This is a genomic window from Brevundimonas sp. (assembly GCF_030704825.1).
Classification (GTDB): domain Bacteria; phylum Pseudomonadota; class Alphaproteobacteria; order Caulobacterales; family Caulobacteraceae; genus Brevundimonas.
On the sequence record NZ_JAUYNX010000001.1, the window covers coordinates 1 to 55,472 of the forward strand.

At 69.3% G+C, this 55,472-nt stretch carries 55 protein-coding genes and 2 pseudogenes (1 of these 57 running past the window's edge); 27 read left to right on the forward strand and 30 right to left on the reverse strand.

Annotated elements, in window-relative coordinates:
• From Q8Q71_RS00005 to Q8Q71_RS00045, 9 genes are all read right to left on the reverse strand, one after another.
• Nucleotides 1-680, reverse strand: a 680-nt coding sequence (locus Q8Q71_RS00005; protein WP_305757594.1) for a LysM peptidoglycan-binding domain-containing protein, incomplete at its 3' end; no start/stop codon positions are given.
• 217 nt (nt 681-897) lie between these two features.
• Nucleotides 898-1,542, reverse strand: a complete 645-nt coding sequence (locus Q8Q71_RS00010) for a protein-L-isoaspartate(D-aspartate) O-methyltransferase (RefSeq protein WP_305757595.1) — start codon at nt 1,540-1,542, stop codon at nt 898-900.
• Entirely contained in the window at nt 1,539-1,907 is a 369-nt protein-coding gene (locus tag Q8Q71_RS00015; RefSeq protein ID WP_305757596.1) for a hypothetical protein, read from the reverse strand. Before Q8Q71_RS00015 ends, Q8Q71_RS00010 begins: the two co-directional genes overlap by 4 nt.
• Nucleotides 1,907-2,695, reverse strand: coding sequence for a 5'/3'-nucleotidase SurE (surE, locus tag Q8Q71_RS00020; protein WP_305757597.1), 789 nt, complete (start codon nt 2,693-2,695; stop codon nt 1,907-1,909). The genes Q8Q71_RS00015 and surE overlap by 1 nt, the downstream gene beginning before the upstream one ends.
• 288 nt (nt 2,696-2,983) lie before the next feature.
• Nucleotides 2,984-3,376 (reverse strand): hypothetical protein, encoded by a 393-nt coding sequence (locus Q8Q71_RS00025; protein WP_305757598.1) that lies wholly within the window; start codon nt 3,374-3,376, stop codon nt 2,984-2,986.
• Nucleotides 3,377-3,527: 151 nt separating this feature from the next.
• Nucleotides 3,528-4,973 (reverse strand): serine--tRNA ligase, encoded by a 1,446-nt coding sequence (gene serS / locus Q8Q71_RS00030; protein WP_305757599.1) that lies wholly within the window; start codon nt 4,971-4,973, stop codon nt 3,528-3,530.
• 791 nt (nt 4,974-5,764) lie between these two features.
• Nucleotides 5,765-6,544, reverse strand: a complete 780-nt coding sequence (locus Q8Q71_RS00035) for a thiazole synthase (protein WP_305757600.1) — start codon at nt 6,542-6,544, stop codon at nt 5,765-5,767.
• A 53-nt stretch (nt 6,545-6,597) separates the two neighbouring features.
• On the reverse strand, nt 6,598-7,620 hold the full coding sequence (locus Q8Q71_RS00040) for an SPFH domain-containing protein (RefSeq protein ID WP_305757601.1): 1,023 nt from the start codon (nt 7,618-7,620) through the stop codon (nt 6,598-6,600).
• A 42-nt stretch (nt 7,621-7,662) separates the two neighbouring features.
• On the reverse strand, nt 7,663-7,884 hold the full coding sequence (locus tag Q8Q71_RS00045; RefSeq protein WP_305757602.1) for a hypothetical protein: 222 nt from the start codon (nt 7,882-7,884) through the stop codon (nt 7,663-7,665).
• A gap of 158 nt (nt 7,885-8,042) precedes the next feature.
• On the opposite strand from Q8Q71_RS00045, the gene Q8Q71_RS00050 reads away from it, so the two are divergent.
• Entirely contained in the window at nt 8,043-9,596 is a 1,554-nt protein-coding gene (locus Q8Q71_RS00050) for an MFS transporter (RefSeq protein WP_305757603.1), read from the forward strand.
• 7 nt (nt 9,597-9,603) lie between these two features.
• Here the strand turns inward: Q8Q71_RS00050 and thiS are convergent, their stop codons facing one another.
• On the reverse strand, nt 9,604-9,801 hold the full coding sequence (gene thiS / locus Q8Q71_RS00055; RefSeq protein ID WP_305757604.1) for a sulfur carrier protein ThiS: 198 nt from the start codon (nt 9,799-9,801) through the stop codon (nt 9,604-9,606).
• Between the two features lie 97 nt (nt 9,802-9,898).
• Here thiS and aroQ point away from each other — a divergent pair, with 97 nt between their 5' ends.
• The 4 genes from aroQ to aat all read left to right on the forward strand — a co-directional run bounded on the left by aroQ (nt 9,899) and on the right by aat (nt 12,958).
• Entirely contained in the window at nt 9,899-10,366 is a 468-nt protein-coding gene (gene aroQ / locus Q8Q71_RS00060) for a type II 3-dehydroquinate dehydratase (RefSeq protein ID WP_305757605.1), read from the forward strand.
• Between the two features lie 19 nt (nt 10,367-10,385).
• Nucleotides 10,386-10,901, forward strand: coding sequence for an acetyl-CoA carboxylase biotin carboxyl carrier protein (gene accB, locus Q8Q71_RS00065; protein ID WP_305757606.1), 516 nt, complete (start codon nt 10,386-10,388; stop codon nt 10,899-10,901).
• A 3-nt stretch (nt 10,902-10,904) separates the two neighbouring features.
• On the forward strand, nt 10,905-12,257 hold the full coding sequence (gene accC / locus Q8Q71_RS00070) for an acetyl-CoA carboxylase biotin carboxylase subunit (RefSeq protein WP_305757607.1): 1,353 nt from the start codon (nt 10,905-10,907) through the stop codon (nt 12,255-12,257).
• A gap of 95 nt (nt 12,258-12,352) precedes the next feature.
• Nucleotides 12,353-12,958, forward strand: a complete 606-nt coding sequence (gene aat / locus Q8Q71_RS00075) for a leucyl/phenylalanyl-tRNA--protein transferase (protein ID WP_371315914.1) — start codon at nt 12,353-12,355, stop codon at nt 12,956-12,958.
• Here aat and Q8Q71_RS00080 read toward each other — a convergent pair.
• On the reverse strand, nt 12,925-13,590 hold the full coding sequence (locus tag Q8Q71_RS00080) for a DUF2155 domain-containing protein (protein WP_305757609.1): 666 nt from the start codon (nt 13,588-13,590) through the stop codon (nt 12,925-12,927). The two genes, aat and Q8Q71_RS00080, sit on opposite strands and share 34 nt — an antisense overlap.
• Nucleotides 13,587-13,979, reverse strand: coding sequence for an NADH:ubiquinone oxidoreductase subunit NDUFA12 (locus Q8Q71_RS00085; RefSeq protein WP_305757610.1), 393 nt, complete (start codon nt 13,977-13,979; stop codon nt 13,587-13,589). The genes Q8Q71_RS00080 and Q8Q71_RS00085 overlap by 4 nt, the downstream gene beginning before the upstream one ends.
• Nucleotides 13,980-14,187: 208 nt before the next feature.
• Between Q8Q71_RS00085 and Q8Q71_RS00090 the strand changes: the two genes are divergently transcribed.
• From Q8Q71_RS00090 to Q8Q71_RS00100, 3 genes are all read left to right on the forward strand, one after another.
• Nucleotides 14,188-16,590 carry a TSCPD domain-containing protein gene (locus Q8Q71_RS00090; RefSeq protein ID WP_305757611.1) on the forward strand — a complete coding sequence of 801 codons (2,403 nt, stop codon included), beginning with the start codon at nt 14,188-14,190 and terminating at the stop codon, nt 16,588-16,590.
• Between the two features lie 65 nt (nt 16,591-16,655).
• The gene (locus Q8Q71_RS00095; protein ID WP_305757612.1) at nt 16,656-17,147 is read left to right on the forward strand and encodes a pentapeptide repeat-containing protein; all 492 of its coding nucleotides are present in this window, start codon (nt 16,656-16,658) and stop codon (nt 17,145-17,147) included.
• Between the two features lie 63 nt (nt 17,148-17,210).
• Entirely contained in the window at nt 17,211-18,125 is a 915-nt protein-coding gene (locus tag Q8Q71_RS00100; RefSeq protein WP_305757613.1) for a pentapeptide repeat-containing protein, read from the forward strand.
• Nucleotides 18,126-18,170: 45 nt separating this feature from the next.
• On the opposite strand, the gene aspS is transcribed toward Q8Q71_RS00100, so the two are convergent.
• Nucleotides 18,171-19,952, reverse strand: coding sequence for an aspartate--tRNA ligase (gene aspS / locus Q8Q71_RS00105; protein WP_305757614.1), 1,782 nt, complete (start codon nt 19,950-19,952; stop codon nt 18,171-18,173).
• Between the two features lie 467 nt (nt 19,953-20,419).
• Here aspS and Q8Q71_RS00110 point away from each other — a divergent pair, with 467 nt between their 5' ends.
• The 6 genes from Q8Q71_RS00110 (at nt 20,420) to Q8Q71_RS00135 (ending at nt 24,022) form a co-directional block, all read left to right on the forward strand.
• On the forward strand, nt 20,420-21,103 hold the full coding sequence (locus tag Q8Q71_RS00110) for a DnaA/Hda family protein (RefSeq protein WP_305757615.1): 684 nt from the start codon (nt 20,420-20,422) through the stop codon (nt 21,101-21,103).
• A 204-nt stretch (nt 21,104-21,307) separates the two neighbouring features.
• Entirely contained in the window at nt 21,308-22,030 is a 723-nt protein-coding gene (locus Q8Q71_RS00115) for an RNA polymerase sigma factor (protein WP_305757616.1), read from the forward strand.
• 49 nt (nt 22,031-22,079) lie between these two features.
• Complete coding sequence (locus tag Q8Q71_RS00120; RefSeq protein WP_305757617.1) at nt 22,080-22,601, forward strand: DUF4142 domain-containing protein; 522 nt, start codon at nt 22,080-22,082, stop codon at nt 22,599-22,601.
• 7 nt (nt 22,602-22,608) lie between these two features.
• Nucleotides 22,609-22,944: a plasmid stabilization protein gene (locus Q8Q71_RS00125; RefSeq protein ID WP_305757618.1), complete on the forward strand. Its 336-nt coding sequence runs from the start codon at nt 22,609-22,611 to the stop codon at nt 22,942-22,944.
• Between the two features lie 160 nt (nt 22,945-23,104).
• The gene (locus tag Q8Q71_RS00130) at nt 23,105-23,548 is read left to right on the forward strand and encodes an RcnB family protein (RefSeq protein WP_305757619.1); all 444 of its coding nucleotides are present in this window, start codon (nt 23,105-23,107) and stop codon (nt 23,546-23,548) included.
• A gap of 81 nt (nt 23,549-23,629) precedes the next feature.
• Entirely contained in the window at nt 23,630-24,022 is a 393-nt protein-coding gene (locus Q8Q71_RS00135; RefSeq protein WP_305757620.1) for a GFA family protein, read from the forward strand.
• A 19-nt stretch (nt 24,023-24,041) separates the two neighbouring features.
• Here the strand turns inward: Q8Q71_RS00135 and gatB are convergent, their stop codons facing one another.
• The 8 genes and pseudogenes from gatB to Q8Q71_RS00175 all read right to left on the reverse strand — a co-directional run bounded on the left by gatB (nt 24,042) and on the right by Q8Q71_RS00175 (nt 32,448).
• Nucleotides 24,042-25,547, reverse strand: a complete 1,506-nt coding sequence (gene gatB / locus Q8Q71_RS00140) for an Asp-tRNA(Asn)/Glu-tRNA(Gln) amidotransferase subunit GatB (protein WP_305757621.1) — start codon at nt 25,545-25,547, stop codon at nt 24,042-24,044.
• Between the two features lie 50 nt (nt 25,548-25,597).
• Nucleotides 25,598-27,970 carry a glycoside hydrolase family 127 protein gene (locus Q8Q71_RS00145; RefSeq protein ID WP_305757622.1) on the reverse strand — a complete coding sequence of 791 codons (2,373 nt, stop codon included), beginning with the start codon at nt 27,968-27,970 and terminating at the stop codon, nt 25,598-25,600.
• Nucleotides 27,971-28,039: 69 nt separating this feature from the next.
• A pseudogene (locus Q8Q71_RS00150) lies at nt 28,040-28,192 on the reverse strand (hypothetical protein); the annotation flags it as partial.
• Between the two features lie 14 nt (nt 28,193-28,206).
• Complete coding sequence (locus Q8Q71_RS00155; RefSeq protein ID WP_305757624.1) at nt 28,207-29,445, reverse strand: hypothetical protein; 1,239 nt, start codon at nt 29,443-29,445, stop codon at nt 28,207-28,209.
• Nucleotides 29,446-29,487: 42 nt separating this feature from the next.
• Nucleotides 29,488-30,966 carry an Asp-tRNA(Asn)/Glu-tRNA(Gln) amidotransferase subunit GatA gene (gatA, locus tag Q8Q71_RS00160; protein ID WP_305757625.1) on the reverse strand — a complete coding sequence of 493 codons (1,479 nt, stop codon included), beginning with the start codon at nt 30,964-30,966 and terminating at the stop codon, nt 29,488-29,490.
• 1 nt (nt 30,967) lies between these two features.
• Nucleotides 30,968-31,255, reverse strand: a complete 288-nt coding sequence (gene gatC / locus Q8Q71_RS00165) for an Asp-tRNA(Asn)/Glu-tRNA(Gln) amidotransferase subunit GatC (RefSeq protein WP_305757626.1) — start codon at nt 31,253-31,255, stop codon at nt 30,968-30,970.
• A 57-nt stretch (nt 31,256-31,312) separates the two neighbouring features.
• The gene (locus Q8Q71_RS00170; RefSeq protein ID WP_305757627.1) at nt 31,313-31,927 is read right to left on the reverse strand and encodes a bifunctional 2-polyprenyl-6-hydroxyphenol methylase/3-demethylubiquinol 3-O-methyltransferase UbiG; all 615 of its coding nucleotides are present in this window, start codon (nt 31,925-31,927) and stop codon (nt 31,313-31,315) included.
• Nucleotides 31,924-32,448, reverse strand: a complete 525-nt coding sequence (locus tag Q8Q71_RS00175; RefSeq protein WP_305757628.1) for a hypothetical protein — start codon at nt 32,446-32,448, stop codon at nt 31,924-31,926. The genes Q8Q71_RS00170 and Q8Q71_RS00175 overlap by 4 nt, the downstream gene beginning before the upstream one ends.
• Nucleotides 32,449-32,520: 72 nt before the next feature.
• Between Q8Q71_RS00175 and ruvX the strand changes: the two genes are divergently transcribed.
• The 7 genes and pseudogenes from ruvX (at nt 32,521) to topA (ending at nt 40,763) form a co-directional block, all read left to right on the forward strand.
• Nucleotides 32,521-32,997: a Holliday junction resolvase RuvX gene (gene ruvX, locus Q8Q71_RS00180; RefSeq protein ID WP_305757629.1), complete on the forward strand. Its 477-nt coding sequence runs from the start codon at nt 32,521-32,523 to the stop codon at nt 32,995-32,997.
• A complete protein-coding gene (locus Q8Q71_RS00185) occupies nt 32,994-33,914 on the forward strand; it encodes an AEC family transporter (RefSeq protein ID WP_305757630.1) in 921 nt (306 codons plus the stop codon). The genes ruvX and Q8Q71_RS00185 overlap by 4 nt, the downstream gene beginning before the upstream one ends.
• Before the next feature lie 50 nt (nt 33,915-33,964).
• A pseudogene (locus Q8Q71_RS00190) lies at nt 33,965-34,945 on the forward strand (aspartate carbamoyltransferase catalytic subunit); the annotation flags it as partial.
• 68 nt (nt 34,946-35,013) lie between these two features.
• Nucleotides 35,014-36,300, forward strand: a complete 1,287-nt coding sequence (gene pyrC, locus Q8Q71_RS00195; RefSeq protein WP_305757631.1) for a dihydroorotase — start codon at nt 35,014-35,016, stop codon at nt 36,298-36,300.
• 15 nt (nt 36,301-36,315) lie between these two features.
• Complete coding sequence (plsY, locus tag Q8Q71_RS00200; RefSeq protein ID WP_305757632.1) at nt 36,316-36,957, forward strand: glycerol-3-phosphate 1-O-acyltransferase PlsY; 642 nt, start codon at nt 36,316-36,318, stop codon at nt 36,955-36,957.
• A complete protein-coding gene (gene dprA, locus Q8Q71_RS00205; RefSeq protein WP_305757633.1) occupies nt 36,954-38,036 on the forward strand; it encodes a DNA-processing protein DprA in 1,083 nt (360 codons plus the stop codon). The genes plsY and dprA overlap by 4 nt, the downstream gene beginning before the upstream one ends.
• A 90-nt stretch (nt 38,037-38,126) precedes the next feature.
• Nucleotides 38,127-40,763 (forward strand): type I DNA topoisomerase, encoded by a 2,637-nt coding sequence (gene topA / locus Q8Q71_RS00210; protein ID WP_305757634.1) that lies wholly within the window; start codon nt 38,127-38,129, stop codon nt 40,761-40,763.
• A gap of 11 nt (nt 40,764-40,774) precedes the next feature.
• On the opposite strand, the gene Q8Q71_RS00215 is transcribed toward topA, so the two are convergent.
• The 3 genes from Q8Q71_RS00215 to Q8Q71_RS00225 all read right to left on the reverse strand — a co-directional run bounded on the left by Q8Q71_RS00215 (nt 40,775) and on the right by Q8Q71_RS00225 (nt 42,775).
• Complete coding sequence (locus Q8Q71_RS00215; RefSeq protein WP_305757635.1) at nt 40,775-41,194, reverse strand: molecular chaperone DnaJ; 420 nt, start codon at nt 41,192-41,194, stop codon at nt 40,775-40,777.
• A gap of 4 nt (nt 41,195-41,198) precedes the next feature.
• Complete coding sequence (locus Q8Q71_RS00220) at nt 41,199-42,038, reverse strand: division plane positioning ATPase MipZ (protein ID WP_305757636.1); 840 nt, start codon at nt 42,036-42,038, stop codon at nt 41,199-41,201.
• 116 nt (nt 42,039-42,154) lie between these two features.
• Nucleotides 42,155-42,775 (reverse strand): SPOR domain-containing protein, encoded by a 621-nt coding sequence (locus Q8Q71_RS00225; protein ID WP_305757637.1) that lies wholly within the window; start codon nt 42,773-42,775, stop codon nt 42,155-42,157.
• A 105-nt stretch (nt 42,776-42,880) separates the two neighbouring features.
• Here Q8Q71_RS00225 and panC point away from each other — a divergent pair, with 105 nt between their 5' ends.
• Nucleotides 42,881-43,753: a pantoate--beta-alanine ligase gene (gene panC, locus Q8Q71_RS00230; RefSeq protein ID WP_305757638.1), complete on the forward strand. Its 873-nt coding sequence runs from the start codon at nt 42,881-42,883 to the stop codon at nt 43,751-43,753.
• 5 nt (nt 43,754-43,758) lie between these two features.
• Here the strand turns inward: panC and Q8Q71_RS00235 are convergent, their stop codons facing one another.
• The 6 genes from Q8Q71_RS00235 to Q8Q71_RS00260 form a co-directional block, all read right to left on the reverse strand.
• A complete protein-coding gene (locus Q8Q71_RS00235; protein WP_305757639.1) occupies nt 43,759-45,459 on the reverse strand; it encodes a hypothetical protein in 1,701 nt (566 codons plus the stop codon).
• A 65-nt stretch (nt 45,460-45,524) separates the two neighbouring features.
• Complete coding sequence (locus Q8Q71_RS00240) at nt 45,525-45,800, reverse strand: peptidase inhibitor I78 (RefSeq protein WP_305757640.1); 276 nt, start codon at nt 45,798-45,800, stop codon at nt 45,525-45,527.
• Nucleotides 45,797-46,093: an I78 family peptidase inhibitor gene (locus Q8Q71_RS00245; protein ID WP_305757641.1), complete on the reverse strand. Its 297-nt coding sequence runs from the start codon at nt 46,091-46,093 to the stop codon at nt 45,797-45,799. The genes Q8Q71_RS00240 and Q8Q71_RS00245 overlap by 4 nt, the downstream gene beginning before the upstream one ends.
• A 23-nt stretch (nt 46,094-46,116) precedes the next feature.
• Complete coding sequence (locus Q8Q71_RS00250; protein ID WP_305757642.1) at nt 46,117-46,446, reverse strand: hypothetical protein; 330 nt, start codon at nt 46,444-46,446, stop codon at nt 46,117-46,119.
• Complete coding sequence (locus Q8Q71_RS00255; RefSeq protein WP_305757643.1) at nt 46,428-46,889, reverse strand: DNA polymerase III subunit chi; 462 nt, start codon at nt 46,887-46,889, stop codon at nt 46,428-46,430. Before Q8Q71_RS00255 ends, Q8Q71_RS00250 begins: the two co-directional genes overlap by 19 nt.
• 22 nt (nt 46,890-46,911) lie before the next feature.
• Nucleotides 46,912-48,387, reverse strand: coding sequence for a leucyl aminopeptidase (locus Q8Q71_RS00260; RefSeq protein ID WP_305757644.1), 1,476 nt, complete (start codon nt 48,385-48,387; stop codon nt 46,912-46,914).
• A 135-nt stretch (nt 48,388-48,522) separates the two neighbouring features.
• Here Q8Q71_RS00260 and Q8Q71_RS00265 point away from each other — a divergent pair, with 135 nt between their 5' ends.
• The 5 genes from Q8Q71_RS00265 to pdxA all read left to right on the forward strand — a co-directional run.
• Entirely contained in the window at nt 48,523-49,656 is a 1,134-nt protein-coding gene (locus Q8Q71_RS00265) for an LptF/LptG family permease (RefSeq protein WP_305757645.1), read from the forward strand.
• On the forward strand, nt 49,653-50,783 hold the full coding sequence (lptG, locus tag Q8Q71_RS00270) for an LPS export ABC transporter permease LptG (protein ID WP_305757646.1): 1,131 nt from the start codon (nt 49,653-49,655) through the stop codon (nt 50,781-50,783). Before Q8Q71_RS00265 ends, lptG begins: the two co-directional genes overlap by 4 nt.
• A 90-nt stretch (nt 50,784-50,873) precedes the next feature.
• Complete coding sequence (locus tag Q8Q71_RS00275; protein ID WP_305757647.1) at nt 50,874-53,282, forward strand: LPS-assembly protein LptD; 2,409 nt, start codon at nt 50,874-50,876, stop codon at nt 53,280-53,282.
• A 99-nt stretch (nt 53,283-53,381) separates the two neighbouring features.
• The gene (locus Q8Q71_RS00280) at nt 53,382-54,719 is read left to right on the forward strand and encodes a peptidylprolyl isomerase (RefSeq protein WP_305757648.1); all 1,338 of its coding nucleotides are present in this window, start codon (nt 53,382-53,384) and stop codon (nt 54,717-54,719) included.
• Nucleotides 54,719-55,472, forward strand: the 5' portion of a protein-coding gene (pdxA, locus tag Q8Q71_RS00285; RefSeq protein ID WP_305757649.1) for a 4-hydroxythreonine-4-phosphate dehydrogenase PdxA. The gene runs 254 nt beyond the window's last position; only the first 754 of its 1,008 coding nucleotides appear in the window; it begins with the start codon at nt 54,719-54,721; its stop codon lies off the right edge, out of view. The genes Q8Q71_RS00280 and pdxA overlap by 1 nt, the downstream gene beginning before the upstream one ends.

Here is a 55,472-nt window from a genome sequence, read left to right on the forward strand (position 1 = left end):
GGCGGGGCGGCGACGGGGGCGGCCGTGGCCGCCGGCTGGCGCGGCGGCGGCGGGCTGGCGGCGTTGCCCGAGGGCGGCGGCGGCGGGGGCGGCGGGAGCGTCCCCTCGTCGGGCACATAGACCCCGCTCGGCGACGGTCCCGTCGCATAGGGATCGCCGCCGATGTCGACGGCGCTGGTCGGCAGGGCGATCCTCTGGCCCGGCGAGATGGCGGCGCGCGGCCCCAGGGCGTTCAGGTCGATCAGGGTCTGCACCGGCGTCTGGAACCGTCGACCGATGCCCGAGATGGTGTCGCCGGGCTGGATTTCATAGACGGCCCCGGCCGTGACGGTCCCGCCCGTCGCCGCCGGCGGCGGCGGGGCGGCGAAGCCTTCCGAGGCCGGGCCGGCGGCCGGCGCGGGCCGCGGCGAGGCGTTGACCGGCGCGTCCAGCGCCCCGCCCTCGATCTCGGCGACCGGGGCGGTCGTCGGCGGCGGGGCCTCGTCGGCGGGATTGGTCGCGCCGCGCACGCCCTCGCCGCTCGGCGCCGGCGCGGCGGGATAGGCCGGAACCCGCGCGGGCGGCGGCGGCGATCCGTCCGCGTGGATCGAATAGCGGGGCGCCGCCGGATAGCTGGCGCAGGCCGTCAGCGCCGCCGCCGCCAGCACCGCCAGGGCCCTGATCCCGAATCGAATCGTCATGCCGTCTCCCGCCCTTGGGTCGTCCCGGTGTGCCCCGACCGTCGCTTCAAGCCAACCCGCCAAAGGGCGCCAAAGTTGGGCGGGAAGGTTAACGGGGCGAGGGCTTGAGGCCTGGGGCGCAGAAATCAGGGACGGCAGATAAGGATGGAGGCGGCAGCGGACGCATCGGCCGGCCGCGGCCATCTCCCCCTGAGCCCCAAGCGCCAGGCCCCAGGTCCTACCCCTCCTTCGCCGTCCCCTCGACCAGCGGCACGAACCGGACCTCAGCCAGGCTCTCGCGGTGGAAACTGCCGTCCGGCTGGCCGACGTAGCGGTGCAGTCGCTGCACCGACGACCGCCCCACCGGACACACCAGTATGCCGCCCGGCTTCAGCTGGTGCAGCAGTTCGGTCGGCTCGCCCGGCGCCGCCGCCGTGACCATGATCCGGTCGAACGGCGCCTGTTCGGGCCAGCCCAGGCCGCCGTCGCCGTGCCGGGTGATGACATTGTCGATCTTCAGCGCCTTCAGCCGCGCCTCGGCCTCGGTCAGCAGGCTGCGGTACCGCTCGATCGAATAGACGTAACGGGCCAGCCGGCTCAGCACCGCGGCCTGGTAGCCGCTGCCCGTGCCGATCTCCAGCACCCGGTGGCGCGGCTGCACGTCCAGCGCCTGGGTCATCAGGCCGACGATATAGGGCTGGCTGATCGTCTGGGCGCAGTCGATCGGCAGGGCCTGGTCTTCCCACGCCTGGTCGAGGAATTTCTCGTGCACGAAGACGGCGCGGTCGATCGACTCCATCGCCGCCAGCACGCGCGGGTCGGTCACCCCCTGCTGCCGCAGCCCGAGGATCAGCCGTCCGGCCCTGTCGTCGTTCAGCTTCATCGGCCGGCCTTCAGCGACAGCCGGTCGGCGTAAAGCACCAGGTCCGACGGGCAGGGCGGCGACGCCGCCTCGGCGGCGGCGACGGCCCGCCCTCGCACCGCCACGCGCCGCCCGTCCCACTCACCCGCCGACCGGATGAACCGGCCGGTCAGGTCCACGACGAGGCAGCGTCCGTCGTCCAGCCACAGGACGCCGCGGGTGGAGGTCTCCGGGCGGGGCATGTCCAAGCGGCCCCGCACCCGGCAGTGCCCGGGCGCGGCGCAGCCGGAATCGATCCATGGCCGGTCCAGCCAGCCTGTCCGGGTCGTCTCTCCGGCGCATCCGGACAGGCCGAACGCCAGCGCCAGCGCGACCGCCCCCTTCATCACGCCGCCACCGTCTTCGGCGGCGCCCCGCCCAGCACGCCCTTCAGGTCGTGGATGCTCGGCGCATGGGTCAGGTCGATATGCAGCGGCGTAACCGAGATCTTGCCCTCGTCCATGGCCCTCAGATCGGTGCCCGGCGCGTGGTCCTGCTTTGTCCCCCGGAAGCTCATCCAGTAGTAGTCGCGGCCCCTCAGGTCGGTGCGCCTGACCGCGTGCATCTCGCCGATATCGCGAAAGCCCTGGCGTGTCACCTCGACCTCGGTCACGTCTTCCGGCGCGCGGTTGGGAAAGTTCAGGTTCATCACCACCCCGGCCTGCCACGGCTGGGCCAGCAGGCGCGAGATGATCGCCGGGGCATAGGCCTCGGACGTCTCCCAGTGGGCCGTCACCTCGTCGTGGAACCGCTCGAGGCTCTGGCTCAGGGCGATGGACCGGATGCCGAAGGCCATGCCCTGCAGCGCCCCCGCCACCGTCCCCGAATAGGAGCAGTCCTCGCCGACGTTATGCCCGCGATTGACCCCCGACAGCACCAGATCCGGCCGTTCGGGCATCAGGTCGTTGACCGCCAGCACGACGCAGTCGGTCGGCGTCCCGGTCACCGCGAACCGCTTCTCCGAGACCTGGTTGACCCGCAGCGGCTCGGTCAGGGTGATGCCCCGGCCCTTGCCCGACTGCTCGACCTGGGGCGCGCAGACCCAGACGTCGTCCGACAGGGTCCGCGCGATCCGCTCCAGGCATTCCAGCCCCTCGGCCTCGATGCCGTCGTCGTTGGTGAGGAGGATTCGCATGGGGTCTGACTAGTCCGAAGACCGCAGGGACGCATCCGAAAAAACAGTCCCCGGGCGTGCGGGCGTCCAGCAGCGCTGGTTCATCACCAAGGACACGAAGGAACACGAAGGGCGCCAAGGTACCGAGCCGGGTCCTTTTCCGCGGGCCTTGGGCCCGCCTTCAGGATTCTGGCGACGCCCCGGGAGCGCCGCTGGCCCGCCGAATCCTTCGTGACCTTCGTGTTCCTTCGTGTCCTTGGTGGAGAACCAGCCGTCGCCGGACCCGAACTCCGACGACCGGGTTCACCCCTAGCGCAGCACCTCGGCCCGGTCGGCCAGGATCACCACATCCTTGCGGCAGCCGTTGGTGATGTTCGAGCCCTGCCAGTCGTGGCTCTGGCCATGGTTGCGTTCGGCCCAGGCCAGGGTCCGGCCGGTGAAGCGCACCTGCGAGCCCGACAGGTCGCCCGAGGCCCGCTGCGCGTTGCGCGGCAGCGCCCCCGAGACGCAGGCGCGCGATCCCGGCGTGCGCAGGTCGCGCTGTTCGCCGAACAGCTGGAACTCCTCGCCCGTCACCCGCACCCAGCCGGTGAACTGGTCGGCCGCGGCGTCGAACCCGGCCGGCGGCGAGGCGGTGTCGGGGCCGGAAGCGCAGGCGGCCAGGGCCAGGGCCGCGAGTGCTGAAAGAAATACGGTTTTCATCGGCTATCCTCTTTCCGCTCATCCCGGCGAAAGCCGGGACCCGGTTCTTTGGGCGCACCGGCGCGACACGCGCATGACACCAACCCCACCCCCAGCCGCCAACGCCTCACAAAAGCACTGGGTCCCGGCTTTCGCCGGGATGAGCGGATAATTATAGACCAACGTGAGTCATGCCCTTGGGCATGTAAGGAACCAGCGCCTCGGGCACCCGGATCGACCCGTCCGCCTCCTGATAGTTCTCCATCACCGCCACCAGCGTCCGCCCGACCGCCAGGCCCGAGCCGTTCAGCGTGTGCACGAACTCCGTCTTCTTCTCCCCGGCCCGCTTGAACCGCGCATCCATCCGCCGGGCCTGGAAATCCCCGCAGTTGGAGCAGGAGCTGATCTCGCGGTACGTCCCCTGCGAGGGCAGCCAGACCTCCAGGTCGAAGGTCTTCTTCGCCGAAAAGCCCATGTCGCCCTTGCACAGCAGCATCCGGCGGTACGGCAGCTCCAGCTTCTCCAGCACCGCCTCGGCGCAGCGCACCATCCGCTCGTGCTCGGCCTCGCTGTCCTCCGGCTTCGCGATCGAGACCATCTCCACCTTGTGGAACTGGTGCTGCCGGATCAGCCCGCGCGTATCCCGCCCCGCCGACCCCGCCTCGGCCCGGAAACAGGGCGTCAGGGCGGTGTAGCGGATCGGCGTCGCCAGCTCGTCCTCGGACAGGATCTGCTCGCGGACGAGGTTGGTCAGGGAGACTTCGGCAGTCGGGATGAGCCAGCGCGGCCGCTCGAAGAACTTCATCTTTCGCTCTTCGATCTGGAGAATATTTCCGCGCTCGTTGTCCTCCAGGACCGGGACGTTATCGTCTGAGTAGATCAGGCCCTTCGCTACTTCACGATTGTCGGACCTATCGGCCGCCAAAATGCTGCTCGCGAAAAACAGATCATTCTCAAACTTCGGCAGCTGCCCCGTCCCGAACATCGCCTCGTCGCGCACCAGATACGGCGGATTGACCTCCAGATAGCCGTGCTCGTTCGTCTGCACGTCCAGCATGAACTGGCCGATGGCCCGTTCCAGCCGCGCCAGCCCGCCCTTCAGCACCGCGAACCGCGACCCCGACATCTTCGCCGCCGCCTCGAAATCCAGCAGGCCCAGGGCCTCGCCCAGGTCGGCGTGATCCTTGGCCGGTCCGCCCTCTCGCGGCACGCCCCACGGGGTCCCGACCAGCACGTTCCCCGCCTCATCCTCGCCGTCCGGCACATCGTCCGCCGCCAGGCTCTTCTGCGCCGCCAGCAGGCCGTTGGGCCCGAGAAGTCGGGCGTGCAGCGCCCGTTCGCGTTCGGCCGCCGACGCCATCTCGGCCTTCGTCGCTTCGACTTCCGCCATCAGCCGCGCGGCTTCGGCCTCGTCTCCCTGGCCCTTCGCCATGCCGATGGCCTGGGACAGCTTGCCCCTGCGGGCCGCGGCCATCTGGCCGAACGTCTGGACCTGCCGCAGGTCGTGATCGAGCTTGAGAATCTCATCGACCAGCCCCTGCGCGTCCGCCACCCCGCGCGACGACCAGCCGCTGACGAAGGCGGCGGGTTTGTCTCGAATGGCGCGGATGTCGTGCATGGTCGGTCTCGGTTCGGGGAGCGCCTGCTCTAACCCCCGCCGCGGATTCCGCCAACCCGCGCGCTTCCTTCTCCCCTCCGGGGGAGAAGGTGCCCCGGAGGGGCGGATGAGGGGGAGGCCCAATCCGGAACGGCCGCCAGACGCGTCGCTGTAACAGCCCCCTCATCCGAGCCGCTCCGCGGCCCACCTTCTCCCCCGAGGGGAGAAGGATTGCAGATGAAGACTCCCGCCCCTCCCCGATGGAGACTCTCGAGACATTTTTCCGCCCTTCCCGCCCCCTCGATCCAGCCGCCAAATCCCCGCCGACACCCCTGCGTCCGCTTCTGACGCATCCCTGTGCATAATGGCTCCAACCCCCACGGGGCCTGGTCTTTGACAGCACCAATCCTGGCCCGGAGCCGCTCAGGCCCCGGCCCCCGCCCCCTGCGACGCGCCCGCCGGTTCAACCGGAGTCGCCGCCGCATTTTTTTTCGGGCCGACCCTGCCATCCCGCCCCCCAACGCCGTCATCCTCGGGCTTGACCCGAGGATCAGACCGTCCGGTGCGCCGTGGCAGAGTTCGGGCGTGGATGCCGGGCCATCCCGGCCGTTCAGTCCGGACCCACCTCTGATCCTCGGGTCAAGCCCGAGGATGACGAACGGAGCGGACGCAGCGGACGCAGCGAACGCATTGGACGCTTCGGACGGTGTCTGCGGATCTACCCGGGTGAAAACCCGCCGCCCGGTAGACTCAGTGGACGCATCGGACGGTGTTTTTCCGGTTTCACCCCGACAAAACCCCGCCTCCGACCCTCAGATCAGCCCCGCCATCGGCGAACTCGCGCTGGCGTACATCCGCCTCGGCATCCGTCCGGCCAGATAACCCTGCCGCCCGGCGATCACCGCATGCTTCATCGCGCTGGCCATCAGGATCGGATCCTTCGCCCCCGCGATGGCGGTGTTCATCAGCACCGCGTCGCAGCCCAGCTCCATGGCCAGGGTCGCGTCCGAGGGCGTGCCCACCCCCGCGTCGACCAGCACCGGCACCCCGGCCTGCTCCACGATCAGCCGGATGTTGACCCGGTTCTGGATGCCGAGGCCCGAGCCGATCGGCGCGGCCGCCGGCATGATGGCCGCGGCGCCGGCCTCTTCCAGCCGCCTGGCCATGACCACGTCGTCGGTGCAATAGACCATGACGTCGAAGCCGTCGGCGACCAGCAGGTCCAGCGCCCTCAGGGTCTCGACCATGTCCGGATACAGGTGCGGCGTGTCCGACAGCACCTCCAGCTTGACCAGGTTCCAGCCCCCGGCCTCGCGCGCCAGCCGCAGGGTCCGCACCGCGTCCTCGCCGGTGAAACAGCCGGCGGTGTTGGGCAGGAAGGTGAACCGGTCCGGCTTCACATGGTCGACCAGCATCGGCTGCGACGGATCGCTCAGGTTCACCCGCCGCAGCGCCACGGTGACGATCTCCGCCCCCGCCGCCTCGGCCGCCGCCGCGTTCTGCGAATAGTCGGCGTATTTGCCGGTGCCGACGATCAGCCGGCTGCTGAACGTCCGTCCGGCGACGGTCCATGTGTCCTGGGGAGCGGTCATGGACGGGGTTTAGCCGGTCGACGGCCCGAGTCGAAGCCCCCCTGCCCCGCGACCTATCCGCCGCCGCCCGCCCTGGCGTCCCGCGCCTCGATCAGGGCCGAGACGTTGATGTCCGAGCCGACCACGCAGGTGTCGGCGCTCAGCGGGCAGATGCCCAGGGTCCGCTCGATCTCGCGCAGCCGCACCACTTCGGGGTTGGAGCGGATCGATTCGGCCAGCAGCCGGTTGGCCTCGGCCTGGCCCCGCGCCTGGGCGATGCGCGCCTCGGCGTTGGCCCGCTCCAGATTGACCCGCTCGAGGGCGGCGCGGGTGTTCTGCTCGGCCGTGGTGCGCGACTGGATCGCCGCCAGCACCGTCTCCGGATAGCGGATCGAGCCGACCCACTCCATGCGGATGATCTCCAGCCCCTGCGGCGTCCATTCGCGCTGCAGGGCCTGCATCGCCCGCTGCAGCACGATCTGGCGTCCGGGGCCGATCAGCTGGCCGGGGCAGTCGTCGGCGTCGGGCGTGCCCGGGGCCGCGACGGGAGCGCCCGGCGCGATCGGCTGGACATTCGGGGTCGCCGACTGCTGCGCGTTGCAGGCCACCGGCAGCTTCTCGGTCTCCCGCGCGATCGCCGCCCGCACCGAGGTTCGCAGCGGCCCGTCGATGAAGGCGTCGAACTCCTGCCGCCAGGTCGCGTACAGGTCCGCCGCCTTGTCCTCGCGGATGCGGAAGGTCAGGGCCACGTCCGCCGTCATCGGCAGGCCCAGCACGTCCGAGAAGGTGATCTCCTCGTTCTCGCGCCCGTCGGCGTTCGGCTCGCGGGTGTAGGAATAGGTCCGCTGCAGGGTCTGGTAGGTGCGGATCTTCTCGCCGATGCCCTCCCAGTGGAAGCCGGGCCCCAGTTCGCTGCGCTGGACCCCGGGGTTGGGACCGAACTTCGTGGTCTTGATGCCCATGTAGCCGCTCTCGACCGTGACGCTGCACGAGCTCACCGAGAGCGTCGAGATCAGGATCAGGACGATGATCACGACGACCAGGCCGATCGTGCGCCGCACCGACCCGCCTCCGCCGCCGCCGATCGGCAGGTTCATTCCGGACAGTCCCGATCCAAAGTTCGACATTCGCCCCGGCCCTCAACGCTTCAATGATTTGACGGCCCAGGCCCACAGCCGCGACGCGGCCCAGACCAGCGCCAGAATGCCCGCGATGCCGACGACCGACGCGGTGACCAGGCTGCCCGCGAAATGGGCCTCCAGGATCGCCGGCACGGCGTAGCGGATCAGGAAGATGAAGGCGATGACCAGGCCGGCGATCCCGGCGGCCACGCCCAGGGCGGTCTTGATCTCGCGGTCCATCGGCCCCTCCCTGCCGGCCATCTGAGCGCACTCGCGCCGATTGCGCAAAGCCTTTGCGCCGGAACGCCGGCCTTCGGGTCGGAACAAACCCTCTCGACGGCCCGGCGGGCTGCCGCTAGGTCGGGATCGCCGGTCGCGCCGGAACGGGGAACGCCAGCTTGTCCATCGCCAAAGTCTTCGGCGACCGCCGCCACGCCTGGGCCTTCTGGCTGGGCTGCCTGACCGTGACCGTCGGCGTCGCCCTGCACCTGCCCATGTACTGGATGGGTCGTCACATGGATTTCCACCTCGTCGGCATGCCCATGGACGCCGGCATGATGTGGGGCATGGCCCTGATCCTCGCCGGCATCGCCCTGACCGCCTTCGGCCTGCTGCCGGCCCACAAGGGCGACCAGACGCCGCTTGAGATCCTCGCCCCGCCCGAGGACGCCCCCCTGACCGCGGCCCACTGGGCCATGTGCGCCCTGCTGGCGGTGGCCCTGATCGTCGACATCATGAAGCCCGCCAGCCTCGGCTTCGTGGTCCCGGGCATGCGCGAAGAATACGGGCTCACGAAAGCCGCGGCGGCCATCCTGCCCTTCGCCGCTCTCAGCGGCACCGTGGTCGGCTCCTTCGTCTGGGGCTGGCTGGCCGACATCTACGGCCGCCGGGCCTCGATCCTGCTGTCCTCGGTGATGTTCGTCGGCACCTCGATCTGCGGCGCCATGCCCGATTTCTGGTGGAACGTCGGCATGTGTTTCCTGATGGGCGCGGCCGCCGGCGGCATGCTGCCCGTGGCCTACGCCCTTCTGGCCGAGATCATGCCGACCCGGCATCGCGGCTGGGCGCTGGTGCTGGTCGGCGGCATCGGCGCGGTCGGCGGCTATTTCGCCGCCAGCGCCCTGTCCGCCTGGCTCCAGCCCGACTGGGGCTGGCGGATCATGTGGTTCCTGAACCTGCCCACCGGCCTGTTGCTGATCGCTCTCAGTCCGTTGCTGCCGGAGTCGGCGCGCTTCCTCCAGCACGTCGGGCGAGGCGAGGAGGCCCGGGCCATGATGGCCCGCTTCGGCGCCCGTGTGCAGGCTGTCGTGGCGGCGCCCGTCGAGGAAAGCCACTCCCACCTCCCCCCGGTGGACCGCCGCCACCTGGCCGTCACCATCGCCCTGACCCTCGCCGCCCTGGCCTGGGGTCTCGTCAATTTCGGCGTCCTGCTGTGGCTGCCCAGCGCCCTTGTCGCCGAGGGCCGCAGCGTCGAGGCCGCCTCGGCCCTGATCGCCAAGTCGACCCTGATCGCGGCCCCGACCATCCTGCTGTCGGTCTGGCTCTACAGCGCCTGGAGCACCCGCGGGGCGCTGGCCCTCATGCTGGGCGTCACCGCGACGGGCCTGTTCGGCCTGCTGTTCCGCAGCATGGGCGTCGCCTTCCTCGCCGACCCCGTTGTTCCGCTGGCCCTGCTCATCGTCGGCTCCAGCGGCGTGATCGCGATCATCCTGCCCTACACGGCCGAAAACTATCCGCTGCGCATCCGGGGCCGGGCGACCGGCTGGATCGCCGGCTGCAGCAAGCTGGGCGGTCTTCTGGCCCAGGGCCTGAGCGTGCTGGCCGCCGCCCCGCCGCTCGGAGCCGCCGCGGCCGTGGTCGGCGGTCTCGCCGTCGCGGCCCTCGGCCTCATCGCCTTTCTGGGGCGGGAAACTCGCGGACGTGACCTTCGGGATCTGGAGGATCCGCGCTGAGCGCGATTCAGCCGCCGCCGACGAACTGGACCAGTTCGATCCGGTCGCCCTCGGCCAGCGCCGTTGCCCCGTGCAGCGACCGGGGCACGATCTCCAGATTGCGCTCGACCGCCACCTTGCGGGCATCCAGGCCCAGTTCCTCGACCAGGGCCAGAATGGTCGCCGCCGCGACTTCGCGGAGTTCTCCGTTGACCTGAAGGCGCATGCCGTTACGTCAATCTTCCAAGGGCGGTTTGATAACCGCCACGCCTCGGCTAAAAGGCCCGTCCGATTCCGGTCGGAACCCACAGTTCCACGAGCTCATGCCCGAACAAACCGTCCTCTACGTCCTGAACGGCCCGAACCTCAACCTTCTTGGGGCGCGCGAACCCGACATCTACGGATATGAGACCCTGGCCGACGTCCAGGCCCTGTGCGAACGCGCCGCCGGCGGCGCCACAGTCGTCTTCCGCCAGACAAATCACGAGGGCGAACTGATCGACTGGGTCCATGAGGCGCGCGAAAAGGCAACGGCCCTGGTGCTCAACCCCGCCGGCTACGGCCACACGTCCGTGGCCCTGCTGGACGCCCTGAAGGCGCTGAATATCCCGGTCGTCGAATGCCATCTGTCGAACCCGGCGGCGCGCGAGCGTTTCCGGCATCGCTCCTATGTTTCGCCGGTCGCGGCCGGCGTGGTTTCGGGCTTCGGCCCGTTCAGCTACGAACTGGCCGTCAAGGCCGCCCTTCGGCTGGCGCAGGAACGCGCCGCCGCGTCGGGCCGTTCGGTTTAAAGGACAACGAGAGGCTCCCATGGCCGAATCCAAGACGCCCGCTCCGAAGCTCAAGAACGACGTCGAGATCGACACCTCGCTGGTGCGCTCGCTGGCGGACATTCTCAACGATACGGACCTGACCGAAATCGAGGTCGAGCGCGGCGAGCTGCGCATTCGCGTCGCCCGCGAGGTCGCCGTGGCCGCGCCCATGCAGTATGCGGCCGCCCCCGCCCCGCTCGCCCAGGCCCCCGCCGCGTCTCATGCTCCGGCGCCGGCGTCCATGCCGTCGGATCCCGCCACCATCGTCGCCCGGTCGGGCGAAGAGGTGAAGTCGCCGATGGTCGGCACGGTCTATCTGCAAGCCTCGCCGGAAGCGCCGCCGTTCGCCCTGGCCGGCGACAAGGTCAAGAAGGGCCAGACCCTGCTGATCGTCGAGGCCATGAAGACGATGAATCCGATCCAGTCCCCCCGCGACGGCGTGGTCAAGGAAATCCTGGTCGGCGACGCCCAGCCGGTCGAGTTCGGCGAGCCCCTCGTCCTGCTCGAGGCCTAGGCCATGTTCACCAAGGTTCTCATCGCCAACCGCGGCGAAATCGCCCTGCGGATTCACCGCGCGTGCAAGGAGATGGGCATCTCCACCGTCGCCGTTCACTCGGAAGCCGATCGCGGGGCCATGTGGGTGCGGCTGGCCGACGAGAGCGTCTGCATCGGTCCGGCGCCCGCGGCCAAGTCCTATCTGAACATCCCGTCGATCATCGCGGCGGCCGAGATCACAGGCTCCCAGGCGATCCACCCCGGCTACGGCTTCCTGTCCGAGAACGCCCGCTTCGCCGAGATCGTCGAGGCTCATGGCATGACCTTCATCGGGCCCAGGCCCGAGCATATCCGCATCATGGGCGACAAGATCACCGCCAAACAGACCGTGCTCGAGGCCGGCATCCCCTGCGTGCCCGGATCGGCCGGCGAGGTCGAGACCGTCGAGGCCGCAATCAAGGCCTCGAAAGCGATCGGCTTCCCCCTGATCGTCAAGGCGGCGGCCGGTGGCGGCGGACGTGGCATGAAGGTCGCTCTGACCGCCGACGACCTGGTCGAGGCCGTCCAGACCGCCCAGTCCGAAGCCCTCGCCGCCTTCGGCAACGGCGCGGTGTATATGGAACGTTACCTTCAGAAGCCGCGTCACATCGAGCTGCAGGTCATCGCCGACAGCCACGGCAACGTCGTCCACCTGGGCGAGCGCGACTGCTCCCTGCAGCGTCGCCACCAGAAAGTGATGGAGGAGGCCCCTTCGCCGGCCTTGTCGGCGGTCGAGCGGGCCCAGATCGGCCGAACCGTCAATGAGGCCATCGGCAAGATCGGCTACCTCGGCGTCGGCACCATCGAATTCCTCTGGGAAGACGGCGAGTTCTTCTTCATCGAGATGAATACCCGGCTGCAGGTCGAGCATCCGGTTACGGAAATGATCACCGGCGTTGACCTTGTCCGTGAGCAGATCCGCATCGCGGCGGGTCTGCCGCTGTCCTTTTCCCAGGAGGACGTCCATTTCGAAGGCCACGCCATCGAATGCCGGATCAACGCCGAGAACGCCGAGACCTTCACCCCGTCGCCCGGCACGATCACCGACTTCCACGCCCCCGGCGGCCTGGGGGTGCGGCTGGATAGCGCCATCTACGCCGGCTATTCGATCCCGCCCTATTACGACAGCCTGATCGGCAAGCTGATCGTCCATGGTCGCGACCGCGAGGAGTGCATCGCCCGCCTCCGCCGGTCGCTGAACGAGATGGTCGTCGGCGGCATCGACACCACCATTCCCCTGTTCCAGAAGCTGTTGGCCGAGCCCGACATCCTGTCCGGCGACTACGACATCCACTGGCTGGAGCACTGGGCCAGACGCCAGAAGGGCGAAGCCTAGGGCCGGTGGACGAACCCCGTTTCAGCGCCGGCGGCCCGTTTGGCGGCTTCGGTCCCGACGAACTGCTGAACTGCTACGCCACCGGCGTCTTCCCTATGGGCGAGGGCCGCGATGATCCCCGCGTCTTCCTGGTCGAGCCGGAACAGCGCGGCGTCGTTCCGCTGGACCGGTTTCATATCCCGCACCGACTGAGGCGGACCGTTCGCGCCGGAGCGTTCGACATCCGTCTCGACACCGCTTTCGAGGCGGTGCTCGACGCCTGCGCCGCCGCCGGACCGGGCCGTGAGGACAGCTGGATCAACGCCCCGATCCACCGCCTCTACGGCGAACTGAACGCCCGCGGCCACGCCCATTCGGTCGAATGCTGGCGCAACGAACGGCTGGTCGGCGGCCTGTACGGCGTCACCCTCGGCGGAGCCTTCTTCGGCGAAAGCATGTTCAGCCGCGAGCGCGACGCCTCGAAGGTCGCCCTCGTCCACCTGGTGGCCCGGCTGAAACGCGGCGGCTGGCGGTTGCTGGATGCGCAGTTCCTGACCAGCCATCTCAGCCAGTTCGGCGCGATTGAGACGTCACAGGCAGCCTATCTGGAACTGCTGCGGGCGGCGCGCGTCCTGCACCCGAACATCCGGTCGCTCTTCGAGCCGATGACGGGCGCGGAAGCGATCTTCTATGCCTTGCAGCCGACCACCCAGGCGTCATAGATCGGATGCTGCAGCCCGCTGACCGCGGGCGAGGAGGCGAACATCCAGCCCCGGAAGATCTGGCGCGGCTCGCTGACCTGGATCACCCCGCGCGGCTGAAGGCTGACTTCAAGATAGGCGACGGCGTCGGCCACCTGCTCGTCGGGCGCGGACACTTCGCAGGCCCGGACGGTGAAGATCAACGTCTTCTGGAAACGCACCGGCCGGCCGCCGACCTCGACCTCGAACCGCATGGATTCGGCCGTGATCTTGTCGATGGCCTCGACGATGGCGACGCGGCGGCGTTGACGGCGCGCCGGAGCGGCGGGGGTTTCGTCGCGCCTGGCGACCGGCGCCTCGGCCTCTTCGCCTTCCTTATCGTCGGCGTCATCCACCAGGTTGTCGTCAGCGATGATGATCGCGGGTACGGGCGGAGCCACTGCGACAGGGGAGGCCGGCGCCGGCGCGGCTTCCGGCGCGGGTTCGACCGGCGGAGGCAGCGGCGACGACGTCTGGCGGTTCAACTCGGCCGTCGGATCCTGGACCGGCACTGCCTCCTGGGGAAGGTCATTGACGGCGGAAGCGACGACGCCGCCCGACGACAGCAACGCCGCCGCGATCACGCCCGTCAGTATGGAGCGCCGGAGCGTCATTCCGGACGCCAGGCTTGATAGTCGCCGGTCGCGGCCGGACGCTTGCCCTCGGCCGCCAGCGAACCCTGCGGCCGCCAGGCCATGGGCGTGCCGGTCAGATTGGGCAGGTGGTCCTCTTCCCAGGCGCGACGCGCCAAGGGCTGGTCGGTCGGCAGTTCGTCGTAGGTGTAGTGCAGCCAGCCGTGCCAATCGGGCGGCACCTTGGAGGCGTCGGCATAGCCGTTGTAGGTCACCCAGCGTCGACGGCGCCCGTCATAGCTCGAGGCGTCGCGCGACAGGTAGTAGCGATTGCCGAACTCGTCGGTCCCCACGTGATCGCCCCGCCTGGCGATGGTGAAAAAGGTGCCGATGGTGGCGCCGCTGGTCCAGCCGAAAATCCTGCCTAGCACGTCGGGAAATCCACTTGCGATCAGTCGCAGCGGCGGAGGCCGGCGACGCAGGCGCAATCATAGAAAGCAGCGGCCCCCGCGTCCAGCGTCGCGCACACCGCCCGGACCTCAACATCCTGGGGGTAACCGGGGTTAGCAACGCCAGATTTATTGCGGCTCGGGCGGCGACGCCGCTAGTCTGTCCGAAAGGCCACGTCGAGACCGCCGCATGCGCTTTCCCTTCGCCTCGCACGCCGCCGCGATGCATCGTCCGGTCCGGGAGATCGAACGCGCCGATCGGATCGACGTCGTTCGCGCGCCCGCGGGCTGGACCGACGTCCAGATCGAGGCCTGGCTGGACTGGGCCGACGCGGAAGGACTGGCCGCGACCGGCGAGGACCCGCTGGCGACGATCGCCGCCGCCTGCGCGCGGCGCCTTTCCGACGACGACAGGGAGGCGCTGGCGGCGACCATGCTGCTGGGTCTCGCCTGTCCGGCGCGGGCGGCGAACGTCGCGATCGGCATAATGGACCTGTCCGAACCCGGCGCCGAAGGGCGGTTGGCGACCGAGGCGGCCCGGCGACGGTCCGGTCGGCTCGCGGCGGGAGCGGTCGAAGCCGCGGCGGAGGCGCTGGACCGGGTGGCCGATGCGGTCACACGCTGCGAGGGCCCCCTCACTGACTGCGCCGATCCGCTGCGGAACCCGGCGCTCGCGCGCGCCGCCCTCGCCGCCCGCCGGACCGGGGCGAGCGACGCGGACATCGTCCGGGCCATGCAGGGCGAGCGATACGAGTGCTCGCCCGTGCCTGCGCCGTCGGCGCCGCCTCGAGTCGTCCTGGCCGACCGCGGCGTGATCGCCTCGGCCGCGCCGGATACGCTGATTGGCGAGGCCGCACTGGACGGCGACCTGATCCTCACCTTCGATCCCGACGTGGCCGGGGCCGTCGCCGAATCCGCGGGCGCGCCCGCAGTCCTGCTGTCCCTGCCCGCCCTGGAGCGGATCTCCGGACCAGGATTCAAGGCGGCGCTCCGCGATCTGGCGGCCCTCTGGACAAGGGCCCTCGCGGCCGGGGGCGCAGGGGTCGTGGCCGTCGGACTGGGCGGACTGGCGGATGTTATTCTGGCGGAGCAGACGCCCGCCAGTCCCGGGCGCGCAGGCGAACTGGCGAATCTGGTCCGCGAGGCGGCCGGCGCGGCGAGGCTGTCCCTGTTTGTAGACGACGTAGAGGCCGCCCTGCGGCTGGGCTTGTCGCCGCTTTCGGCCCTCGAGGCCTGGGAGACCGCCGATGGCGGCGTGGCCCGGCGATTGCGACCGTCGCTGGCCATGGCGATCCAGCGCGACGGCAGCGACGTGGAGTCGGCGGAACGGAGTCTGTTCGGCCGCCGAACCCTCGTCGACGCGCCGGGCGTCGATCACGCGGCCCTGCGCCAGAAGGGTTTCACCGACGTGGAACTTGAAGGCGTGGAGAGCGCCCTCGCCCACGTCGACCGGCTCGCCGACGCCTTCCGTTCTCCGGTGCTGGATGCGGGGTTCCTGCGGGACGTCCTGGGTCTCGAACAGGCCGTTGAGGATGTGCTGGCGAAGCTCGGCTTCCCGCCGGAGGATGTCGCGCTGGCCGAGGCCTGGGCCCTCGGGCACGCCGATCTCGCTTCGTGGGACGGGGCCCCGGAGGGGCTTTCGACGGTCCTGGCGGACCCGGCGGCCTTCGAACTGGGGCTTCGCGCCGAATTGGAGGCCGCGAGCGCGGTTCCCGACACCGCTCCTACGATCATGGACTGGCGCACCACGGCGCCGCAGGCCGCGCGCCTTCTGACCGACGCCGCGCGCGCCGGGCGGCGCGCGATCCGGCTGATGCGGGCCGCGCCGCCGACCGGCCCCCTGCTTGAGCTGCCCGACCTCGATTCGACGTCCCGGCCGCGTCGGTGGGAGCCTGAAACCCGGGCGGTCGAACGGGTTGTGGAAAAGGTCGTCGAGCGTGATCGCGCTCGTCGCAAACTTCCGGATCGCCGCAAGGGCTATATCCAGAAAGCCGCCGTAGGCGGACACAAGGTCTATATTCACACCGGCGAGTACGAGGATGGAGAACTCGGCGAGATCTTCATCGACATGCACAAGGAAGGCGCGGCCTTTCGCTCGCTGATGAACAATTTCGCCATCGCGATCTCCATCGGACTCCAGTACGGCGTGCCGCTGGACGAATTTGTCGACGCCTTCGTCTTCACCCGGTTCGAGCCGGCCGGGCAGGTGACGGGCAACGACTCGATCCGGTCGGCGACCTCCATTCTCGACTACATCTTCCGGGAATTGGGCGTGTCCTATCTGGATCGGCATGAGCTGGCCAACGCCGAGCCCGACCCGCTCAACGGCAACGGTCTCGGCACGCTCGAGGGCGATGGCGAGACGCCCGCGGCCGTGCCGGCGGCCCGCTTCATCTCCAAGGGCTTCGCCCGCGGCGCCGCGCCGGACAATCTGGTCGTCCTGCCGTTCGGACAGAAGCGCGACACGCCCCCGACGCCGCCGGCGGTCACGGAGGCCGTGGCCTGCCCGGCCTGCGGCGATTTCTCGCTGCAGCAGCGCGGCGCAGGCTGGATCTGCGACACCTGCGGCGCGGCGCCCTCGATGCAGGGTTGATCAACGATTTGGCGCCATGATGGCCCGTGTCTTGCTTCGCCCCGACGCCGAGACCGGAGCCCGCCATGAAGCCGATCCTGACCGCCGCCGTCATCGCCGCCCTTGTCGGCGCGGCCCAGCCCGCCTTCGCCCAGAACGCCGGCCAGATCGCGCGGGTGCGCGGCGGGGCCAGCTGTGCGGGCTGCAACCTGTTCCAGGCCGGCCTCTCGGGACTGCAGGCGCGCGGCCTGAACCTTTCGGGCGCAAGGCTGCGCCAGGCCGATCTGAGCCTGGCGGTGATGAACCGGACCCGCTTCTCCAACGCCGACCTGCGCGACGTCGAGGCCTACGGCGGGGTTTTCTCCGGCTCGAACTTTTCCGGCGCCAACCTGACCAACGCCAGCTTTGTGGGGACCTATCTGGAGGGTGCGGCCTTTTCCGGCGCGACCCTGACCGGCGTCAATTTCTCGGGCGCCTCGCTGCGCGGCGCGACGGGGCTGAGTCAGGCCCGACTGAACCAGGCTTGCGGCGACGAGGCGACGCAACTGCCGCGCGGCCTGTCCATTCCCCGCTGCTAGATCGCCCCCGACCTTACGGCGATTTAAGTAGGGTTTGTCGGTGTTTGGAGGCATGACAAGGACGTGAAAAAGATCGCCGCACCCCTGTTCCGTCGCCTCTCCGCCGCCGGTCTTGCGCTCGGCGCCGCCGTCGCCGCCCTGGCTGTCGCCGGGCCGGCGAGCGCCGAAATCCAGTTCCAATTCCAGTATCAGGACCGCGACGTCGCCCGGATGGTGTCGTTGGGCGGTTCCTGCAACCGCTGCGAACTGTCCGGCCGGGACCTGACCGGCGCGGCGTTCACCGGGGCCGTCTTCACCAACGCCACCCTCGTCGGCGCCAATCTGCGCGGAGCCGAGCTGGTGGGCTCCAACTTCTCGGGCAGCGATTTCAGCCGCGCCGACCTTTCCGGCGCCGAGATGGTGGGCGCCAACTTCACGGGCGCGAATTTCTCCGGAGCCGATCTGTCGGGCGCCGAGGCCATGGTCGCGACCCTGGTGCGGGTGCGGCTGAACGGCGCCAACCTCACGGGCGCCGCCCTGAACGGGGCCAATATGAATGGCGCGATCCTGATCGGGGCGGATCTGAGCGACGCCGAGGTCAATGCGGCCACCCTGGCCAATGTCAGCGGGCGCGGGGCGGACTTCTCCGGCGCCGAGGTCGCCATGTCGAACCTGTCGAACGGCGACTTCCGCTCCGCCGACTTCAGCGACGCCACCCTGAACGGCGCGCGCCTGACCGGCGGCAATTTCGCCGGCGCCAATTTCAGGGGGGCGGAGATGAACCGCGCCGATATTCGCGCCGCCGACCTGTCCGGAGCCCGCGGCCTGAGCCAGGAACAGATCAGCCGCACCTGCGGCGACGCCGGCACCCGTCTGCCGGCCCGCCTGACGGTTCGGACCTGTCGCGGCGTCAGCCTGCGGGTCTCGCCGCCGACGCCCCCCGCGCCGCCCGTCCCGCCGCGGGTGCGGAACCTGGTGGTCGCCAGCAGCGATCGGTGATCCGAAGGCCGCGGTCACGAGACAGCGGCCTTCTTCCATACAGTCTCAGCCCTTGAGCGGCAGGGCCGCACGGATGTGCAGCTCCTTGTACTGACGCTCGGCCGCGTCCGACGGCGCGCTCATCAGCAAATCCTGGCCCTGCTGGTTCAGCGGGAAGGCGATGACCTCGCGGATGGCGGTCTGGTTGGCCAGCAGCATGACGATGCGGTCGATGCCGGGGGCCAGGCCGCCGTGCGGCGGCGCGCCGTAGCGGAAGGCGTTCAGCATGCCGCCGAACTGATCCTCGACCACCGAGGCGTCGTAGCCGGCGATATCGAAGGCCTTGAGCATGATGTCGGCCTTGTGGTTCCGGATCGCGCCGGAGCACAGCTCGTAGCCGTTGCAGACGATGTCGTACTGGTAGGCGAGGACGTCGAGCGGGTCCTTGCTGGTCAGGGCCTCCATCTCGCCCTGCGGCATCGAGAACGGGTTATGCGAGAAGTCGACCTTCTTCTCTTCCTCGCTCCACTCGAACATCGGGAAGTCGACGATCCAGCAGAATTTGAACTCGTCGTCCGAGATCAGGTTGAGGTCCTGGCCCAGCTTCGTCCGCGCGTTGCCCGCGAACTTGTAGAAGACCGACGGGTCGCCGGCGGCGAAGAAGGCGGCGTCGCCCTTGCCCATGGCCAGGGACTTCATCAGGGCGTCGGTCGCCTCGGCGCCGAGGTTCTTGGCGATCGGGCCGCCCCAGCCGCCCTGGTCCTCGGACCAGAAGATGTAGCCGAGGCCCGGCTGGCCCTCGCCCTGGGCCCAGGAGTTCATGCGGTCGCAGAAGGCGCGCGAGCCGCCGGTCGGCGCCGGAATGGCCCAGACGGCGTTCTTTGCGTCACCGGCGAGGATCTTGTTGAACAGGCCGAAGCCGCCGTCGCGGAAATGATCGCTGACGTCGGACATCTCGATCGGGTTGCGCAGGTCCGGCTTGTCGGTGCCGAACAGGGCGATGCTCTCGCGATAGGGAATGCGGACGAAGGGATAGGGGTCGACCTTCTTGCCGTCGGCGAACTCCTCGAACACCCCATGCATGACGGGCTCGATCGCGGCAAAAACATCCTCTTGCGTGACGAAGCTCATCTCGACGTCGAGCTGGTAGAATTCCAGCGAGCGATCGGCGCGCAGGTCCTCGTCGCGGAAACAGGGGGCGATCTGGAAGTAGCGGTCGAAGCCTGAGACCATGAGCAGCTGTTTGAACTGCTGCGGGGCTTGGGGAAGGGCGTAGAATTTGCCCGGGTGCAGGCGCGACGGCACCAGGAAGTCGCGCGCGCCTTCGGGCGACGAGGCCGTCAGGATCGGGGTCTGGTACTCGAGGAAGCCCTGCTCGACCATGCGCTGGCGGATCGAGGAGATCACGCGCGAACGCAGCACGATGTTCTTGTGCAGGGTCTCGCGGCGCAGGTCGAGATAGCGGTGCTTGAGGCGGATGTCCTCGGGATATTCGGGCTCGCCGAAGACCGGCAGGGGCAGTTCGGCGGCCTCGGACAGGACCTCGACGCCGGTGACGCGCAGTTCGATCTCGCCGGTCGGCAGGTTGGGGTTCACCACCGAGCCTTCGCGGGCCACGACCTCGCCGTCGACGCGGATGACGCTCTCGGCGCGCAGGCGCTCGACGGCCTCGAAGCCCGGCGTCTCCGGGTGCAGCACCAGCTGGGTCAGGCCATAGTGGTCGCGCAGGTCGATGAACAGCAGGCCGCCGTGGTCGCGCTTGCGGTGCACCCAGCCGGACAGGCGGACATTCGCGCCCGCGTCGGTCAAACGGAGGGCGCCGCAGGTGTGGGAGCGGTAGGCGTGCATGGGCGGTTCGTCTTGGATCAGGGGCCGCGAGGGCCGCAATTCGGGAGGCCGGAAGGGCGCATCATCGCCCCGGAAAGTCAAGGTTTGCGGGGTCTCCGACACGGTTTCCGTGATCTCCGCCAAAAAATGCAAATTCCGCCACTCTCGAGACATTCGCCCTCCCGCTGTCTGTGCACATCAAGCCAAACACGCCGGTGCGTCAGAAGCGGACGCAGGGCCGCCAAGGCCCGGCGGCGGCGGGACATTGAACCCGCCAGGACGGGCTTCGGCGGCGTTCAGACCCGGCGGCGGGGATGCCGGGTCACGGAGATCCGCCCTGGGGCGGAGGGGCGAGAGTCCCGCTTTTCTGTCCCCGGAAGGGCGGGCGGTGGAGGGCGGGAGTCCCGTTTCGGGGCGTGTCCACAGGCGCGCGCTCTTGTCCACCGTCGCAGGCAGTCCCAAGGCCCCGGTCTGCTATGATGAACGCAATGACCATCCGTCCCATGCCCGCCGACCAGATGCGACTGCCGCTCCAACGCGACCTGCCGGACGGCGCGGAGGGCTTTGTGACGTCCGACTGCAACCGGGCGGCGGTCGAGGCCCTGGAGGACTGGCCGAACCTGATCGGCGGGGCGATGGCGATCTGCGGCCCTGCGGGATGCGGCAAGAGCCGACTGGCGCAGATCTGGGCCGAGCGGGTCGGGGCGGTGGCCATCCACGGGGCCGAGGCGGCGTCGATCGACCCGCTGGAACTGGAGGGACGGCCGGTCCTGCTGGATCCGGCGCGGGAGGTCGACGACGAGACCCTGTTCCACCTGATCAACCTGGCCCAGGCGCCGGGCGGCGCGCTGCTGATGGTGGCGCGATCGGCGCCGTCGAGCTGGTCGGTCGCCCTGCCCGACCTCCGCTCGCGACTGGACGCGGTGATCAGCGTGCCGATGGCGGCGCCCGACGACGCCGTGCTGGCCGCCATGCTGGAGGCGCGGTTCGCCGAGCGGGGCATCCGGCCGCAGAAGGACGTGATCCCCTATCTGCTGCGCCGCATCGACCGGTCGGCGGCGGCGGCTGAAGCCGTGGTCGAGACCCTGGACGCCCTGCACAAACCCGTGACGCGGGCGCTGGCGCGGGACGTGATGGACGACGGACATGAGACCTCCGATCTTTTCGACTAGTTGCTGGCGTCCCGGTCGCGACTGAACGCGCGTAAACGCCCCGAAGCCGTGTCCGACGCCGGTTCAGGCTGGCGAGCGGCGGGATCAGCCCCATCTGTCAGCCTTCGTCGAGCGCGGACCGGCCGTCCCGGTCCGATCGTCCGGTCCGCGCGGGAACCTTGCGCCGGGTGTCGCATCCAACGGTGGAAGAACCGGGAGCACGATATGCGGAACCTGAGACACGCCAATCACGACAGCCTGGACGAGGCCGGACTGGTCCGTCTGGCCCAGGCTGGCGACGGCGAAGCTTTCCGGGTCATCATGCAGCGCGGCAATCAACGTCTGTTTCGGGTGGCGCGCGGCGTGGTTCGCGACGACGGCGAGGCGGAGGACGTGCTGCAGGAGGCCTACGCCTGCGCCTTCGCAGCCATCGGCGGATTCCGCGGCGAGGCCGGGATGATGACCTGGCTGACCCGCATCGTGCTCAACGAGGCCCGCGGCCGGCTGCGGCGACGGCGGCCGATGGTCCAGCTTGACCAGATCGAGGCGGCCCAGATGGACGGAGCCCGGGTGATACCCTTTCCGAACGCCTTCGGCAGCGCCGGCCCCGAGGCGGACGCGGCCCGCGCCCAGATCCGCGGCCTGATCGAACAGGCTGTAGACGATCTGCCCGAGGCCTTCCGGATGGTCTTCATCATGCGCGACGTCGAGGAGTGCAGCATCGAGGAGACGGCGGCCACGCTCGATCTGAAACCCGAGACGGTGAAGACCCGGCTGCATCGCGCCCGGCGAATGTTGCGCACCGCGCTGGACGCCCGTCTGGCCAGCACCATGGTCGAAGCCTTCCCGTTTCTGGGCGCCCGCTGCAACCGGATTACCGAGGCCGTGCTGGCCCGGTTGGCGGCGGAGGGACATCTGGTTCAGTCGGGAACCTCCGCGGCGGTGTGACATCCAATCGGGAGCGGCCGGATCCCCGGCCGGTTTCCAAGGAGTCCCCATGTTCAGAACCCTCGTTGTCGCCGCCGCCATGGCGCTGGCCCCGATCACGGCTTGCGCGGCCCAGGAGGCCGGGCCCACCGACCCCCAGATCGCCCACATCGCCTATACCGCGGGCCAGCTGGATGTCGCCGCCGCCCGACAGGCGCTGAAGAAGTCGACCAATCCCGAGGTTCGCGCCTTCGCCGAACTGATGGCGCGCGACCACGCGGCCGTGAACGACCAGGCCGTGGCCCTGGTCACCCGGCTGCAGGTGACGCCCGAGGCCAATCCGACCAGCACGGCCCTGACCGAGGCCGCCGCCGCGACCCACGCCCGGCTGGAAGCGCTGGACGGCGCCGCGTTCGACGCGGCCTATGTGGCCAACGAAGTGGCCTTTCACCGGACGGTCAACGACGCCCTGAGCGAAACCCTGATCCCGCAGGCCGACAACGTCGAACTCAAGGCGCTGCTGGAGACCGGGCTGAGCCTGTTCCAGTCGCACCAGGCCCACGCCGAAGATCTGGCCGTCTCGGTCCGGTAGGCGCGTCATGGAAGCCGCCGATCCGACGCGCCGCGCGGTCCTGCTGACCGTCGCGGCCTCGGCCGCCGCCGCCGCCCTTCCGGCGGCAGCGCGGGCGAGAACCCACACCATCGTCATGGAGAAAATGCGGTTCGGGCCGTCGCCGGCCGGCCTTCGGGTCGACGACACCATCGTATGCAACCGGGACCTGTTTCGCCACACGGCCACGGCGCGCGACCGGTCCTTCGACATCGATCTGCCCCCCGGAGCCAGCGGACGGACCGTGATGCGCAGGGCGGGGAGTCTTCCCTACATCTGCCGCTTCCATCCCGGCATGACAGGGCGATTGACGGTCTCGGCCTGATCTGGAGCGAAGCGGGTCAGCCGGGACGGCTGGCCTGCGTCGCTTAACGACTTGTTCACCATAGGTTCAGGCAGACAGGCGCAGCCTTTCAGCCTTGTCGGGTCTCACGTCGCGGCTCCGATGAAAGGCGACCGCGGCTCCGGACGAAGGAGACGTTCAGATGACGAAACACCTGATGATCGGCGCCCTGGCGCTGGCGGCCCTGACCGCCCTGCCCGCCGGCGCCTCGGCCCAGTCGTGGGGCTATGGCGACCGCGACCGGGACGGCCGCTACGAGCGCTGGGAACGGCGCGCGGACCGCAACCGGCATGACGGGGGCCGCTATACCGACCGGGAACGCTACAACGACTGGCGCCGCGGCCGGCGCGACCAATGGCGCGACCGCTACGACCGTCCGCCCTACGGCCACGCCTATGGCTACCGCCGCTGGCATCGCGGGGCGGTCATTCCGTACGACTATCGCCGCAGCTGGTACGTGGACGACTACCGCCGCTACGGCTGGCGCGCCCCGCCGCGCGGCTACGGCTACTACCGGACCGACAGCGGCGACATCGTGGTCGCCGCCATCGCGACCGGGGTGATCCTGTCCCTTCTGAATGATTGAGGACGGCGGCTGACGAATGAGCCCGCCCGGAGCGATCCGGGCGGGTTTTTCGTTATGCCGCCGGGACGACAGGAGGTCAGGATGAAGCGCACCGGCGGATGCAACTGCGGACAGGTCCGGTACGAACTGGACGGAGAGCCGATCCGCGTCGGCCTGTGCCATTGCGAAACCTGCCGCAAGCTCACGGGCTCGGCCTTTTCCCACTACGGGGTCTGGCCCCGGGGGAGCGTCCGCATCTCGGGAGAGACGGGATGCTGGGAGGTCCGCGCGGGCGGTGACCGGTTCTGCCGGACCTGCGGCGCCTCGCTGTTCACCTGGGTCGAGGGCGAGGACGAGATCGAGGTGAAGCTCGGCGCCCTTGACGGCCCGCCGAACGGACTCGAGCCGCAATACGAGCTGTGGACCATCCGGCGCGAGCCGTGGCTGGCCCCGCGGGAGGGCGCGGAGCAGTGGGAGCGCGACCGGGCGGGCTGACGCCCCCTCCCTCCCGGGACTACAGCCCCAGCTTCGCCTTCAGGATGTCGTTCACCGCGGCCGGGTTGGCCTTGCCGCCGGTAGCCTTCATGACCTGGCCGACGAACCAGCCGATGGCCTGGGGCTTTTCGGCGACGGCGGCGGCCTTGTCGGGGTTGGCGGCGATGATGTCGTCGACGGCCTTCTCGATGGCCCCCGTGTCGGTGACCTGTTTCAGGCCGTGTTTCTCGACCACCTCGGCGGGGCTGCCCTCGCCGTTCCAGACGTGGTCGAACACTTCCTTGGCGATCTTCGAGGAGATGACGTCGGTCTCGATCAGCTCGACCAGCTGGGCGACATGGGCGGCCGGCAGCGGGTTCTCCGAGAAGTCCTTGCCCTCGCCGGTCAGGCGGGCGGAGACCTCGTTGGTGACCCAGTTGGACACCAGTTTGGCGTCCCGTCCCTTGGCGGCGGCCTCGAAATAGTCGGCCTTGGCCTGCTCCGAAATCAGCACCACCGCGTCGTATTGCGACAGGCCGTAGTCGGCCATCAGGCGGCGGCGCTTGGCGTCCGGCAGTTCGGGCAGGCTGGCCTTGATGTCGTCGATCCACGCCTGTTCCAGCTCAAGCGGCAGCAGGTCGGGGTCGGGGAAGTAGCGATAGTCCATCGCCTCTTCCTTGGAGCGCATCGAGCGGGTCTCGCCGGCCGTGGGGTCGTAGAGGCGGGTCTCCTGATCGATCTTGCCGCCGTCCTCGAGAATCTCGATCTGGCGCCGCGCCTCGTAGTTGATGGCCTGGGAGATGAAGCGGAACGAGTTGACGTTCTTGATCTCGCAGCGCGTGCCGAGGTGGCTGAAGTCGCCCGTCGCCTTGTATTTGGCGTACTGGCCCTCGCGGCAGACCGAGACGTTGACGTCGGCGCGGAGGTTGCCCTTCTCCATGTCGCCGTCGCAGGTGCCCAGATAGATCAGGATGGTGCGGATCTTCTTGACGTAGGCGACCGCCTCTTCCGGCGAGCGGATGTCGGGCCGGGAGACGATCTCCATCAGGGCCGTGCCGGCGCGGTTCAGATCGACGTAGGATTCGGTCGGCGACAGGTCGTGGATCAGCTTGCCGGCGTCCTGTTCCAGATGCAGGCGTTCGATGCCGACGTTGAAGAAGGAGCCGTCCTCGGCCTCCACCTCGACGACGCCCTCGCCGACGATGGGGAAGTAGAGCTGGCTGATCTGATAGCCGGTCGGCAGGTCGGGGTAGAAATAGTTCTTGCGGTCGAACTGGCTGCGCCGGTTGATCTGCGCATTGAGGCCGAGGCCGGTCCGGACGGCCTGTTCGACGCAGTATCTGTTCAGGGTCGGCAGCATGCCGGGGAAGCCGGCGTCGACCAGCGACACCTGCTCGTTCGGACCCGCGCCGAAGCCGACCGCGGCGCCCGAGAACAGCTTGGCCTTCGACGCCACCTGGGCGTGGATCTCCAGCCCCATGACGATTTCCCACGGGCCGGTGCGGCCCCGGATGAGTTTGGCGGTGTCGGCGGTCGTGTCGGTCATGGGGCCCGTATAACCGGCTGAAACGGAAATGGGGAGCCGTCCCGAACCGCTCAGGCGTCCGCGCGGAGCACGCGCAGGCCGAACAGCGGCCCGGCCGTATGACCGCTCTCCGGAACGATGCGAATCCGCACCTTGTCCTTGCCCGCGGTGAGCGCCGGCGGGACCGGATAGTCGACATCGAAGAACCGGCCCGGAACCTCGGCGTGCAGACGCTGGGTGGCGATGCGGACGCCGTCGACCTCGATGTGGAACAGCCGGTCGCGCTCGCCGCCCCAACAGGTCGTCTGCAGCGTCATCGGTCCCTCGGCCACCCCCATGTCGACGGCGAAGAAACCCTCGGTGCGCGCGTCGCGACCGGGGCGGAAGCGGTAGGACACCGCATAGGAAATGTCGCTCTCGAGCCTGTGGGCGGCCTCGTCGGCCTCGACCCCGAGCCGCACGAAATCAACCGACCGGGCCTCCAGCGCCTCCCGGGCCGCCCGATCCGCCGCCAGGGCGACCTGGGCGGCCTCCCATTGCGCGGGGGTGAAGCGCCGGAAATAGACCGCCGCGCGCCGGTCCCACAGGGCGTAGAAGGGCGAGAAGTCGAGGTCGCGCGGCCGGCCGATGCCGGCGGTGCGATACAGGCCGCGCCGGGCGTCGGCGGGCTGGAAACCGGCCAGGACGTCGTCGGACAGCAGGGCGGGTTCGCTCCCGTCGAACGGATCGGTCGCCGGCCCGAGATCGGCCGCCAGCACCATCGGCCCGTGCAGCAGGGCGACGAGGTCGGGATCGTCCGGCGTCGGCTCGACCCGCAGGGACATGGGGAAGCCCACCCTGATCAGATCGCCGGTCCGCCAGCGGCGGTCGAAGACGAGATAGCCCTGCTCTGCGCGCGGCGCGAACGCCTTGCCGTTGACCGAGGCCGTCGGCGTCCCGGCCCATGCGGGCAGGCGGATCCGCACCCTGAACCGTCCGCCCCGCTCCAGGGCCTTGAAGCGGATGCCCACGTCCGAGCCGTAGGGGAAGTCGCTTTCGAGGGCGACCTGGCCGCCGCGCGCGCTCCAGGTCAGTTCCGAGGCGATGAACAGGTTGACGATCAGGCCGTCGTCGTCGCTCCACCACACGGATTCCCCGTGTTTGGCGTGGCTTTCCATGCCCGAGCCGACGCAGCACCAGAAGCTGTCGGTCGGCGTCGAGAACTCCCGCGCCGCGCCGCTTATCAGCGGAGCCATATAGATGAAGGCGCCGTCGGACGGCCGCTGGTGGGCCATGATGTGGTTCAGGTGGGCGCGCTCGAAATAGTCGAAGCGGGCGGCCTCGGCCCGCTCGCCGTAGAGCCGCCGGGTGAGCTTGAGCATGTTGTAGGTGTTGCAGGACTCGCAGGTCTGCTCGGTGACGTAGAGCGACAGGGAGTTCGGCTCCTGGAAATACTCGCGGTCGCTGTTGCCGCCGATGACATAGGTGCGGCCGTGGGTGACCGTGTCCCAGAAGAAGCGGGCGCCGAACAGCCGCGCCGGGTCTCCGGTCAGGGCGTGCTGGCGGGCCAGGCCGATGACCTTGGGAATCTGGGTGTTGGCGTGCAGGTGGGACAGGGCGTCCTGGCCGGCCATCAGCGGCCCGAGCACCGCCTGATGGTTGAAGCGTTCGGCCAGCCGCAGCCAGCGCGCCTCGCCCGTGCGCTGGGCCAGTTCCGCCAGGGCGTCGTTCATGCCGCCGTGCTCGGTCTCCAGCACGGCCTGCATCTGCGTCCCGGACAGCGGCTTGAGGGCGCGTTCGATCCAGGCGGCCAGGGCGACGGCGACCGTCAGCGCCTGTTCCGAGCCGCAATGTTCATGGGCCGCCAGCAGTCCCGAGAACAGTTTGTGCCAGTTGTAGAACGGGGCCCAGGAGCCGTTCAGATAAAAGCGTGCCGCGCGGATGTCGCCCGCGGTCAGTTCGGCGAAGATGGCCTTGCCGTCCTCGATCCCGCCGTCCGGCTTTCTGCGCGTGAAGCCGGCCGTATAGCCGTCGCCGGAAGCGGCCTGGCAGGCGGCCAGTTCGCTGACGATATGGCCGGCGCGGTCCCGGCACAGGGCGTCGCCGGTCTGGGCGTGCATCAGCGACAGGGCGGTCAGATAGTGGCCGAGGGTATGGCCGGCGATGGTCTCGCCTTCCCAGCCGCCATAGGCTTCGGCGCGAGGCGCGAGGCCGGCGTGAACGCGGAAATTGTGCAGCAGCCGGTCCGGATCGAGGCCGTGCAGATACCGCAGGTTCGCCTCGGTCGCGTCCAGCCAGATCGATGGCGAGAGACGCACGGCGGAGAGCGGAAAGGGCTCCGCGCGGCGGGCGGGCTGGAAGGCGAGAACCGGTCGCGCGACGCCGGGGGCGAGGGCGCTGGCGGCGACGCCAGCGAGGAAGGTGCGGCGACGAGGGCCGGTTCGGTCCGCCTGAAAATGTGTCATCACCGCTCCGGTTCGCGCGGTATTGGGCGCCGCACGGCGGGCCCGGTCAAGGCGGTGTCAGGAGGCGGTGGCGCCCGAGAACAGCCCGGCCTTCGACGCCACCTGGGCGTGGATCTCCAGCCCCATGTCGATTTCGTACGGGCCTGTGCGGCCCTGGATGAGTTTGGAGGGGTAGCGACGGTGCCAGTCATGAGCCGCTCCGACGGCTCCTCGGAACCACAAAATGAGGAGGCCCATCACATGACTTTAAAGGCTGCGTCTTTGCGTCCCTTGCGAAACCCCGTGATGCTTCCGTCTTGTGACACCTTGATTCCCAAGCCAACTTTGCTCAGTGCCTTCGCGGCGGCAAGTCGCCCCCCTCCGGTGCTCCCGCCATCAATTTTCAGGATGGCCCCGATAGCCAATATTTGTCCTGTGTGGGACAAGACCGTTGCCCCGTCTATTGCCGCCAACTCTTGCCTTAAGCGCCGATCGAGTTGCATGTAGCTTCGCGTACCGATTATCTTCTTTAATGTCTTTGCTTTGGTTGATGTCGGGAAAGACAAATAGTCATCCTTATGTACAACCACTTCCCTCCATTTTTGACTGTCCTCGAATCCAACCACTCCGATGCAGGCGCCAGTCCTCGCGAAAGACGCGTCGAGACAGGTCTCATAAATTACCTTCCGGAGATCAGGGTCTTTAGGAATCCCCATCTGCATAATAACCGGATCGTGGGTCAGGAAGTGCCATTGTCCTGAGCGTCGAGCAAACAAGAGTTCTTGATTTCGAAAAATCAGAACCTCTCCCAACCTATTGAGGGACAAGGCTACGCGTGTTTCCTTCTTGGTGGTCCATTCAGCGATATAAGCCTGACGCAAAGGGCAGTATGACGGTATCACCCCGGTGATCGCCAAATTGCTCTGATGGGAAATAAGCTGACCCGCGAAGTCAAACTCCAGCAAGGTGTCAAAACCATTGCTGATAACCGCCCCGAATTCTTCTTTAGAGAGCTCCTCCAACGTAATGCCGTCAGTCTGAGGCAGGTTACGAAACCCTATTGAAGCAGAAATTGGTGCGCCTTCGTAGAGCCGATTACCCCAATGAGCGAGTCGATCAATCCCGTTTAGGATTAGCGACTCCCGGGCCTCCCCTTGAACCGCCCTGGCGACGACCCGGCGCTGAAACGTCGAGAGAAGGTCGTGCCTCAAGTCGGTAGCTAGCTGTGGCGCCATTCCGCCAACGATATCCACGAAAGCCTGCACGACTTGGTATTCGGTAAGCGTGACTTCGCCAGGCTGGGCGAACCGCTGGGGCCGCGTCAGAATCAAGCGGTAGTTGTCACCGCGCTCGACCTTGAAAGCGATAGACATCGGGTCTCGCCAAGCGACCCGCTTGGAACTGGATTTCTTATCCAGACCGGTTGTTAGGTACGCACCCGAAAACAGAGGCACCAAGTACTGGTTCGCGATCTCTCTCAGCAGTTCTTCTTGCATAGCATCCCCCGATTCTCCGATGCTAAACTGCTGATTGAAAACTCACCACCACTTCTCAGGCTTCGCGACAAACCCCGCCGCCTCTTCCAGCGCACTCGCCACCTGGAACACGGTCGCCTCGTCCAGCGCCTTGCCGATGACCTGCAGGCCCAGCGGCAGGCCGCCCTTGTCCACCCCGGCGGGCACCGAGATGCCCGGCAGGCCGGCGAGGTTGGCGGTGACGGTGAAGATGTCGTTCAGGTACATCTGCAGCGGGTCGATCTGCTTGTCGCCGAGCGCGAAGGCGGCCGAAGGCGTCGACGGCGTCAGGATGGCGTCGACCTTGTCCCAGACGGCGTCGAAATCCATGGCGATGCGACGGCGGACCTTGAGGGCGCGGACGTAGTAGGCGTCATAGAATCCTGCCGACAGCACATAGGCCCCGATGGTCAGGCGGCGCTGGACCTCCTTGCCGAAGCCCTCGGCGCGGCTGGTCTCGTAGAGGTCGGTCAGGGACGAAGTCCCCTCGGCGCGGTGGCCGAAGCGCATGCCGTCATAGCGGGCCAGGTTGGACGAGGCCTCGGCCGGGGCGATGATGTAATAGGCCGGCAGGGCGTATCTGGTGTGCGGCAGGCTGATCTCGACGATCTCGGCGCCGCCGGCCTTGAGCCAGGCCACGCCCTGGTCCCACAGCGCCTGGATCTCGGCGGGCATGCCGTCGACGACGTATTCCTTCGGCACGCCAATGCGGAGGCCCTTAACGCCCTTGTTCAGCGATTGGGTCCAGTCGGGGGTCTCGACGTCGAGGCTGGTCGAGTCCTTCGCATCGAAGGAGCACATGGAGCGCAGCAGGAGGGCGGCGTCCTCGACCGTCTTGGTGATCGGGCCGGCCTGGTCCAGCGAACTGGCGAAGGCGACCATGCCGAAGCGGCTGGCGCGGCCGTAGGTGGGCTTGATCCCGACCGTGCCGGTGAAGGCGGCGGGCTGGCGGATCGAACCGCCGGTGTCGGAGGCCGTGGCGGCCAGGCAGAGGTCGGCGGCGACCGCCGAGGCCGAACCGCCGGAGCTGCCGCCCGGTGTCAGGTTGGCGTTGGAAGCCGTTGACTTCCAAGGATTCACGACCGGGCCGAAGGCGCTGGTCTCGTTCGACGAGCCCATGGCGAACTCGTCCATGTTGAGCTTGCCCAGCATGACCGCGCCGTCGCGCCACAGGTTGGACGTGACCGTGGACTCATAGGGCGGGACGAAGCCGCGCAGCATGTTGGAGCCGGCCGTGGTCTGGACGCCGTCGGTGCAGAACAGGTCCTTGATGCCCAGAGGCGCGCCTTCGAGGGCCCCGCCCTCCCCCTTCGCCAGCCGGGCGTCGGAGGCGCGGGCCATGGCGAGGGCCTTTTCGGTGGTCTGGACGACGTAGGCGTTGAGGCGCGGATTGGCGGCGTCGATATTGGCGACGAAGGCTTTCGTGATCTCTTCCGAGGAGAAGTCGCGGGCCTTGAGGCCGTCGAGGGCGGCCTTCAGCGTGAGTTTGGTCAGGTCGGACATTCTATTCGACCACCTTGGGCACGACGAAGAAGCCGTCGGCGGAGCGCGGGGCGTTGCCGAGCACGTCGGAGACCTTGTCGCCGTCGGTGACCACGTCGTCGCGCAGGCGCATCGGCTGGGCGACGTTGGAGGTCATGGGCTCGACGCCCGCGACATCGACCTCGTTCAGCTGTTCGATCCAGGCGAGGATTCCGTTCAGCTCCCGGGCCAGGGGCTCCAGACGCTCCTCGGGGGTCTTGATGCGGGCGAGATGCGCCACCCGGCGCACGGTCGCGGCGTCGATGGCCATGCGGCCCTCCAGCAACGGAAACGGAAGGGGCGGGAATAGCGGGCCGGGTCCCGAATCTCAAGAACGGCGCGCGATTACCGTGATCCAGTCGGCTTCCTTGCCCTTGAAGAACGATCGCCAGTCCACGGCGAGGCCGTGCCGCGACAGGCAATCGGTCATGTCGGCCTCGCGCCAGCGCACCACCTGATACGTTCCGCTGGACCCGATCGTCGCCTCCTCGCCCGCCCCCTCCTGGAAGGACATCAGCAGCGTCCCGCCGGGACGGAGCGCCGCCGCGATCCGGCCGATCACGCCGTCGACCAGCTCGCGGCCGACGTGCTGGATGACATAGAGGGCGACGAGGCCGTCCCACGGACCGCCCAGATCGCCGGCGATCAGGTCCAGCCGATCGACCGCCCGGCCTCGCTCGCGCTGAAAGGCGATGAAGCCTTCCGACAGATCGGTCCGCCGGACCTGCACGCCCATGGCCTCCAGACGGTCGGCGTCCCAGCCGGGCCCCGAGGCGACCTCCAGGATCCGGCCGCCGGGCCCGACCGAGGCGACGAGCCGTTCCAGGGCCTCGACATGGTCGGGCGTCGGCGCGTGGTCCGTCTCGGCCGCATAGCTTTCGGCGCAGGCGTCGTAGCCCGCGATCGTCGCCCGGTTGCGGGCCAGGTCGTCGGATGGACTCATCGCGCGGGCGTGACGGTCACCGTCGCCGGAGCGGAGCCGTCGGTAGCCAGCGCCCAGCCGACAATCAGGCGGCGCTTGCGGCTGCCGATATTGCCGGTGGCCTCGTCCATGACGCTCTCGTCGATCTCCAGATCGACCCGGCCCGGCGATTCCGACAGGACGCGGTAGTCGAGGAAGTCGCCAATGCGAAAGACGCGCCAGCCTTCAGCCGGGGAATCGAAGAAGGCGACGTGAGTGTAGAGGCCGTTCATGGCCGGGTCGCCGCCCGCCGTGCCAAACATTTTGACGGTGCGGTCGCCCTGGTGCGTCAGCGGAGTCAGTTCAACCACGGAGGCGGCCCATTGCTGACCCTCGTCCGCATCCGGCTGGACGGTTGCGGCGGGGCCGGCGGCTGTCAGAGGCGCGGCGGCGGGCGCGGGCGCGGCCCGTTCGGCGGCGGGCACGGCCTCCTTGCGGCTCTCGACCTGTGCATCGCAGGCGGCGAGCCCGAGAAGGGCGATCAGGAAGGTGACTGGCTTCATCGGAGGTTCCCCCATCAACGATACGCCACCATGCCCTTTGACAGGGCGGCTCGCCAGTCCTACCGCCAAGCCGTGACCGTTCTATCGCTGGAAGACCTCGCCGCCTCGACCCCGCCCGGCACGCCGTGGCTCGGGCTGGACCTGGGCGAGAAGACCATCGGCGTGGCGGTCTCCGACACCACCCGGATGATCGCCAGTCCGCTGTCCCTCGTCCGCAAGACGAAGTTCACGGACGACGCCCAGGCCGTGCTGAAGTTGATGGACGGACGCAAGGCCTCGGGGCTTGTGATCGGGCTACCGCTGAACATGGACGGCAGCGAGGGTCCACGGGCGCAGTCGTGCCGGGCCTTCGCCCGCAATCTGCAGCGCATTCGCGCGGTGCCGTGCGCCTTCCAGGACGAGCGGCTGTCGACCAGCGCGGTCGAACGGTTCCTGATCGGCGAACTGGATCTGAACCGCAAGCGACGCGCCAATGTGGTGGATCGAACCGCCGCCGCCTGGATCCTGCAGGGGGCGCTCGACCGGCTGAGGGACCAGGCCGCGCGATGAGCGCCCTGCTCACGGGCGTCGTCCCGGTCTTCGCCATGATCGCCCTCGGCTGGGGGCTGAAGAAGCGCGACTTCCTCACCGACGACGGCTGGCGGGCGGTCGAGCGGCTGACCTATTTCGTCTTCTATCCGGCCTTTCTGATCCCCGCCGTCTGGGGAGCGGATTTCGCCAGCGGCGCGGCGGGGCCCGTCGCGCTCGGCACGGTCGGGACCGCCCTGGTCGTGGCCGGGTTGACGGTGGCGGCCAAGCCCCTGCTGCGCATCAGCGACCCGGCCTTCACCAGCGTCTTCCAGGGCGTGATCCGCTGGAACGGCTTCGTCTTCCTGCCAGTGGCGGGAGCCGTCTTCGGCGAGCGTGGGCTCGGCATCGCGGCGATGGCGTTCGGGGTGCTGGCGCCGGCGCTGAACGTGGTCTGCGTGCTGGTGCTGGCGCGCTGGGGCGCGGGCCAGGGCGGCGGGTGGCGGCTGGCCCTGTCGTCGCTGCTGCGCAATCCGATCATCTGGGCTTGCGGGATCGGGGCGGCGCTCAATCTGGCGGGCGCGCCGAAACCGGACCTGATCATGGGCGCGTTCGACCTGATGGGGCCGGGCGCCATCGCGCTGGGACTGATCACCGCCGGGGCCGGGTTGAGCTTCCGCTACGCCGCCTCGCGGCCGATGCTGATGGCGACTGTGACGGCGATCAAGCTGATCGCCCTGCCGCTCGGCATGTACTGGTTGACCGGGGCGCTGGGCGGAGACCGGATGGCCCAGGGGCTGGCCCTGCTGGCTGGAGCCTCCCCGGGAGCGGCCGCCTCCTATGTCATGGCGCGGCAGATGGGCGGCGACGCATCCCTGATGGCGGGCGTGGTGGCCCTGACGACCGCGGTCAGCGCCTTCACCATCCCCATCCTGCTGGCGGCGTTCGGCTATATCTGAGCACGCGGCGGCTTCCGTTCCGGCGCGCGCGGCCCTATAGGCGGGCCTCGATGAGCCAGCCCCCAAAGAACGACGGATCACTCACCGATCTGATTCTCGAGCGGCTGGCGCCGTTTCCGCGCAGCCATTTCCTGTCCGCGGGCGATCTGAACGCCGCAACCACGCCTCCGTTGCTGGACCTGGCCGACGCCTTCGTCGACTTCAACCGGCAATCCTCCAAATCGCTGGACCTGATGCGCGGGCGCACGGTCATGAACCTGTTCTTCGAGAACTCGACCCGGACCAGCGCCTCGTTCGAGATCGCGGCCAAACGGCTGGGCGCGGATGTGACGGCGCTGAGCCCCCGTACCTCCTCCACCGCCAAGGGCGAGACCCTGATCGACACGGCGGCGACGCTGAACGCCATGAAGCCGGACGTGCTGGTCGTGCGCCACCCGGCCTCGGGCGCGGCGGCGTTGCTGTCGCAGAAGGTCGGCTGCGCCGTGGTCAACGCCGGCGACGGGCGGCACGAGCATCCGACCCAGGCCCTGCTGGACTTGCTGAGCCTGCGCCGGGCCTTCGGGGACGTGGGCGGACTGACGGTCGCCATCTGCGGCGACATCGCCCACAGCCGGGTGGCGCGGTCCAATGTGTCGATGCTGTCGATGATGGGCGCGCGGGTCCGGCTGATCGGGCCGCCGACCCTGGTGCCCGGCGACGCCGACCGCTGGGGCTGCGAGGTGTTCCACGACATGCGCGAGGGCCTGAGGGGCTGTGACGTGGTGATGATGCTGCGTCTGCAACTCGAGCGGATGGAGGGGGCGCTGGTGCCGTCGACCCGCGAGTATTTCCGCTTCTGGGGCCTGGACCGGGAGAAGCTGGCCTGGGCCAAACCGGGGGCGAAGGTGATGCATCCGGGGCCGATGAACCGGGGGGTCGAGATCGACTCCGACGTGGCCGATGACCTCACCGTCTCCCTGATCCAGGACCAGGTGGAGATGGGGGTGGCCGCGCGAATGGCGGTGCTGGCGGCCCTGTCGGCGCGGCTGGACGGAGACGCCCCCTCCACCACTTCGTGGTCCCCCTCCCCCATTCGCTTCGCTCCGGGGGAGGAGAAGGCATGAGCGCCATCGCCATCCTGAATGCGCGTCTGCTCGATCCGGCGACCGACTATGACGGTCCGGGCGCGGTGCTGGTCGAGGACGGACGGATCACCGAGGTCATCCACGGCGGCGGCGCTGTCGCCCCGGCGGGCGTGACGGTCATCGACGCCGGCGGCCTGTGCCTGTCGCCGGGCCTGATCGACATCCGGGTCAAGACCGGCGAGCCGGGGGCCGAACCCAAGGAGACGCTCAAGTCGGCCAGCCTGTCGGCGGCGGCGGGCGGGGTCACCACCATCGTCATCCAGCCCGACACCGACCCGGCCATCGACGATCCGGCGATGATCGATTTCATCCTGCGACGCGGCGCGGCCCTGGGGCTGGTCAATGTCCGGGCGGCGGGTGCGGCGACGAAGGCGCGCGACGGCCAGCGGATGGCCGAGATCGGCCTGATGGACGAGGCCGGGGCCCTGTATTTCACCGACGTCGACCGGGTCATCGCCAACACCCGCACCCTGCAGCGGGTGATGAGCTACGCCGCCGCCTTCAACGCCCTGATCGCCTGTCGCCCGGCCGATCCCTGGCTGAGCGAGGGCGCGGTCGCCACCTCGGGCGAGCTGGCCACCCGGCTGGGCCTGGCCTCGGTTCCCGTCATCGCCGAACGCATCCAGCTGGAGCGCGACCTGGCCCTGGTCGAACAGACCGGCGCGCGCATCCTGGTCGACCAGATATCGACCGAGGGCGCGCTGGAAACGCTCGCCCGGGCCCGGGCGAAGGGACTGGAGGTCGCCGCCTCGGTGTCGATCAACCATCTGTGCTTCAACGAGATCGATATCGGCGACTACCGCACCTTCTACCGACTCGACCCGCCGTTGCGGGCCGAGAGCGACCGGCAGGCGCTGATCGAGGCGGTGCGCGACGGCCTGATCGACGCCATCACCTCGGCCCACGCTCCGGCGCCGGCCGAGGACAAGCGCCGCCCGTTCGCCGAGGCGACGCCGGGCGCGGTCGGGCTGGAGACCCTGCTGCCCGCGGCCCTGAGCCTGCACCACGAGGACGGGCTGGAACTGCTGGACATCCTGCGGCCCCTGACCCAGGGCCCGGCGACGCTTCTCGGCCTGGATTCCGGCGTGTTGCAGGCCGGCGCCCCGGCCGATGTCATCCTGTTCGACCCGGGAGCCCCGGTCGTGGTCGACGCGGATGCGCTGAAGTCGAAGTCGAAGAACTCCCCCTTCGACGGACGACGGCTGCAAGGCCGGGTGTTGCTTACCGTCGTCGGCGGCCGCATCGTCCACGACGCACGCTAGGAGGGAGCGAATCACTTGCAGGATCTGGTCGGCCCGGCCCTTGGGACGCTCGCGCTCGCGGCGGCGGGCGGTTACCTGCTGGGCTCCGTCCCTTTCGGGGTGATTCTGACCCGGCTGGGCGGCGCGGGCGATGTGCGCAGCATCGGCTCCGGCAACATCGGCGCGACCAATGTCCTGAGGACGGGCCGCAAGGACCTGGCCATCGCCACCCTGCTTCTGGACGCCGGCAAGGGGGCCGCGGCCTGGCTGATCGCCCAGGCGCTGTTTCCGGGCGCGCCGGCCATCGCCGCCGTGGCGGGAGGCGCCGCCTTCCTCGGCCACCTGTTCCCCGTCTGGCTGGGCTTCAAGGGCGGCAAGGGGGTGGCGACCTTCTTCGGCCTGTTGTTGGCCGCGGCCTGGCCGCTGGGCCTGATGGCCGGGGCGACCTGGCTGATCGTGGCGGCCCTGTTCCGGACGTCGTCCCTGGCCGCGCTGATCGCGGCGGCGGCCGCGCCCCTGTTCGCCCTCTTGCCCCTGCCGCTCATGGGCCTGCCCGCTTCGGGTCCCGTGCTGTCGCTGGCGGCGGCCACGGCGGTCCTCATCTGGATCCGCCACCACGAGAACATCGCCCGCATCCTGAAGGGGACCGAACCCCGGATCGGCGCGAAGAAGGGGTGACCCTGACCGACGCAGAGCGTTTCGCGCGCCTGCGTCTGGCGCGGACCGACCAGGTCGGTCCGGTGACCTTTCGCCAGCTGCTGGACCGCTTCGGAACCGCGGAACGCGCCCTCGAGGCCCTGCCCGATCTGATCCAGCGCGGCGGCGGCCACGGACACGCCGCACCCGCCGTCGAGACGGTCGAGGCCGAGATGGAGGCCGGGCGAAAAGCCGGGGCCCGGCTGATCGTGCTGGGCGACAGCGGCTATCCCGACCTGCTGGCGGCGGTCGATCCGCCGCCGCCGCTGCTCTGGACGCTGGGCGACGCCGGCCTGATGACGCGGCCCTGCATCGCCGTGGTCGGGGCGCGGATCGCCTCGGCGGGCGGGCAGAGGATCGCGCGCGGCCTGTCGCAACAGCTGGGCGAGGCCGGTCTTGTCGTGGTCTCGGGTCTGGCGCGGGGCATCGACGGCGCGGCCCACGCCGGCGCCCTTCCGACCGGCACCGTCGCCGTCCTGGGCGGCGGGGTGGACGACATCTATCCGCCCGACAACGCCGATCTTTACCGCCAGATCGTCGAACAGGGCTGTATCGTCTCGGAAAGTCCGATGGGCGCGCGGGCGCAGGCGAAGGACTTCCCGCGCCGCAACCGGATCATCTCCGGCCTGTCGCGCGGCGTGATCGTGATCGAGGCCGAGTTGCGCTCCGGCTCGCTGATCACGGCCCGGCTGGCCGCCGAACAGGGTCGGGACGTGTTCGCCGTGCCGGGCTCGCCGCTGGATCCGCGCGCCCGGGGACCGAACGAACTGCTGCGCCAGGGCGCGATCCTGTGCGAGGGGCTGGAGGACGTGGAGCGGGCCTTCAACACCCTGCGGTCCCTGGGCGAACCGGCCGCCGACAATCCCTTCGCAGGCGCGCCCGACCACCTCGACACCGCGCTGATCGAACGGGTCGCCGCCCTGCTGTCGCCCACGCCGACGCCGCGCGACGAACTGGCCCGGGCCCTCGACCTGCCCATCGGAACCGTGGCGGCGGCGCTGCTGGAGCTGGCCTTGGCGGGCCGGGCGACGCTGTTGCCGGGCGGTCTGACATCCAGCTGAAGGGCTTCGATTCCACGCCCGATTGACAGCGGCCCTCGCGCCAACCACGTTCCGCCCCCTTTCCGCGCCGTTCCAAGGCCCCCTCCCCGCATGAACCTCGTCGTCGTCGAGAGCCCCGCAAAGGCCAAGACCATCAACAAATATCTGGGCCCGGACTTCACCGTCCTGGCGTCCTATGGCCACGTGCGCGACCTGCCGTCCAAGGATGGCTCGGTGCTGCCCGACGACGACTTCGCCATGTCGTGGGAGATCGACGCCAAGGCCTCGAAGCGCCTGTCCGAGATCGCCGAGGTCGCCAAACGGTCCGACCGCGTCATCCTGGCCACCGACCCCGACCGGGAGGGGGAGGCCATCAGCTGGCACGTGCTGGAAATCCTGACCAAGAAGAAGGTGCTGAAGGATACGCACGTCGAGCGGGTCACCTTCAACGCCATTACGAAGAGCGCCGTGCTCGAGGCGATGGCCAATCCGCGCCAGATCGACATGGAGCTGGTCGAGGCCTATCTGGCCCGCCGCGCGCTGGACTATCTGGTGGGCTTCACCCTGTCGCCGGTGCTGTGGCGCAAGCTGCCGGGCGCGCGTTCGGCCGGGCGGGTGCAGTCCGTCGCCCTGCGCATCGTCGTCGATCGCGAGATGGAGATCGAGAAGTTCAAGGCCCAGGAATACTGGTCCGTCGAGGCCGACATGGCCGCCGACAGCCCGCCCTTCACCACGCGTCTGGTCAAACACGCCGGCAAGCGGGTGCAGCGGCTGGACATCACTTCGGAAGCCATGGCGACCGCGGCGCGGGACGCCATCAACGCTGCGACCTTCACCATCGCCTCGGTGGAGAAGAAGCCGGTCAAGCGCGCGCCGGCCCCGCCGTTCATGACCTCGACCCTGCAGCAGGAGGCCTCGCGCAAGCTGGGCTTCACGGCGCAGCGCACCATGCAGGCGGCGCAGAAACTGTACGAAGGCGTCGACGACCAGGGCGGCCTGATCACCTATATGCGGACAGACGGCCTGTCGGTCAGCCCGGAAGGCATCGCCCAGGCGCGCGAGGTCATCGGCGACCGGTTCGGGTCAGCCTACGTTCCGGAACAACCCCGCTATTACAAGACGAAAGCCAAGAACGCCCAGGAAGCGCACGAAGCGATCCGGCCGACCAACATGACCCGCGCGCCGGAGACCCTGCGTCTCGAGGGCGACCTGCAGAAGCTGTACGAACTGATCTGGAAGCGGACCATCGCCAGCCAGATGGAGTCGGCGCGTCTGGACCGCACCACGGTCGAGATCGAGGAGCCGACCGGCCAGACCGCCTTGCGCGCCACCGGCCAGGTCGTGGCCTTCGACGGCTTCATGGCCGTCTATGAGGAGGGCCGGGACGACAAACCGAAGGACGGCGGAGACGACGAGGACGAAACCACCCGCCTGCCCGTGCTGAAGGAAGGCGCCGTGGCCAAGGTCGAGGCGATTCGCACCGAACAGCATTTCACCGAGCCGCCGCCGCGCTATTCGGAAGCGACCCTGGTCAAGAAGCTCGAAGAGCTGGGCATCGGCCGGCCGTCGACCTACGCCTCCATCCTGACCACGCTGCGCGATCGCGAATACGTCCGCACGGACAAGAACCGCTTCTATCCCGAGGACAAGGGACGGCTGGTCACCGCCTTCCTGGAGCAGTTCTTCGCCAAATGGGTCGAGTACGACTTCACCGCCGCCCTCGAGACGCGGCTGGACGAGGTGTCCGCGGGCAATCTGAACTGGAAGGTGCTGCTGCGCGAGTTCTGGTCGGACTTCCATGTCGCGACCCAGGCCGCGGGCGAGCTGCGCACCACGGCCATCCTCGACGCCCTGAACGAGTCGCTGGGGCCGCACATCTTCCCGCAGAAGGAGGACGGATCGGACCCGCGCGAATGCCCGCTGTGCAAACAGGGCCAGCTGAGCCTGAAGACCAGCCGGTTCGGCGCCTTCATCGGCTGTTCGCGCTATCCCGAGTGCAAATTCACCCGCCCCGTGGCGACGCCCGACGCGGCCGAAGGCGGCGCGGACGGGGGCGATCGGGAGCTGGGCGTCGATCCGGTCACGGGCCAGCCCGTGTCGCTGAAGATCGGCCGGTTCGGCCCCTATGTGGAAACCACGCCGCCGGGCGAGGAGAAGCCGAAACGCTCGTCCCTGCCCAAGGGCTGGTCGCCCGCGTCGCTGAGCCTGGACCAGGCCCTGCGCCTGCTGGCCCTGCCGCGCGAGGTCGGGATGCACCCGGAAGACGGCAAGCCGATCACGGCGGGCCTCGGCCGTTATGGACCGTTCGTGCTGCATGCCGGGACCTACGCCAATGTCGCGGACATCGACGAGGTGTTCGAGGTCGGACTGAACCGCGCGGTCGTGCTGCTGGCCGAGAAGCGGGCCGGCAAGTTCGCGGGACGCGGCGGAGCGACGGCGCCGCTGAAGGACCTGGGCGCCCACCCCGAAACGGGCGAGCCGATCCACGTCATGGCGGGCCGGTTCGGCCCCTATGTGAAGTCCGGCAAGATCAACGCCACCCTGCCCAAGGGCGCGGCGCCCGAGGACCTGACGCTGGAAGACGCCCTGCCCCTGCTCGCGGCGCGGGCTCTGGCGGCGCCGTCGAAGGGCAGGAAGGCGCCGGCGAAGAAGGCGGCGACGAAGAAGCCCGCGGCCAAGAAGCCGGCTGCGAAGAAGGCTCAGGCGAAAAAGCCCGCCGCGAAGAAGGCCGCCAAGCCGGCGGCCTGACTCCGCCGGGATCAGCGTTTGAGCAGGTGATCCCGCGCGGCATTGAGCCGTGACGCCAGACCTTCGGTGCCGCCCTGATCGGGATGGGCGCGGGCCATCAGGCGTTTCCAGGCGGCGTTGATGTCCTGAACCGTAGCGTCGGCCGACACACCGAGAATGGCGCGGGCGTCCCTGTCGCTCAGGGTGTCGTCTCGGGGCGCCAATGCTCTCTGGCGCGAGGCGATCGTCAGCCACAGACCCGCGCCGGCCAGGCCGACCGCCGGCAACCACGCGCCCCGGAAGGCCAGCAGGACGCCGCCGCCCATCAACACGGCGCTGAACAGGGTGGCCGCGACCCGCCATTGCGCCCGTCCCCGCCGCTCGCCCTGGCGGCCCAGCCGGACCAGGGCCCAGACGGCGATCGCCGCCAGAACCAGCCAGGCGAGATTCAACGGGTCATGCCGCCGCGTCGAGCGGGGCGTCCAGCGCGCCGCCGTCGAGACCGAGGGCCAGCATCAGATTGCGCAACTCCTGTCGCGCGGCGACATGGGCCAGCGACACGGCCACGGGCCGGACGTCGTTGGACAGATCCGCGACGGTCAGGCCGAACGGGAACAGCTCGCGATAGATGACCCGGTCCCGCAGGCCGGGCCCCATGCGGAAACCGACCCGGCGGGCCAGTTTGTGCATCCGTTCCTCCAGCCGCTGGCGGTTGCGGGCGGCGGCCACGGCGAGGCGGTTGGTGACCACGATCCAGTCTATGGCCGCGTTCTGGCCCTGGGTGATCGCCCGGTGCTTGCGCGCCTCCCAGACGCTCTCGGAATAGATCGACGGCTTGAGCAGCTCGAGGGTGACCGGATCGACCTGGCCCAGCAGGTCGAAGTCGACGAAGCTGTCGTTCATCGGGGTGACGATCTGGTCGGCCAGGCCGTGGGCGGTGCGCGACAGCAGGGTGTCGCCGCCGGGCGTGTCGATGACGATGACGTCCGCGCTGGCGCGAGCCTCGGCGAAGGCGGCCTCGAAGCGGGCCAGCTGATCGCGCTCGTCGGCCTTGGCCAGGGCCTTGCCGTCGCCCAGGTCGGGCTCGACCGGCATGGGCAGGACCTGGTTGTTGCCGGCCATCCAGGCCGCGCGATTGGCGAAGAATTTGGCCATCGACCGCTGACGCAGGTCCAGGTCGATGATGGCCACGCGGCGGCCGGCGTGCAGCAGGCCCGTCACGATGTGGATGGCCAGGGTGGACTTGCCCGCCCCGCCCTTTTCGTTGCCGACGACGATGACCGCAGGGTCAGCCATGGATGTTCACGCCCCTTCAGCGACCGCCGACTCAGACACGCGGCCGCGATCCCGCAAAATCGCGTCCGGAGGCGCGCACGTCAACGACGGGATGAAGGGCGGCTGTGGACGCGCGTTCAGACGACCCGGTTGCACCATGGATCGTCGATGCCGGCGGCGGCGCAGACGGCGGCCGCTCCGGCGGCGGGCGCCCGGACCTTGAGCCGGGTCAGGCGACGGCCGCCGACCTCGACGCCTTCATAGACCGGCGACAGGCCGTTGAGGGCCCAGGCGGCCTCGCCGGACTTGAGCCTTGACCAGGCCGAGCGGGCCGCGGCCTCGCTGGAATAGGCCCCCAGCTGCACCAGGCCGCGGTCGACGCGGGTCCTGGCCGCCGTACGGGCGGCCAGGGCCGGACGCAGGCCGGCGCGCGAGGACGCTTCGTCGATCCGGGCGGAAACCTGCTGCACCACGGCGTCGGCCACGGCCGGGGCGGCGGCGGCGGCCAGGCGCGGCGCGGCGCGTTCGACCGCCCCGTCCAGACCATCGCGGGCGTCCCACAGGGCGTGGGGATCCATGACTTCGACCCTCAGGGCGGGGCGCAAGCCCGCGGCGGCGGCGGTGCGGACGGGCGGGCGGGCCACGCCCTGACCGTCCAGATCGATGGCCGCGACGGACTCAGCCAGGTTCTCGAAGCGATGCGGGTCGGCCTCGACCATGCCGCAGGCGTTCAGGCCCGCGGCCGCGAAGAGGACCACGACTGGACGAATGATGAGGCTCGGCGTCATAAGCCGACACTGGCACGGCAGGATTTGCCGCCTGGTTCACAAGCAGGCTTAAGCCGAAGGGTTAATCCGTTCATCATGGCCGAGACCGATCCCCTGCCCATCGTCCGCGCCGTCGCGGCGCTGCGTGAAACCGTTAGCGGTTGGCGGCGACAAGGGTTCACCATCGGCTTCGTGCCGACCATGGGGGCGTTGCACGAAGGCCACCTGACCCTGGTGCGCGAGGCGGCGCAGCGAACGGACCGGGTCGTCGCCAGCGTCTTCGTCAATCCGACCCAGTTCGCCGCGCACGAGGACCTGGGGACCTATCCGCGGCAGGAGGCGAAGGACGCCGAGCTCCTCGCCGCGGCGGGTTGCGCCCTGCTGTTCGCGCCTTCGGTCGAGGAAATGTATCCGGCCGGCGCGACGACCACGATCAGCGTCGGCGGACCGGCGGAGGGGCTGGAGGGAGATTTCCGGCCGCAGATGTTCGGCGGCGTGGCCCTGGTGGTCGCCAAGCTGCTGAACCAGGTCCAGGCGAGCGTGGCGGTATTCGGCGAAAAGGACTGGCAACAGCTGATGGTGGTCCGACGGCTGGTCCGCGATCTCGACATCCCGACCGAGGTCGTCGGGTCGCCGACGATGCGGGACGGCCATGGCCTGGCCCTGTCCTCGCGCAACACCTATCTGTCGGAGGCCGAACTGGAAGTCGCCCGGCGGCTGAACGGCGTGCTCGCCGAGGCCGGGGCGCAGGCCACCGCGCGGCGGCCGCTGGCGGCGGTGGAGCGCGACGCCCACGCCGCCCTGCTCAAGGCCGGTTTCGAGCGAATCGACTATGTCGCGGTCCGCCGCGCCGACGATCTGGCGACCTTCCGCAATGGAGTCGCGGACGCGCCAGCCCGCATCCTGGCCGCGGTGTGGCTGGGCCGGACGCGACTGATCGACAATATGGCGGTCGCCGCGCCGTCCTGACGGCTTCAGGCCAGCTTCAGATCCATGGTCCCCCCGACCCATTCGATCGTCGACTTGCGGCGCGCCCGGGCCGCGGCGTCGGCGTCGCCCAGAACGGCTTCGGCCTCGGCGAGGACGAAATAGCTGTAGGGGTCGCCGGGCCAGTCCTCGAGCAGTTCGAGGATCTTCGCCCTGGCGCCCGCCGCGTCGCCCTTGAGCAGCAGGGCGGCGGCGAGGCTGCGCCGGGTCGGATACCAGACGACCGGGGGATCGCCGCCCTCTTCTCCCTTGCCCTGGATTTCCGCGGCCCGGGTGAAGGCGGCGACAGCCGCATCGGCATTGCCCTCGATCATCGCCGCACGGCCCTCTAGGATGCGCTGGGACAGTTCGGTGAAGACCAGGCCGTCGTCCTTCAGCACGCCTGTTTCCGTGAAGGCGGGGTCGGCGCGCAGGAGTTTGATCGCCTCGGCCTCGGCCCGAACGGCCGCCGCGTCGCCGGCCCGCGCCGCCGCCTCGCCCCGGGCGTAGCGCCAGCTGACGCGCAGCATCGGATGGCTGGCGGCCGGCTCCGCGAGCGCCGCCACCTGTTCCGGCGATCCGAAACGGCCGTAGTTGGCGTAGGCGTTGTGGGCGACCATCTGGCGCCACAGGTTGTCGGCCGGAATGTCGGGGAAGGTGGTCAGAAACCATGCGGCCAGCTTCAGGCCTTCCTCTGCCCCGCCCGCCATCAGGGCGCCGCCCATGCCGAAATGGATGTTGTGGCCGTGCAGCGGCATGCCGGGCACGCCGCCCGGGGGCCGCGCCAGGCCGTCGTAGCGTCGGTCCAGAGCCACGGCGTTGACGTTGGACATCATGGCGTCGCGGTAGCGGCCGACGCGATAGAAGGTGTGCGACGGCATATGCACCAGATGGCTGGCGCCGGGGGCCAGGGCGGCCAGCCGCTCGCCGTAGGGAATGGCCTTGTGCGGATCGTCCGACCATTCGGTCAGATGGATGTACAGATGGATGGCTCCAGGATCGTCGGGCGCGGCCGCCAGGGTCTGTTCGAGGATCTGCATGGCGCGGGTGATGCCGGGGTCCTTCGCCTTGCCGTCGTCGTCCCACCATTCCTCGGCCTTCAGCATCCAGGCGTCGGCGGCGACGGCCGCGACGGCGACGTCCGACGGATTGCGGCGCGCGATCCGGTCCATGGCCTGGGCGAAGCGGCGGTCGCGCGATCCTTTCTGACCCGAATAGCGCTGGACCAGGGCGTCGATCATCTGGCGTTGCACGGGCGTGGCGCGGCGCGCCAGCCGGCGGGCGTCGCGGGCGGCCCTGAGGGCGGCGATCTGGCTCTCGTCGTCGTCTCCCCCGCCGTTCAGATTCGGACCCAGGGCCCAGGCTTCGCCCCAAGCGCACATGCCGCAGGTCGGGTCCAGAAGGCGCGCCTTGCGGAAGGCCCGCACCGCCTCCTTGTGCTCGAAGGCCCAGCGCAGCCGGACACCATGGTTGAACCAGGCCTGGGCCTCGGGATCGGCCGTGTCGACGACGAAGCCGCCGGAGCCGAAGCCGTCGACCATGACCATGTCGGCCACGGGGGTTCCCGCATTGGCCGAAACGGCTGGGCCGCAGACCTGGGGCCGCTCGATCCGGTCGAGGGCGGCCCGCTCGGCGGTCGCGTCGGCCACGGCGGCGGGACCGATCAGGGCGACGGTCAGGGCGACTCCCGCCATCAGGATGGTGCGCATGATCGGGGCCTCCCCTGCCCTCGCCGCCACCTTGTCGCGAAAGGGAGCGGCCGCCAAGGGCCGCCTCAGCCGCAGTCCACGCTCTCTATGATCCCGGTGGCCTGGTCGAAGCGGACGTTGAGGCGATCGGGCCGCAAGTCCTTCGTCGTCGGGCAGGTGGTGCAGACGATGCGGACATTGGCGTCCTGCGGAAAGGACACAGCGCCCACGTGCGATCCGATCAGCGAGCGCGCGGCCTCGGCGTCGCAACGCTGCGAAATCGGCGTCCCGTCCGGAGTCGGGACCGGGGCGCAGGCCGCGAGCGCCAGGCCGACGGCGTGGATGAAAGCCAGCCGCCTCACCCGCATTTAACCTCGCGGATCACCCCGGTGGATTGCTCAAACAGGATGTTCAGGCGGCGCGGGCTGTAGTCCATGGTCACCGGACAGGTGGTGCAGGTGACCCGCCAGACCTCGCCCGCAGGCTGGGGCGGCAATTCCGAGCGGTTACGGCCGACATAGCGCTGGTACTGGTCGGCCTTGCACTGGCTGGGCCCGTCCTCCGGCGGCATGGGGACGGAGCCGCCGTCGTCGACCGGAGCGCAGGCGGCGGCGAGGAAGCCGGCCGCGGCGAGACTGAGGGACAGGATTTTCATCGGCGTGGTCTCCCGTGATGGTTTCAGCCGCATCGAACCTGTTCGACGATTTCGGTCTGTTCGTCGAAGAAGATGTTCAGGCGGTGCGGCGCATAGTCCTCAGTGACCGGACAGGTGGTGCAGGTGACGCGCCGGTTCACGACATCGACGGGAACGGGAATCTCGGTCTTCGGTTTCCCCACCAGCCATTGAAGCTCGCCGGCCCGGCACATATCCGCGGTCGGACTCGAGGACCGGGCGCCGGTCGGCTGATTGATCTGGGCCTCTTCCAGCGCGCGCGGGGCGGAGGCGTCGGACGCGGGCGTCGAACACGCGGCCAACGCCAGCAGAACGATCAGGCCGCCTTTTCCCAACGCCCTTCCGGGGACTGTTTCCAATAGGCCAGTTCCGCGCCCTGATCCTTCAACGTCTTCCACCGGACCCGCGCCGCCGCAAGGGCCGCTTCGTCCCGTCCGTCGAAGATGATGAAACATCGATCGAAGCCTTTCGTATCGCCCAGCTCTGAGCCGTCCACGATGAACAGCGCCTGAGCGGCGTTGGGGTTCTCGGGCGATTCGCTCAGCAGGATGGGCTGGCGATCAGGATCGGCCTCCGTCGCCCGACCATGGGCCAGGAAGCTGTCGTCCCGATACGTCCACAGCCGCTCATCGATATGGTCGAGAAGGCGTTCGTCCGCGGCCCGGACCAGCGCCCGCCAGCCCCGTTCGCGCGTCTTCTCAAGCAGGCCGGGAAGGACCTGTTCGAGGGTCGACCGCTCGAGGTGGTAGAACCAGATTTCCGGCTTGGCGTCAGACACCCGGCTCTACCTTTTCAGAGACCTACGACTCGTAGCTGTCCGCCACCATCCGGTCGAGCGTGCGCACGCCCCAGCCGACGGCGCCGTCCGGCACGGTCGGGTTGCGGCTGTCCTTGACCCAGGCGGTGGGCGCGATGTCGATGTGCGCCCAGGGCGTGCCGTTGGTGAAGCGCTGCAGGAACAGGGCGGCGGTGATCGAGCCCCCGGCGCGGCCGTTGCCCGTGTTCTTCACATCGGCGATCGGGGTGTCGATGTGGCGCTCGTAGAAGGCCGGGATCGGCATACGCCAGGCGTTCTCGCCGACCTTCGGACCGGCGGCGAGGAAGTTGTTCGCCAGTTCATCCGAGTTGGAGAACACCCCGGCGTACTCCAGCCCGAGGGCGACGATCATTGCGCCGGTCAGGGTGGCCAGGTCGAGCATGAATTTCGGCTTGAACCGCTCCTGCGTGTACCAGAGGCAGTCGGCCAGGACGAGGCGGCCTTCCGCGTCGGTGTTGAGGACCTCGACCGACTGGCCCGACAGCGACATGACCACGTCGCCGGGGCGCTGGGCGGCGCCGTCGGGCATGTTCTCGACAAGGCCGAGGACGCCCACGGCGTTCACCTTCGCCTTGCGCCCCGCCAGGGCGTGCATGAGGCCGGCCACGGCGGCGGCGCCGCCCATGTCCCACTTCATGTCCTCCATGCCGTCGGCGGGCTTGATGGAGATGCCGCCGGTGTCGAAGCAGACGCCCTTGCCGACGAAGGCGACAGGCTGGTCGCCCTTCCTGCCGCCGTTCCACTTCATGATGGCGACCTGGCTTTCGCGCACGCTGCCCTGGCCCACGGCCAGCAGGGTGCGGAAGCCGAGCTTCTCAAGCTCCTTCTCGCCGAGGATCTCGACCTCGAGGCCGAGCTTTTCCAGCGCCTTGACGCGCTTCGCGAATTCGACCGGATACAGGACGTTGGCCGGTTCGCTGACCAGGTCGCGAGAGAATTCGACGGCGTCGGCGACGGGCGACAGCCGGGCATAGGCCGCCCTGGCGGCCTTGGGATCGGCGGAGACGACGCGGATCGCCTCGATCGAGGGCGTCTTCTCGGGCTTCAGCGTGGTGCGGTATTTCAGGAATCGGTAGGCGGCCAGGCGGGCGGCGAAAGCCGCTCGGGCGGCCTGGTCGGCCGACAGGTGATGGCCGTCGATGGTCAGCGAGGTCGCGCCCGACAGCTTGACCGCGTGATAGGCGGCGCCCGCGGCGGCTTCCAGCGTCAGGTCGTCGAACTTGCCGGCCTCGCCGGCGCCGCTGAGCACGACGGTTCCGGCGTCGACGCCGGCCGGGGCGGCGACGACCAGCGTGCTGTTCGAGGCGCCGGTGAAGCGGCTGGCGGTCATCGCCTTCGTCAGGGCGCCGGACGCGGCGGCGTCGAGTTGTGGGCCCGTGCCGGAGAGGGCGCGGCCCTCGTGGACCAGGACGGCCAGAACCTCGGCGGCGCTCGCGGACGCGACGAACTCGATCTTCATTTACTGCTCCCGCCGGGCGGTACGCCCCGGCTGTATGTCGGTTGGGATGTGCGCGCGCGGTTTCACCGGCGCATTCGGGTGTGTATTAGATGCTCTCCCTCGCCGCCGCCTGCAACGGGCGATTTTCTGCCGCTCATGACCCTGATTCAAGGCTATCTTTTCCGGCAGATCGCACGTCCCGTCGTGGGCGCTTGCGCCGCGCTGGCCGGAATCGGCATCCTGAGCCAAAGCCTGGACCAGCTGGAAGTCATCGTCGAACGCGGCCAGAGCGTCTGGGTCATGGTCAAGCTGACCCTGCTCGCCGTGCCCCAGCTTCTGGCCGTGATCATCCCGATCGGCCTGTTCGTCGGGGCGTTGATCGCCCTGACCCGGCTGCAGCGGGAGCAGGAACTGACCGCGGTGTTCGCCTCGGGCGTGACCCGCTGGTCGGCGATTCGCCCGGCGGTCCGGCTGGCGGTGATCGCCGCGCTGCTGACGCTGGCGGTGACCACGGTGGCGCAACCATGGGCGCAGCGGCAGGCGCGGGCCGAGGCCTTCGCTGTCCGCACCGATCTGGCCGCCCTGCTGGTCGAGGAGGGCCGCTTCGTCCAGGGGCCTGACGGTCTGACCGTGTACGTCCAGCAGATCGAGCAGAACGGCCTGCTCAAGAACCTGTTCGTCTATATCCAGGACGGCGACGACGCGGTGACCTGGGACGCGGCCGAGGCGCGGTTCGGACGGATCGACGGCGCTCCGGTCCTGACGATGCTGAACGCGTCGACAACGCGCTATTCCAGCCGCGGGGTGCTGACCTATGGGTCATTCGAACGCAATGTGCTGGACCTGTCCCCCTTCGCCGGGCTGACCGAACAGGTGCGATACAAGCCCTCCGACCTGTATCTTCCCCAGCTTTTCAACCCGTCGCCGCAGGATCTCGAACGGGTGGGCCCGGCCGGCGAACTGATGGCCGAGGGGCATTCGCGGCTGTCAGCCCCGCTCTATGCGCTGGTAGCCATGGCCATGGCCCTGACCGCGATCATGGGCGGCCAGTTCAGTCGGACCGGCTACGGGCTTCGGATCGCCAAGGCCGCGGGGGCCTTTCTGATCGTAAGGATCGCCGGCTACGGCGTGGTCGCGGCCAGCGCGTGGAACGGCTGGCTGAACCTGTTCCAGTATCTGCTGCCGATCGTAGCGGTCGCCGTCGCCCTCAGATTGCTGTTCCGCGCGCTGAAACCGCGACGGCGCCGGGCCTGGCCCGCTTATGAGCGTTTGAAGGCGAGGTTCGCGTGACCAGCCGCACCTCCCTGGCCGCGCCATGGCTACGGCTGGGCCGCATCGAACGCTATGTGCTGGTCCAGCAGGCCCGCTCCCTGGCCGTCGCCCTGGCGGTGATCGCCGCCCTGATCATGCTGATCGACTTCGTGGAAATTTCCCGAGGGGTGGGGTCAGACGTCGATCTGTCGGGTCTGCGCATACTCGGCCTGATGGCGCTGAAGTCGCCACAGGTGATCCTCCAGTTACTGCCTTTCGTCTTCCTGTTCGGAACGCTGGCCGCCTTCGTCGGCCTGAACCGCCGCAGCGAGCTGATCGCCATGCGGGCGGCGGGCGTCTCGGCCTGGCGGTTCGTGCTCCCGGCCGCCGGCGCGGCCCTGATCCTCGGCGTCGTCACCGTGACCGCCCTCGGGCCGCTCGCCGCGTCGGCGGACGGCCTGTTCCAGCGCGAACGAACCCGGCTGTCCGGCGCGGCGGCCGGCGCCGATTCCAGCCAGGCGGTCTGGATCCGCGAGGGCGACGACACCCGGCAGATCGTCATTCGCGCGGCGCGCCAGGACCGCGCCAGCGCGCGCCTGCTGGGCGTGACCTTCTTCATCTACACCAACGATGGACGAGGCCGGCGGACCTTCTCCGAACGAATCGACGCCGCTTCGGCGTCGCTGGCCAACGGCAGCTGGCGTCTCGTGGACGCCGTCGGGGCCCAGGCCGGCCAGCGGGCGGTGCGGTACTCCAGCCTCTCCCTGCCCTCCAGCCTGGCGGACGAGGAGGCCTTCGAACGGTTCGCCCGCCCCCAGTCCACTTCCTTCTGGTCGCTGCCGGCCCAGATCGGCCGGGTCGAAGCCGCGGGCTTCTCGTCGACCGCCTACAGGCTGCGGCTCCAGCAACTGCTGGCCACGCCCCTGATGTTCGCGGCGATGTCGATCCTGGCCGCCGCCTTTTCGCTCCGGTTGATGCGGCTGGGCGATCTGGCGCGGATGAGCGTCGCCGCCGTGGTCCTGGGATTCGGGTTCTTTTTCGTCAATCAGGCGGCGTCGGCCTTTGGTTCCGCGGAAGTGATTCCGCCATGGCTCGCGGCCTGGCTGCCGCCCCTCCTGACGGCGCTCGCCGCCTTCACCTTGCTGTTCTATACCGAAGACGGCTAAGCGATCCGCCCAGACCGCCCCGCCGATCCGTCCGCCACCCAGAGTGATTTTCGCATGCAGCGTGACCGCCGCGCGCCCGATACGGGAGCCTTGCGCCTCCGGCTTCTGGCCGGCGCGGCCGCCTTCGCGCTGGCGTCGCTGCCCGGGATCGCCGAGGCCCAGGACTCGCCGGCGGCCACGGCGCCCGCCCTGGCCGGGCCCGATGGCCTGACGCCCGACGCCGTCTATATCGAGGCCGACTCCGCGGCCCGCGACGGCGACGTCATCACCGCCGAAGGCGCCGGCGCGGACCGCGTCCTGGCGCGATTCCGCGCCTCCACCCTGAGGGCCGGCTCCATCAGCTACGATCTGGGGCTCGGCGTCGCCACGGCCGACCGGCAGGTCGAGTTCGTGGATCCCGAGGGCAATGTCGTCTTCGCCAGCCATCTGGAACTCGATTCCGACCTGAGGGCCGGGGTGGCGGTGGATTTCGCCACCCGGTTCCGCAACGGCGCCAGCCTGATGGCCGCCACGGCGGTGCGCCGCAGCGAAAACGTCAACGAGCTGAATTACGCCTTGTTCACGCCGTGTCCGATCTGCGACGCGGACGGCGAGCCGAAGGAACCCACCATCGCCATCCAGGCGGAGAAGGTGGTCCAGGACGAGGACCTGCGGGCGATTCTGTACCGCAATGCGGTGTTCCGCGTGGGCGGGGTGCCGGTCTTCTACCTGCCGTTCTTCGCCCACCCCGATCCGACGGTCGAACGGGCGTCGGGCTTCCTCGTGCCGATCCCCAGCTATGACGAGGGCCGCGGGGTCAGTCTGGAAATCCCCTATCTCAGGGTGGTGTCGCCCTCCGAGGACTGGCTGATCAGCCCCCAACTGAACACCGATGTCGCGCCATTCCTGAACCTGCAATGGCGGCGGCGCTTCGCGGACGGGACCATCGTCGCCCGTGGCGGCTATACCTATGAGCGGAATTTCGGCGACTTCGATCTCGACGGCGACGGCGATTTCGAATCCAACGTCAAATTCGGGGACCGGACGAGCCGCAGCTATTTTCTCGCCCACGGCCGGTTCGATCCCGAAGGTCCCTGGCGCTGGGGTTTCACGGCGGAGCAGACCTCGGACAAGACCCTGTTCGACCGCTACGACATCCGCGACCCCTACCAGGACAATGGCCTCTATTACGGCGACCAGCGCCGGCTGATCTCCCAGCTCTATCTCGAGCGGCAGACAGAGCGTTCCTATGTCTCGGTCGCCGCCTTCAGCATTCAGAGTCTGCGGCTCGATCCGGCCTTCGCCGGAACGGATTTCCGTGATCCGCAGGGATTCAAGGTTTTCGAGAACGAGGGGCGGCTACCCCTCGTCGCTCCCCTGATCGACGCCCGGTGGGAGCCGGCGGCCCCGATCTTCGGCGGACGGCTGCGCCTGCGCGGCTCGGCGGTCTCGCTCTATCGGAACGACTATGTCGGCGGCCCCGTGCTGCGGCCTGAAGTCATACCGACCGGCTCCACCCTTGGATTGCCCGGCGTCGACAGCCGCCGGGTATCGGGTCAGGCGGAATGGCGGCGGCCCCTGATCTCACCGGGCGGCGTGCGGTGGGAGCCGTTCGTCGATGCCCGCGTCGACCTCTATTCGGTCGGCGACCTGCCGCCGATGATGGGGTTGCGGGAAGAGGCGATCGGACGTGGCCGGGCCACGGCCGGCCTGGATGTCAGCTATCCCCTGGTCCGACGCGTCGGACCAGGGGCCGACCTGATCCTCGAACCGATGGCCCAGCTATCGGTGTCGACGACCACCGATCTGGATCCGCGCATTCCCATCGAGGACAGCCAGACACTGGAGCTGGACGAGAGCTCCCTGTTCCGGATCGACCGCTTTCCTGGTCACGACCTCCTTGAGGGCGGCCTGCGCTTCACAGCCGGCGCCCGCGCGACCCTGCGCTGGGACGAGGGTCGGCAGGCCAGCCTGTTCGTCGGCCGCAGCATAAGGGACGCCGAAGAGCCCGGCTTCCTGGTCCCGCTGCCGGACGCGCCGACGCAACTGTACGATCCTTCCGGACTGGCCTCCGACACCTCCGACTGGGTCGTCCAGGGCGACTTCTCGCCGTCGGATCGCATTCGCGGCTGGGGCCATGCGACCATCGATTCGGCGGGAGAAATCCGGCGCGCGGAAATCGCCGTCGACGGCCGTTGGGGCCGCCGCAACCTGGCGACCGTCAGCTATATCGTGGACCGGTCCAATCCACTGGCCGGTCCGCTGAACCGCAACTACGAATTCGTCCAGCTGTCGGGACAACAGTTCGTCTACGGCAATTGGGGCGTGGCGGTCTCGGGCATCGCGGACCTGGAGCGGGACATCGTCACGCGATCGGAAGTCGGCCTGCTGTTCGACGACGACTGCTTCCGGTTCGAGATCGGCTACCGGCGCGACAATACGCGCGTACGCCCGACAGGACCGTCCGAAGGCGTCTATGTGCGCCTAAACCTCGCCACTTTCGGCGGTACAGGGTATTGACGCAGCGACGGCCGCTGAAGGTCGCGCGACCCGGGGGCGCGCGGGCCGCAAATCCGGGACGAAAACCGGACCGGCGCCGCTTGAGGAATCAGGACTGACATGGGTTTGCAGCGTTACATGACGGGCGTGGCGATCGCCGCCCTCCTGGCCGGTTCGGCCATGGCCCAGACCGCGCCTCCGGCGCAGCCGGCGGCCGCCGGCAGGCTGAATCCGGCCGCCGAGGCCGCGCCGGCGCCCGCGCCGGCCCCGCCCGCCTTCCAGATGTCCGACGGCATCCTGGCGACGGTGAACGACAGCGTGATCACCGGGTTCGATCTGCGCCAACGCATGCTGTTGCTGATCGCCATGACCCAGGTCCAGCCGACGGCGGAGAATATTCCCGCCATCCAGCAGCAGGCGCTGAACGCCCTGATCGACGAACGCCTGCAGATGCAGGAACTGGCCAGTTACGAGGATCTGACCGTCACCGATCAGGAGGTGGAGCAGGAAATCGCGGCCATGGCCCAGGAAGTCGGAGCCTCGCCGCAGGCCTATCTCGACTTCCTCGCCCAGGGCGGCATTCGCCCCGTCACCCTGCGCGAGCAGATTCGCACCCAGATCGGCTGGTCGCAGCTGGTCGGGGGACGGTTCCAGAGCCGCGCCCGGGTCAGCCGGTCCGCTGTCGAAGCCGCGATGCGCCAGGTGTCCGCGGCGGCCGCCAAGAAGCAGTATCTGATCGGCGAAATCTATATCGAAGCCAGCCGCGTCGGCGGACAACAGGCGGCGCTGAACGGCGCCAACCAGCTGGTCCAGCAGATGGTCCAGGGCGCGCCCTTCCAGGCCGTGGCCCAGCAGTTCTCGGCGGCGCCCTCGGCCACGCGCGGCGGAGACGCCGGCTGGGTCGTCGAGGGAACCATGCAGCCCGCCCTCCAGCAGGCCCTGGATCAGCTGGAAGTCGGCCAGTTGTCGCGGCCGATTCCGGTCGATGGCGGGGTTTACATCATCTATATGCGGGACAAGCGGGACGGGGCTTCGGCCAGTCTGGTGCAGATTCGGCAGGTGATGATCGAGCTGCCGGAGACGGCGGGCGAGGCGGAGGTCGCGGCGGCGACGCAGCGGCTGGAGGCGCTGAGGCCCCAGCTGACCTGCGACACCATGCTGGCCCGGGCGTCGTCGGAACAGGGCCTGCTCGGCGCCGATCTGGGCGAGGCGGACGTGCAGAACCTGGCGCCGCAGTTCCAGCAGGTCGCCCGGTCGGCCGAGGTCGGCTCGGTCAGCACCCCGGTGCGGACTCCGCTCGGCGTCCATCTGCTGGCCGTCTGCGGCCGCCGCGTCGGCGGGACCGAGGCGCCCGACGCCCAGACGATCGAGACCCAGCTGTTCCGCCAGAACCTCGCCACCCTCGGCCGCCGCTACATGCGCGACCTGCGCGCGGACGCCCTCATCGAGATGAAGTGATGACCCGCGCCCCCCTCGCGCCGCTGGCCCTGTCCATGGGCGAACCGGCGGGGGTGGGGCCCGAGATCATCGCCCGGGCCTGGGCGGCGCTGAAGGGCGAGGGCCCGGCCTTCGTCGTCGTCGGCGACGCCGCCCTGCTGCGCGAACAGGGCCAGCCGGTCCAGGCCGTGCTCTCGGCCGCCGAGGCCCCGGCCATGTTCGCGCGCGCCATCCCGGTGCTGGACCATCCCCTGCCCGCCCCGGTCGCGCCGGGCCGCCCCGAACCCGCCAACGCCGGCACCGTGGCCGACTGGATCGAACAGGCCGTCGCCCTGGCCCTGTCGGGCGAGGCCTCGGGCGTCGTCACCGCCCCCATCGCCAAGGCCCCGCTGTACGCTGCCGGCTTCCGCTTTCCGGGGCATACGGAATTCATCGCCGAACTGACCGCCGACGTCCCCTTCGCCGGGACCCGCGGGCCGGTGATGATGCTGACGGCGAAGGACCTGCGCGCCTGTCTGGTGACCATCCACGCGCCGCTGACCGAGGTCCCCGAACTGGTCACGGCCGAGCGGGTCGTTCGGACCGCCCGGGTCGTCCACGAGGCGATGAAGCGCGACTTCGGCATCGCGACGCCCCGGCTGGCCCTCGCCGCCCTGAACCCCCATGCTGGCGAAGGCGGCGCGATCGGGCTGGAGGAGATCGAGGTGCTGATCCCGGCGGCCGCGGCCCTGCGGGCGGAGGGAATCGCCATCACCGATCCCCTGCCCGCCGACA

Bases quoted from the DNA above. Each gene is read 5' to 3' on its own strand.
- Q8Q71_RS00010 (WP_305757595.1), bottom strand. From the start codon at position 1,542: ATGAAGCTGAACGACGACAGGGCCGGACGGCTGATCCTCGGGCTGCGG.
- Q8Q71_RS00015 (WP_305757596.1), bottom strand. From the start codon at position 1,907: ATGAAGGGGGCGGTCGCGCTGGCGCTGGCGTTCGGCCTGTCCGGATGC.
- surE (WP_305757597.1), bottom strand. From the start codon at position 2,695: ATGCGAATCCTCCTCACCAACGACGACGGCATCGAGGCCGAGGGGCTG.
- Q8Q71_RS00025 (WP_305757598.1), bottom strand. From the start codon at position 3,376: ATGAAAACCGTATTTCTTTCAGCACTCGCGGCCCTGGCCCTGGCCGCC.
- serS (WP_305757599.1), bottom strand. From the start codon at position 4,973: ATGCACGACATCCGCGCCATTCGAGACAAACCCGCCGCCTTCGTCAGC.
- Q8Q71_RS00035 (WP_305757600.1), bottom strand. From the start codon at position 6,544: ATGACCGCTCCCCAGGACACATGGACCGTCGCCGGACGGACGTTCAGC.
- Q8Q71_RS00040 (WP_305757601.1), bottom strand. From the start codon at position 7,620: ATGAACCTGCCGATCGGCGGCGGCGGAGGCGGGTCGGTGCGGCGCACG.
- Q8Q71_RS00045 (WP_305757602.1), bottom strand. From the start codon at position 7,884: ATGGACCGCGAGATCAAGACCGCCCTGGGCGTGGCCGCCGGGATCGCC.
- thiS (WP_305757604.1), bottom strand. From the start codon at position 9,801: ATGCGCCTTCAGGTCAACGGAGAACTCCGCGAAGTCGCGGCGGCGACC.
- aroQ (WP_305757605.1), top strand. From the start codon at position 9,899: ATGCCCGAACAAACCGTCCTCTACGTCCTGAACGGCCCGAACCTCAAC.
- accB (WP_305757606.1), top strand. From the start codon at position 10,386: ATGGCCGAATCCAAGACGCCCGCTCCGAAGCTCAAGAACGACGTCGAG.
- accC (WP_305757607.1), top strand. From the start codon at position 10,905: ATGTTCACCAAGGTTCTCATCGCCAACCGCGGCGAAATCGCCCTGCGG.
- aat (WP_371315914.1), top strand. From the start codon at position 12,353: ATGGGCGAGGGCCGCGATGATCCCCGCGTCTTCCTGGTCGAGCCGGAA.
- Q8Q71_RS00080 (WP_305757609.1), bottom strand. From the start codon at position 13,590: ATGACGCTCCGGCGCTCCATACTGACGGGCGTGATCGCGGCGGCGTTG.
- Q8Q71_RS00090 (WP_305757611.1), top strand. From the start codon at position 14,188: ATGCGCTTTCCCTTCGCCTCGCACGCCGCCGCGATGCATCGTCCGGTC.
- Q8Q71_RS00095 (WP_305757612.1), top strand. From the start codon at position 16,656: ATGAAGCCGATCCTGACCGCCGCCGTCATCGCCGCCCTTGTCGGCGCG.
- aspS (WP_305757614.1), bottom strand. From the start codon at position 19,952: ATGCACGCCTACCGCTCCCACACCTGCGGCGCCCTCCGTTTGACCGAC.
- Q8Q71_RS00110 (WP_305757615.1), top strand. From the start codon at position 20,420: ATGACCATCCGTCCCATGCCCGCCGACCAGATGCGACTGCCGCTCCAA.
- Q8Q71_RS00115 (WP_305757616.1), top strand. From the start codon at position 21,308: ATGCGGAACCTGAGACACGCCAATCACGACAGCCTGGACGAGGCCGGA.
- Q8Q71_RS00120 (WP_305757617.1), top strand. From the start codon at position 22,080: ATGTTCAGAACCCTCGTTGTCGCCGCCGCCATGGCGCTGGCCCCGATC.
- Q8Q71_RS00125 (WP_305757618.1), top strand. From the start codon at position 22,609: ATGGAAGCCGCCGATCCGACGCGCCGCGCGGTCCTGCTGACCGTCGCG.
- Q8Q71_RS00130 (WP_305757619.1), top strand. From the start codon at position 23,105: ATGACGAAACACCTGATGATCGGCGCCCTGGCGCTGGCGGCCCTGACC.
- Q8Q71_RS00135 (WP_305757620.1), top strand. From the start codon at position 23,630: ATGAAGCGCACCGGCGGATGCAACTGCGGACAGGTCCGGTACGAACTG.
- gatB (WP_305757621.1), bottom strand. From the start codon at position 25,547: ATGACCGACACGACCGCCGACACCGCCAAACTCATCCGGGGCCGCACC.
- Q8Q71_RS00145 (WP_305757622.1), bottom strand. From the start codon at position 27,970: ATGACACATTTTCAGGCGGACCGAACCGGCCCTCGTCGCCGCACCTTC.
- Q8Q71_RS00155 (WP_305757624.1), bottom strand. From the start codon at position 29,445: ATGCAAGAAGAACTGCTGAGAGAGATCGCGAACCAGTACTTGGTGCCT.
- gatA (WP_305757625.1), bottom strand. From the start codon at position 30,966: ATGTCCGACCTGACCAAACTCACGCTGAAGGCCGCCCTCGACGGCCTC.
- gatC (WP_305757626.1), bottom strand. From the start codon at position 31,255: ATGGCCATCGACGCCGCGACCGTGCGCCGGGTGGCGCATCTCGCCCGC.
- Q8Q71_RS00170 (WP_305757627.1), bottom strand. From the start codon at position 31,927: ATGAGTCCATCCGACGACCTGGCCCGCAACCGGGCGACGATCGCGGGC.
- Q8Q71_RS00175 (WP_305757628.1), bottom strand. From the start codon at position 32,448: ATGAAGCCAGTCACCTTCCTGATCGCCCTTCTCGGGCTCGCCGCCTGC.
- Q8Q71_RS00185 (WP_305757630.1), top strand. From the start codon at position 32,994: ATGAGCGCCCTGCTCACGGGCGTCGTCCCGGTCTTCGCCATGATCGCC.
- pyrC (WP_305757631.1), top strand. From the start codon at position 35,014: ATGAGCGCCATCGCCATCCTGAATGCGCGTCTGCTCGATCCGGCGACC.
- topA (WP_305757634.1), top strand. From the start codon at position 38,127: ATGAACCTCGTCGTCGTCGAGAGCCCCGCAAAGGCCAAGACCATCAAC.
- Q8Q71_RS00220 (WP_305757636.1), bottom strand. From the start codon at position 42,038: ATGGCTGACCCTGCGGTCATCGTCGTCGGCAACGAAAAGGGCGGGGCG.
- panC (WP_305757638.1), top strand. From the start codon at position 42,881: ATGGCCGAGACCGATCCCCTGCCCATCGTCCGCGCCGTCGCGGCGCTG.
- Q8Q71_RS00235 (WP_305757639.1), bottom strand. From the start codon at position 45,459: ATGCGCACCATCCTGATGGCGGGAGTCGCCCTGACCGTCGCCCTGATC.
- Q8Q71_RS00245 (WP_305757641.1), bottom strand. From the start codon at position 46,093: ATGAAAATCCTGTCCCTCAGTCTCGCCGCGGCCGGCTTCCTCGCCGCC.
- Q8Q71_RS00260 (WP_305757644.1), bottom strand. From the start codon at position 48,387: ATGAAGATCGAGTTCGTCGCGTCCGCGAGCGCCGCCGAGGTTCTGGCC.
- Q8Q71_RS00265 (WP_305757645.1), top strand. From the start codon at position 48,523: ATGACCCTGATTCAAGGCTATCTTTTCCGGCAGATCGCACGTCCCGTC.
- Q8Q71_RS00280 (WP_305757648.1), top strand. From the start codon at position 53,382: ATGGGTTTGCAGCGTTACATGACGGGCGTGGCGATCGCCGCCCTCCTG.